The following is a 57671-nucleotide window of genomic DNA, read 5'->3' as shown; positions in this document are numbered from 1 at the left end:
CTTTAGGCTTATACATTTATCATCCGAACATTAAAAAGGCAGATCATCGGGTTCTTCTTTTTTACTTTTCTTGGCAGAAAAATTTCCCGACTGAACAGGCTGAGTGTCTGATTTGAAAATCAGTATTTTAATATTATTGGTGTGAAAAGTGAGACTGCCTATTGCTTTACCCTCACTGCTGAGATAAGCGTTCACACCGATTCTTCCGAATAGTTCCACCATTGTGCCTTTTTTAAGCCACTGGGCTATACCTGCACTGAGCCAGTACGAGCAGTCAATAAAAGTGACTATTTTTTTTACCTCATTCCTGTCTTTGTTTTTGTAGGTGTCATTAACTGCAATGCAGAAGTTAACAACCTGTCTGTCTTTTGCTGTTTTGGCAACAACAGCATCTCTGGTTAAGCGTCCTGTAATTTCCATGATTTAAAAGTTTTAGATTATTACTGCTTCTTCCCGCCTGCTCCGCAAAAAATGTTTTCAAAAGAAAAAACGGAAAAAAAGAAAGCAAGAATCAAGTGGGCGCTTAAGGATGCGGAGGGCTATAAGTCCCGAAGGGCGGCAGGGCCGTTATGCGCCTGCAGGATCCGGCGCACACTATCTTGGCTGCCTTTTTATCCGTTTCGAATTGAAGACACCCTTACTTAAACTTTCATTGATGCATCGTCAAAAATGTACAAGCAACCGATAGCTAAGAGGAAAAACAAAAAGGAAGAAAAAATCTACAGCGACATCTCATACAGATTGCAGTCTTGAATCATTTAGACGGCATTATTTTAAAAAAAAGCTCAACTTTACGAGTAAAAAATGATACTATATTTATAACACTTTATATCAGTTACTAAAAATTATGACAGACAATCCTTTTAAAGCGGCAACATTCGCCGCCCTTCGAAAATCATATGGAGAGTGCCAGGTACTGAAACTCTCATTTGATCAGAACGTCACCAAAATGACAGAATATTTCATTACCGTGAACCTTTGCAAAGCGCTTCTGAAATGGAATGAAAAAGATGGTTATAATTATAAAATCGAAGCAGAAAAAAACACCCAGACCTTATACAAAAACTGTTTTGAGAATTACAAACAACTTAGGGAAGATATCTGGTCGCCCACCATCTTTGCCAGCCAGTCTAAAGAATACAGTCAAAACTATGATGCAATACGAAGCGGAAAGGTCGATATTGCCTTATCGAGAATCTGCAACTCGGAGAACATTTCAGAATACATCTTTGAGGCCAAAGCGATAAATCCAGACATGGGAGAACTAAAAAAGGATTTCCAGAGGATACAGCAGTTCCTTGCCGCTGAAATCCCAAATTTTGAAAATTCGCTAAAAAGCGGTTTCATTGTTTTTATAATGCACCATAACAATCTTAACAAGATACAGAAAAAGGAAAGTCTGATGGAATCGCAAAGCGCCTGCATCGATAGATTAGAAGTAGAATTTGCTGAATTCAAAAATCCCGGCATCGGCTTTAAAGTGCAGACAGAAGATATAAATCTTTCTGCTGCGGAAAGCCGTAATATAACAGACGGCTTTGATTACGGCGAAGAGGCCTACAGCACATTTTATGCCTACGGCGTGATTATTGAAATCCAGAAATTAAAGCAACTGGAAAAAAGTATAATTTCATCTTCTGTCTCGGAACATTGATTTCATGATTCTGAGGGTAAGGCAAGCGATGGATCATTGAAAAATTCCTTAATTTACAGCCTATGCTATAAAACAGCAAAAATTGAAACTATTGAAAAAAAAATATTGATAACTGAGAATTAAACAGAGAATGTCATCAGCATTTTAATAATGTAAAAGTGGGCTGAGGACAATGATAATACTTCTATATTAGCAGTAGAAAAATCACCAGACTTAAAACCTAAAATCAATAAAGCAATATGGGAAAACCGCAAATTTCAGAGATTAAATATATTGAGACCTATTATTTCGCCAATATGATTAATAATATACTGCGTGATCCCTTTTCCTATATCCGCCCGCTGAATGATTTTTTCGGCGATGAGAATTATAGAAGTTTTTTAAGTCCATTCCCAAAAATTTCAGCTCTCCATTCTTTTATCATATTCATAATCGACAGCATAAATTATGATGATTTATCAGAATCCGAAAATGAATCATTTAAAAGAGGAAGAAGAAAACTCTGGGTTGAAATTGCAATGGGACACTATGATTTCAAATTCGACAGTTTTGACAAGTGGCTGAAAGAAAATAAAAAGATAAGAGCTGAAATAATTGATGATGACATTGCGGACTATTTTAGATATTTAAGTTTTTACGGTCCCTATGAAGAGCTGCTGGAAACGATGTCGGATGAAATTTTTTTCGTCCTTTTCCTAAACAGGAAGACCCTGCAACGATTTAATGAATTGATTTCACATCAAATTCAAGAAAAAACAATTGAGGAAATTGAAATGGAAGACCTGTCTTTCTTTAAAAAAGACGGCATGCTGAAAAGAGTTTCGATACCAAAATGGGTAATGCGTGCAGTTATCCATAGAGATAGAGGCATGTGCGTAAGCTGTCATAAAGATTTAACAGGTCTTATCAGCGTAGGAAGCATAAATAATTTTGATCATATCATACCTCTAGCAATTGGAGGCATTAATGATGTTACCAACATTCAGCTCCTCTGCGAAAACTGCAATAAAACAAAACAGGCGCAAAATATACCTACTTCAATAAAATATGAAAGATGGTATTAGCGCCAGATACTATCAGCAATCCATAAACCTGATCCTATGACTAACGAATTTTTTAGATTGAAAACCGAAGAACTGCTCAATGAGATCCTGCAGGTAAAAACTTTTATAAAGAAACATAATCCGACCATAGGAGTTCTGACTGAAGAAATATTAAGGCGCTTTCTTGCCACTTATCTTCATAAGGGGATTGCAGTCGAGCAGGGTTTCGTAATAGATGAAAAAAGCAATCTCTCAAGGCAAATCGATATCATCATCTACGATAATCAGTTGTATTCACCATTATACAGGGTAAATGATATAGTTGTTGTTCCCAGCAAATCTGTGTTGGCAGTAATAGAAGTAAAGACCACAGTAAACAGCAAAACAGCTTTTCATGAAATTATAAAATATTTTGCTTCTGTTTCCCAGATTCTTGATTACAGAACCGAGAAACATTTATTTATATACAATGCATCAAGCGCTTCCAAACTGGATGACTATTTCCACAATTATAAGCATCCGGGTAGCTATCAGAAATTTGATCATGATACTTTTCAAAATTTACCTGAGACAATTACGGGCATAAAATCCTCATATCATCTGAGAAAAAGCGGCATAAGTTTTCAGCGGGATGCTGCGGGATATATGTCTTATAATTACGCTGACAAAACAAATAATGATATCAGTTCGCTGGAGCTGTTCTTCAAGAATATACATAGCAAGGTATTCAGCTACAATTTAGAAAAGACCCACATAGATTTTCGAGAAGACAGGAAATTCAACATAACTGACGAGTCGAATCTAAAAAGTATTATTGCAATAGAATTATTTAACTTATAACCAATTAACTTCCTTGAAATGCATTCTGCATTATACTTAAATAATAAAATATTTGCACAATGTAATTATGAAAATTGTAATTTTAAACAACATTGCAACTTATAGATTAGAAAAAAAATAAGGTTCTAGGAAAGTAAAACCCTTATGCCGTACAGGAGAGATTGGCAAAATCTTCTTTATAAATTCTATTTCAAAATTAATTTGCCAAATAAATAGTTCGTTTTATAAAAGTACTCCGTGAGTTTCTGCGTATCATGTGTTGTTAATAATATGTCAGCATTTTGCAATTCTGTAAAAAATTCAATATCAGATCTGGTAATAAAATATCCTTCGTTTATTGATTTAGTTATTTTATCATATATAATTTTCTGCAAACCTTCATTAGACAAAAAATATGTTTTTATAAGCTCCTGAATTGAGAACTTTTCGAAATTCAGATATGTAACAGACTCTTTCCGTAAAGAATTAAATTCATTCTTCTTTAATTTATATCCAGATGATATTGCAGTTCTGGAATTACTAGCTAAAGTATCATCACACTCAAGATAGGGAGGCAAGGTTATAGTGGAAAATAAAGAATTAAAAATTAAATTTAATTCAAATAAAATAGAATCGAAATCAACTTTTAAATCAGGCAATACTTTTTTAAGGTTACTATTAAACTGTTTAAAAGCAGAATTCCCTTATTTTCATTATATGGTTTTGAATAATTAAGATTCCATAGTTTAGAATAATGAAACAGTACTAATTTGATTTCTGAATCCGTATTTTTTGACACCAATTTTTTCTCTAACCAAGACATCAATCCTCCCACTATTGGATTCCTTTGATTATCTTCATCTTCCCAGTCTCTCTCTGATAAACCTAATTTATCTGTCAATATAGATTTATGGATTAAGGTTTGATTTGAAGCATATTTGCTAATAAAGCTATTTATTAAATAATCATCTTGAAAATTCGAAGCACCACTATCAAGCAATAAATGAGATAAATTAAAAAATATTTTATCGCCATAATCTTCAAAATAAATGGAATAGATAATTAATTGGTATTCATAATCTCTCAGCAGCTGAATAATTTCTTCATAAGCTTTTGTTTTTGTTTCCAATCCAAAATCTTCGGAGGTAATTAATCCAATTCCTTGGTTAAGATCGCTAATCATCAAAAACTGGGAATCTAGTTTTTCAAAATAAGCTTTTGTTCTTCTCAGTGTTTCAGACTTTAAATTATAATTATAATGCTTGATCTTTTCTTCCAGTGACAATGTTTTCATCTCACTATGGAACTTAATTTTTATAAAATTTTCATTTGAAGAAAAATACCCCATTATAATATATCTTTAAAAAAACCATTATTTTCATCCACCAAAATTCTCCTGTCTAGATAAATATTTCTGTGTTCGCAAGATGTCTCACTAACAAGACTGCAAGAAAAGCAAGAAGCAAAATTTAAGTCAAATAATCCCTGACCGTCTGATTCCCAACAAAGAGGATCGCTATTACACACAGTAGCTCTTTTCAAGGCACTTGTAATTAGATTTAATAAGTTATTTGTTCTGGTTTGAGCAATTACTCCCCCCATGCTGCCTTCAGCACCCTCAGCAGTATAAATCATACATCCATACATTTTATATTTTGGATTATTCGAAACGTAAATCCTTTCTTGCAGGGATGCTGTCGGATAACCGCATCTAAATTCTAATTCCCTCATGATAAGATGAGAAAATGAATGAACTAAATACAGCTGCCAATTATTTTGTATTCCATATTTTATGGCTTTTTCAGAAAAGGTATCACTGTTTTTATCCAATTTTATGAGCTTTTCTATTATGGATGATGAAACTACATTAGAAAATAATTCCAACTGTTCATCTTTGAAAGAAAAGAAGATGCCTTCGCCATAATTTTCAACAACTGGATAGGCTTCCACTTTTTCCAAATTTTTACTGCTGAAGATATTTTTAGTAACTACACTGCCAGAATCAGAATCAACCGGAACTACTCGGGAAAAATCAAGTTGAGCAGAAGTTATTTTCATATTATCAATTCTAAGAATTCTTGAAAAATATTTATCAAGCGGAGAACCTTTAATGTTCTCTGTAACATCTTTAACTTTTAAATGCTCATTTTCTTTATCGACATTAATCTCTTCTTCATTTTTCCCTGCTAATGCTTTAAATTCTTCGAAGCGGTATAAAATAGGCTTTTCTAAATCTGGGATTTCTTCGTTAGGCTGATTTACTAATTCATTTTCAATTAATTTTATTTCACTGACAATTTGAATTAGATCATCAATTCTATCTTCATCCTTAGCCAACTCTTTTTCTTTTTCAAGTTTCTTTTTCCTTAGTATAACCTCATTTAGAAACAATTCATCAGGCATATAAATACTAGTAAGCATGTTTGAATAATAGAGATTGTTTCCAGTAGTTAATGCAACTTTCATTGGCTTGCTTGACATGCATTTTTCAGAAGGAGGCATTTGATTTCTAGAAAGCGGACTTCCTGAATAATATTTTAAGTTTCCGTCATGTGAAGTTTCAGCTTCCCATGGTTTATGACCGGGACATTTAATTTTGACACTCATCAATCCTTTTAGTGACGTCTGTCTGCCGCAATTTTCACATTTAAGCCATTTCCCATCAAAACCAGATGCATTAGCAGTGCTAGATGTTATCTTAATTTCAGCATTAGTTGCATCATCACTGCCGCAACAGGATTGAGAATTAAACAAATCAATTGGTTTTTCGGAATTAATCTCCATAGGGGACTCAGTCCTCCATCGTAAATATTTGGACCAAGGAAAATCACTTATATGACCATGATCACATATTAGCACTATATTGTCCTGAGTGAGATCAATTATCTCATTACCCGAAATATACTTAGGAGGAAAAAATTCCTTACCATATTTGTCAGTCCCTTTATTTTTTAATGTCCACTCCTTATACCACTCTTTATAAGTTTTGTAATGCTTACCTCTATCAAAAAAAACTTTAGGCATAAATGTGCTGTTTATAGCTAATTCCTGACCATCTGACTTAATTTTATTTGAAAAATCACTTAATTCAATATTAGGAATTAGTACCAAATATTTAAGTTGAGATATTTGTTTTTGGTCTTTCAATGAATTTAAAAGTCGGGTGTCATTAGAGAGTCCAATATTTCCATTACTTGCCAATTTGGCCTGTTCTTCCACATATCCTTTAATCTCCTTGTCTTTTTTTCCGATTTCTACCGCATCTTTCTGTATGTCTAGTATTCTTTTGAGAAAGCCCCACTCTTCGATACAAGAAATAATGATGCTTCCATATTGAGTATGCACTATTGAGCCCGGGCCTCCATAAGCAGATAAAAGTTTAAATTTTCCTATCGACTCATTTGCCTGATTATTTTCGAAATATTGTTTTACTGCCATAATATTACTGCTGAACGGTTTTTATTACTACTGAAGAATCAATTTCTCTCAACGAATACCCAACTTTCCAGTGAGATGGAAAATCATTATCACTGGAAGAAATAAACAGTGAATTTAATTTAGTCTTTGCTCTATACTCCAGACCAGAAAGAGAATCAATAAATTGCAATCTATCAATCCAATAATCTAACAATTTACTAAGCTTGTTATTTAAATCCATCAATTCTTCATCAGAAATAATCCCGTCTACACTTGATTTAACTCCTGCTTTTCTTGTCTGTAGATACGAATCCAATTTAGATGCATTATTAGCTATTTCATTAATTTCGTCGCCTATAATTTTCTTTATTTGTTGAGTTTTCTTTTCATCAATTGCTCCTGCGTCAGCATTATTTGTAAGCTCTAGTTGATTAGTGTGGCGTACAATTACAGAAACAAACATGGCAAGATACCTTTCCAAGGCCTTACTTGCGAAAGGTGTTACCGATATAGGTTCGACATAACTATAAAATTTTTCATGAAACTCTTTAAATCTTTGATAATGGGAAATATCCCTTGATCTAAAAGGATGATGCACTGTAAATACAATACCTTCTTTACTTCTTGCTACACGGCTTGACGCCTGAATGTATTCTGCAATATTTCTCGGCATAGAACTAATAATCATAGTATTGAATCTAGAAACGTCAATTCCAACAGAAATCATATTAGTAGATATCACATATGCAGGCGGAGTATTAGAATTAAGTATGTGCTTATCAACATCATTCGAGATCAAAGTCCATTTTTTTTCAATATTTGATAAATTTGACTTAACTTGTTCTCCGCTTAATCGTCCAGTCAATTCAGAATAATCAACTGTAGTCTCACTTCGTAAAAGTTTGTCTATAATGCTCCATGGTATTGTATTTTTAGTTATAAAATTAATATCTCCAGGCAAATAATGATTTAGCTGCGATTGCGTTTTCCCAACATCCTTAAGACTATTAAAATAAGACAGAACTGTATGATAAAAATCAAATACATCTCTATATTCATTTAGTGCTGAAGGGTTTTCAAATATAATATCATTTGTATAACACTCTTTAATATATTTCAACCTGTGCGTCAAACAGATAGATGCAATTCTTAACTGCATCCAAACCTGAGTTTTACCAACAGGAAGAATACCTACATATTTTCTGTTTGCAACATAATGGTCAACTTTAATTTTGTCTCTTTCATAATACGCAAAAAAAGAATCATCGGCCAGTATACCCTGTTTAGGGAATATTTCTGACCTCCTGTTAAATAATGCAAATATTTGCTTGTCTGTATTTCTAGTAGTTGCAGTAGATGTAACTATTTTAGGCTTAACTTTCAATCCATTGTGCTGATATGTGCATAAATAATCAATACTTTTTTCAAATAAGCCAACAGCAGAACCAAGTGGACCAAGCAATAAATGTAACTCATCTTGAATTATTAACTCAGGTGGCAAAGCAGCATTGCTGTGTCCGCCAAACAAACGTCTGGAGTCATTGTTTCTTTCCGAATGATTGCTAGATACTTTGTTTGCTAAAGCTGCAAATTTATCTACTGTACCAAATAATAATGTTGGCGGAAATTTATAAATATCTTCATCAAATAATCTAAAAGGCAGACTGTAATCATTTGTAGGTCTATTTCTACCATAACCTTTATAAGTACAGGAAGAGTTATTACAGCATATGCTTAGCTGATCATTCATTCCATAGTTCTCTCCTCCTGCCTTGTGGGAGACATTACTTAATTCTTTATTGAAGAATAAACTAGTTCCACACCATGGGCAGTCGGTAAAAGGCAGGCTCGTCGAAATAATATTTCCGCTTTCTAAAGCTGATGAAATTTTCGCAAGCTCCTGAATCATACTGGAATCATTACTATTTCCGACTCCCTTCCATTGATTTGGTAAAGAACCAGATCCAACAAATAATCCTATGGTTATTCTTTCATCCCCGAGACTGCAGGAATGGGGAATATTAAAATTGTCTTTCCTTATTACTTCAAGCGCACAAATAAGCATAGTTGCTCTTTGAAACTGCTGAAGTGTTAATAAACGCAAGGTATATCTCATCAATACAGTTGTCCCCCCCGATTTGCTTTCTTTTGTAAACCTTCTGTATGCTATTGCAAAGGCTATAATTCCTAAATAAGCTTCAGTCTTTCCACCTCCTGTTGGAAACCAAACAAGATCAGCAATTTCATTTCTTTCGGGCCATCCTTCAGAAAAAACTTTTTCTACTGTTTTATCTGCAGCATCAGGCTGCACAAAAGCATCAACATTCAAGAGAATAAAAGCAATTTGAAAAGAGCGCCACTTGTATTCAATTTTATTACCATTATCATCAAATTTTTCAGAATCCTTATAATACTCTTCCGTTATCTGATGACTTAAATCTATGTTTTTTTCCTTTTTTAAAATACTGTGATGCAACTGCATAAATAAAGCAGTATTCATAGTTCGAAAAGCAGCCATTGCCTTTGAATCGGATTTTAAAAGACTAATATTTCTCTTTAGTCTTTTAACGTCATTTTCACAGCTAAGCATTTGCTTTGATAATAATTCAATCTGGTCAATTTTAAGAGAATTGTCCTGACTAAGTTCATTCTTCTTTTCATCAATCCAGGCTTTATATTCATCAATGAAATCATTCAAACCATCCAATATTTCATTATCTTTAGTCTCAGACAATGTTGAAAGATTTCGCATCGATAGAATGGCATCGTTTTGTAGACGCGATACAACACTACCATTTTGATCGATTCTGCTCGGTTTAAAATCAACATTGGGAGTTTCCTGTTCCGGCAGAAATTCTGTGCAGATGTATCTTAAATCGTCATCCGTTTTTCCCCAGTTTACTGAAGTATTATATCCTTCACCAAAATCATGATAATTTCTGTATATTAATTTATTAAAGTTATCTTCCTCATCAAAATCCAGTAAGTGAGGAGGATTGTATTGCTTAAGAACATTTTCATTTTTTTCTTCTGCCCTTAATTTTACTCCAAAAAAAGCTTTTGCATTTGCTTCATTTTTTTTGTTTAATTGAGGAGGTTCATTTTCTTTTAAAATTACAATAGCTTTATTCAGAAGAATTATTTTGATAAATATCTCACCATCCTTTCTGACATATTGAACACAGTATTTTAAATCTGTAATTTCTTTAATATCCTTATTAACCGCCAACTCCCTGGATCTGTATATGTTAGAATTTCCTTCAAAACCAGGAAGCACAACATCAATATTATCGTAGGAAGTACATTCCCAGACAGGCGATGCATTTTTTGGCTTGTAAACTGATTTCAAATCTGTCACATAACTCCTTAATTGATTGTAAATCTCTAATTCATTAATCAATTTTTTATATTTGGAATAGTTAGCTGTATCACTTTTAAGTTCTGTTTTTAAAAAACTAACTAAGGTATTATCAAACAAGGAAGCTACATTTTCATATTCATTACCCGAATAAGCAATAAAATCTGTTACAGAATAAAACTGTAAATCATAATCATTCTTTATTCCGTAATATGTCACATCCTTTTTTTTATTCAGCACCACTAAACTTTCACCAAAAATATTTTTTATGGTTTTTAATAGGCCGTTCTTCAAATAATTATTTAAATGTATGTAATCAATGTCATAAATATTATTTTTACTTATTTCCTGGTGAGCAAGAATAAATAGATTGCCGCTTTTACGAACAGCAGCAAATAATGGGCTGAAATACAGAGCAACCGCAGTTTCAATTTCATTTTCGTATTCTGTCACCAAACAGGATAATTTTCTGTTGCAACATTCATTTTTACTGATATTTATATATTTCCTAAAAGAAATGCCTACCTTTAAATCATTTTGAATGTCAAAATTCTCATCTATAACAAAAGACAGTCCAAAAGAATTAGGATAGTTTTGCTGTTTGCTTACTAAACTTTCTGCAGAATCATCCTTTATATTATCATCATCTGCGCCAGCATTAAAATCCTCTAAATCTGGCTCATTTGCCTCCGGGTTATCCAGCATTGATTCGTCTTTTTCTATAGTTGTCTCTTTAGGAACTCTAGTTTCAGGAAATAGAATAGCAGAGCTGTACTGATATGCAGGAACTTCGGTCAGTACTTCGCTCTTATTATCAATTGCATTAACAGGACTTGACTTAAAGTCTACACCACTAAACTCATTTTTATCCCATTTATCAATAAAGAAATAACGTTTATTAAAAGCACCTGGTCCTATTATCTGCTCTTTAACAAATATTTCAAGACTTTCCCTTTTCTTTTTAAAATTGCTCATAATTAAACTGTTTTGATTTCTTTGATTTCATGAAATGAAATCTCATTTACTATAGATGAGATAATTGATTTAGCTAAATCCGCGGGGTTGGTTTCTTCATCATCCTCAAAGACACTTTTTTTAGTTTCCAGATACGCGGCTATCATATTTAAAAATTTAGGATTTTCTATTTCCTTTAAGGAATCATTTTCCATACATAAATTTAAAATATACATATAGATATTTTTAATTTCATTTATATCCTTGCTGCCATAATAGGAAATCCAAGCCTGATACATATCGCTTGTATTTATTCCGAGATACTCACATATAATTTTCCAATTATTTTTCCTTTTCGGAAGTATAAATCTATCTTTAGCGATTGTCTCCTCTTTTAGCACATATTTATCATTAAAATACTTTTCATTGGTATACTCTAGTCCAAAATTTTTCAAAATATTGTATACATTGGCAGACTTACTCAATTCTGCTTGAAAACTAATTACTGACTCAGGAATTCTGCTTAATTTATTGATAACATAATCTCTATCAATCGTATTTCGGATCTCAGCAACTGGAATAAATGCATCGGACACTTTCAATTGGGATGCACTGCATGATATAATTGAATTCATTCGAAGGAGGACCTGACTGCTGGCTTTAAATTTATATTCCTGATTTCTTGTTGTAACTATGACCAGTTCTTTATCATTAATTTTTTCTTTTGCATTGAAATTTGGTTCAAACTCCTCTTCATTAGTAAAAACAATGTCTTGGCTGTAAACTGACATTTCTTCCTTTTCAATATCAGTCTCTTCTAGTTTATACTTCTTTTTATATTTTATAACCTCAGTTTTTATATTTTCAATTATTTTCTTCTTCTCTTCTACAAATACATTCCTATTTAAACTAAAATTATCGTCAAGTGATGCCCTTTTGGGACTTAAGAGCGAATCATATTGGTAATTTAATAAATGATAATTTATCCAAGGCTGATATCCAAAAAACAGAAAATCCGGGATTAGGATTTTTAGATTTTCGTGATGCTGAAGTATATTAGCTGTATTTATGATATTGAATCCATCTAACAATAGAACTGTTTTATTTATTTTAACATCGATGTTGTTATCATTTCCAATAAAAATTGCATCTGGATTATTTACAGACAAATAATTCTTAAATGAATGTAACGCCTTTTCCAGTCGCTTCTTTCCTATTCCTTTAATTTCCGGAAGCAAAAAAACAGGTTTTTTAAATTCATTTACAAGTTTTCTGCTCCAATCAAGATCATATAATAAATCTATAATTGTTTTAATTTGGCGGATAATTGCTTTTTCTTCCAGCTCGGGATAATCACCTTTAAACATTTCAAACCATTCATTTTTTGGTATGCTTTGATTAATAAACATAAACCAATATTTGGGGAAAGGTGTGGTAAATCTATTGAATTCATATCCATTCCAAGCCGACTTAAAATCACTTAGCAAGTTATATAATTCTAAACTGTGATTTGTGTCAAAAATCATAAATTTGGAAGAGAGGTCATAACTCGTTAAAGTTTTCTGATACAACTCTTCCGGTAATAAAATTATATCATCCGCTGCTATATTCTGATAATAAAATCTAGAATTAAAAATTAATTCCAAACTCTTCTTTCCAATATTACAAAAATGAGTGTGTATATTTTTATGGTATGGGTATTTCATCGTGATTTGATGCGATAAATCCATACTGTACAAATATTCCTCATATTCTATGGCGTCTATCACTGTCATCTTTTTTGAATCCCAATTAGCAGTCTCAAATAAAATAAATCCCTCAGGCCTAAAATCTTCTCCCGTAGTTAATGAAAGACATAAATCTTTTTCAACATCTATTAGAATAGGATATTTTATTAAACCTCTGTTTTCAATAATCTGAAATAACCTAAATGCAGTATAGGTATTAATCCAATTTAAATTTTCTATCTGTTTTTTCAAAAATACAGGTACGAATCGGTTTTTTGAAGTTATAATTTTTTTTGACCATATTAGATACTCTCCCTTTTGGGTTTCAAAATCAAATACCGGTTCAAAGTCGTTAAAATTATTTCTCTTTCTATTAAAATCAAAAACATTGAAAAGGCAGGTATCCTTAAAGCTTGTCAATTCTGATTTTTGAAATAATCTGTAAGTCAAAGACAGCAGTCTGATGTAATTATAAACTAGATTGATTGATTCTTGATCATAATCGGGTACATGAAGTGAAAGTTTTTCTTCTGATGATTCTAAAAAATCAAAATACCATTTGCCTAATACTGGTAAATAACTCAAATTTTTCTCCTGAAGATCTAGTGTTAAGAGAACTGTTTCATGTATATTTTCAAATGTTATTTCCATAAAACAATATTGAGTGCGTTCATAGCTCTTGTTGCTCCAACATAATTTTGAATTTTTGAGCTTTCATTTAAGTCTTTAGTTATAAGATATACTGATTCATTCTCCAGACCTCTGTATTTTATAGGGGTTGTAAATTTTATTTTTCCTGACAGAACATTTATATTAGACTCTGTTAACTCCTCAATATCTACCTTAAAATAATCACTTATAATTTCTGCAAACTCATCTATTAATTGGCTTTCAACTAATATAATTTTTTCAGAAACGGTAAACTTATTTTCATTTATAATTTCTTTTACCTTTTCTATTTTGGATTTCAGACTTTCTACTGTCGTTAAGAGATTTTCATATTTGGCTTTTACTTTTCTGTATTCTCCTGCAAGAAGAAAATAAGCAATCTCAGCTATATTTTTATTTTGACCGCATCTATAATTTTCGTCGAAATAAAAATGAGTGTAACCTATTTCGATAAAGAAATCTGTATACCACGAAAGCTCTTTAAAAGTTGAAACAATCGCCTGGTCAGGATCGTAAAGAAGAAGAATTTTAGGCTTTTTTAGTTTAGCATTTAATTTCTCTATAAAATCATATAGACCTCTATCGAAATACTCATGTGCTTCATCAAAAATTAAAAAGTCTACATCATCTGGTACCGTCTCATCAGTTAGGTTTTGAGAAAAAACCTTAAATGAAATATTATTAGGATTTAATTTATAATCAAAAAGAATTATGTGTTCAAGTTTTGCTTTTATAAGTTTATTGGCACTATAAAAAATACCTTTCTGCTGTTTCAATAAGTTCTCAGCTAGAAACTTGACCGCTAAAACTGTTTTTCCAGTACCGGGTGCGCCCTGAACGATTACACATCTATTTCTGCGCAGTCCCTTCAATATTTCATAATTTTCTTTAAATATAATCTCTGAACTTATTCGATCTGGATTATATCCGTAAGTCGTCTGCACAGGAAATAACTCGGATTTTAACCTTTTTATTTCTTTTGAATTTAATAATGGATAACGTTCAAAAGCTTTAATAGCAATTTCATCGCCCCTAAAAGATGGATTAAGTTCTTTAATCATTTTAAATCTGGCTTTTCTACCACAATCTTGTATGAATTTAAAAAAAACATTTTGAATGCCTCTTTCGTCCAATCCTTCTACATCAGCCTTAGAAAAGAAAGAATCCTTATATCCTGATAACTGTGGCCCTGATAAAACGAAACCTGTTTCATGAGGAAGTACTACAGCCCTGTAAACAAAAACAGAGGAGTCTATATAATTTTTTAAGGTGTGTAAATACTCTTTAACTTGTGTAAAAGGGTTCTGACTTTCATACTCTCCATCTTTATTATATGAAAAATAACAATCATTCTCATCAACTCTTAGTCCCCCGCCCTTAACTTCAATAATCAATAATCCATATTTGGAAAGCACAATAAAATCAATCTGACCTTCAACCTTTCTTTTACTGGAAGGATGCGATGACAGATTATAATTGTGCTTTAAATACCACACTTCATCAGTTAAAAAACTATCCTCATGAAATGCTAGAAACTGCTTATATATCCATAATTCACCAAAAAGAGTTTTTCCTTCCTGATTTATTATTATACTTTCCAAATTCTGCTTGGCATAGTTATCAATAAAGTGAATAGGCATGTTTTTAGTATGAGTTAGCGGTTGTTGAAATCTTATTTATTGCATATAAGGCTAATAATTGTTTTAATGGTACAATATTTTTATTTTGAAAAATAATATTTTCGCCTTGCGTAATGTTAGTTTCTTCGATTTCTACTTTATTAATTATCCTTCTAACCTCTTCAACCAGTTCAGTTGGTTCTAGAAAACTATCCTGCGACTTTTGAATTTCAAACATTTTCTGAAGCTGAGCTGCACTGCCAATTTTTTCAGAAAAACCATTATTTATGATTTCAATGAATTTTTTACCACTCTTAAAATTTACAATTAAAGATTCCAATTCCCTATAATAACCATCATCAATATTTTGGATTGGGAATCCTTCTCCTGTTCCATATTGTATTGATGTTAACCATGTGCCTGTCGGTTTGGATTTTTTACCAATATCATAATTAGAAAGAGTCACCGTTAAGTTACCATCTTTAATCGGATGCCTTCTAAATCTGCAGTTATCCTTTTTAATGGGAGGATTATTAAATGATTTAAGCATATAATTATTTAAATTATTTACCCCTTTCAAATTTGGACGCTCAGCAATATTAAGTTTACCATTATGCTTAATCCCTACTTCATCTAATACAATTTTTGCAAATGCCCTACTTACCGAACAGCATACTGCATTTCCAACTAACCTCCATTTTGCGCCTTCCGAACCCAGAAATTGATATGTCAGGGGAAAGCCCATGATTATAGATGCTTCTCTGACCGTAGGAAGTCTATATTCACCGTCTCCCACTCTTTCAAACTCAGATTTATAAATAATTGATTCACGGGAGTTGGCTATTTTTGTAGCTGTTATAGTCCTGCTGGGATTATATTCATTTTCAGGAAACGACATCTTTCCCATAAAAGGATGGTTCGTTTTAAAATATCGGGAAGGTTTCCATTCTACTTCATAAATTCCTGTGTCATAGAAATGATCCGTGATTTCATCTTGTTTTACTTCGATAGAATACTGTACATCTTTAATAATTCCATCTCTTTTTTTACTGAAGGGGGATGGAAAATTTTCTTTCATTACCCTTATAGAATTATAAAGAGGCAGATTAAAATTTGAATGTTTCTTTTGATGGCTGACAGGGGGAATTATTAATTTTTTCTTTTTATAATTTCACCTGAAATAACCCTTTTCCGCGATTGTATTGATCCATAGTCTGCCGAATTAATTATTGTGCTGTTTTCCAATAAATCAATTGCTATTTTATTAGGGCCAATTCTATTTTCTTTTGCCCACTGTGTAAGACCTAAATCTTTAAATGTATAGGATGGCTGCAGATACCTTTTAGAGTTTACCACATTTTCCATAAACCAGCCTTTCAATATAGAATTTGGCTGGTGCTTTTTTACAGCAACAATTTTCAGAAAAACTTCTGTTAACTCAAGTCCTAGTGATTTATCACCTTTACCAGATTTATTGGAACTTGAAAAGCTAACACATGGCGGACTGCCTATAATAATATCTGTATCTGGTATATTATCAATTTCATTTGTCGACTCTTTAAAATCCAGAATATTTTTAACCTCGCACTCCAAGCCAAAATTGTGATTAAATGTTTCCGTAGCAGGTCTCCAGTGATCATAACCATACAGAATATTAAATCCCATCTGCCTGAATCCCTCTGAAAAACCTCCACCTCCACAGAAGAAATCTACTACTGATAATTTATTCTCTATTTTTTTAATATTTTTTTATTCAATTTATATTCTTTTTGAGTCGTACGTAAATAATATGTAATAGAAGATTGCTATGTCAATGATTTAAATGCTAATAAAATCCCGCAGTTTAATTTTTCTTACACAAACAATTTTGATAATTAACAAATTTAAATAAAACATGTTCTTTAATCTTGATATGCTGAACACATTATTAACAATATTTATAACAAAAATATGTATTGTCTTCTTAATCACTTTACGGTTTTCCGTACTATCAAAAAATTAAATTGGAAAAACTTATTTTTCATTAGAATATATTGATAATTGAATTAATAAAACCGACATCGAAATGAAAAAGCTTTATTTGGAAGTGAATAAAATCTTTTCTTATGAAATTACTTTTTTAACACCAAATACGCCAGCGCGGGATCATTCAGCAGGCGTTCCATTTCGGAATGAATTATATCCTGAACATCCTGTTTTATCTGAAGGTAATTGCGCTGAATCATTGCATTATCAAGTTTTCGGACAGGGGGTATTTCCTTATAATTTCCCATCTCTTTTCTCAGCGCTTCATGGTCATTTATAATTTCGTTATGAAAGGTTTTGAGTTCAATTTTACAATCCGGATCATCAGCCACCATGCCCACAAATTCCCCTGAACTAAGCCCTGAGATTTTCGAGGGCGGGACTGCAGATTCCAATTGTTTTGAACGGCTGATTGAAGTGTCGGCGCTGTTGATCGAAAGGCTTTCCCTGTCTTGCATAATTTTTCCGAATCGCTCTGATAATTGTTTGGAAGTATCTCCTGTAACCTGTCCGCTTATTATATTTCCAACAATATTCATAATAACATCTGCCTGTTCCCGCCCATAGTCCTTGCGGAGCTGGGTAAAGTCCTGAATGCCCAGACAGGTTGCCACTTTATTGCTTCTTGCTGTAGCAATTAAACTGTCCATATTATTGAGATATATAGTAGGGAATTCATCAAATACCAGACTTGATTTCATTTTTCCTTTTTTATTTACCAGCTTAACAAGCCTGTTTACATAGAGGGATAATACGGCCCCGTATATTTGTATTTTCTGCGGGTTGTTTCCCATGCATACAATTTTAGGTTCCTCGGGATTGTTGATATCCAAAGTGAAATCATTTCCTGATAAGACATAGTATAACTGCGGGGAGGAAAGCCGGGCCATGGCGATTTTCGCCGTAGCAATCTGCCCCTCAAGCTGGTCTGTGGCTTCCTGGAGATAAGCATTAATAAATGGATTTATCAGGACTTCAATTTCTTTTTCTGTCCGAAGCAGCGTAAAGAGACTATCGTAATCCATCTGCATAAGTTCTATTACATGAGGTAGTGTACAGAATTCCCCATCTTTATACTTTCTTAGATACCAGATTACGGCCGATAAAAAATTGATTGGAGACTCTACAAAAAAGTCTCCCTGTCTTTTTATCCACTCCCTGTTAAGCCCCATCAGAATAGTCCTGGCTGATTCTGAAGCATCGGTTATATCTTCCATGCTCTGAGGATCAAGCGGATTACACCTGTGCATAATATTATCAAAATTTATAAAGTAACATTTGGGCAGGATTTTATAAGCCAGTTTATTATTTTCAAATGTATTATAGACAATTTTTGAGAGGTCATCATATTTAAAATCATAGACAAACATACTGAAGCCTTTTTTTATATGCTGGGTAATAACGTGGCGGATCACAAAATAAGATTTACCCGATCCCGGAGTGCCCAGAACCATCAGCGCCCGAAATGGATTTATAATATTTATCCAGCTGTTTCGCAGTTTATCTTTTAGATAATATCTGGCGGGAAGGTTAATAGAATATTCATTCTCCAACAGTCTTTCTTCCTGTGGAAAAGTCTCATTGAGCTTATTGAAAATGTCCTTGCTGTTCAGCGTGTTTTTTATAATCCGAGAAAACATTGTCCCGCCGGAAAGCATCATAAGAAATCCAGTCGAAGTAATTACAATATAAACTATTGCTTTATGTGTCTGGAATGAAAATAACAAAAGCGCAAAATAACTTATAAAATAAATGAGCATTCCAGAAATACAATAAGCAAAAGCAGCTTTGTAACTGATCTTTTCATTTTTTCTACCCTTTGCACCAAGAAGCGAAATCACGAGAAATCCCAGGGCAAAAAATTTCGATTTATGAAAATTATCAAATAGCCCCGCACGATAAATACCGCCTAAAATTTTATCGGTAAACTCACTTACCAGCTGCCACTGCTTGAAGGCTGAATAACAATAATAGTAAAAGTGAATTACCAGAATGATAATCCCTATGAGCCTTGTCATATCCAATATCTTTCTCAGTGCCTGTTCATTTTCTCCTGTCTGCATTCCCATGATATTAATTTTTTATTGATTATCTGACTGCCCTTTTCTTTTTTTCTTCCTGCGTTTTGCTTTAAGCTGATTGGGCAGGTAAGCCTGCGCGGATTCCATCCGGGTCAATACATCCAAAACTTTAGCCAGAGCAGTATCAAAACCATCAGTTTTACTAATTTCAAATAAATCTTTATTCGATATACTTCCCATTAATTCAGGTTTGTATTTTATGTTTATGTCCTTATCGGAACCCTGCAGAGTTTTACTCATTAAATTACAACGTTCCTGTACTGCCTTTGCGCTGTACTGCCTGCCTAAAACGCTTCCATTAAATACACATTTTGTAGTATGATCCACATAGGTGATGCCGTAAATCATCCCGGCAGCACTTTTTCTTGAAATAATATTAATCCCTTCTTTTTCCAGCAATTTTCCCAGCTCGGAAAATGAAATGCTTTTATTAAGAAGCGCCAGGTCCACGGCATTCTTTATCCTGTTTTTCATCGATACACTTCCACTACCGGCGGATATAAATTTTTGCTCTAAAAATTTAAGAGTCGGTTTATTATAAAAGTCACTGGCTTTAATAGGAACCCCGATAGGTTTTCCATCACTATCAAGTATTCGGTACACTAATCCTTCTGCCTTAAAAATCCTTGAGTCTTCAGATCCTCTGTCAGCAAAAACATTGTAGAGTTGCAGCACTGCATTGAGTTCAGAAAGACTTGAATATTTATAGGTTGAAAGCACTCCGTTAAGCACTGCTGCAATCGCTTTTTTTGACTGCATCTTTCCGTATGAAACCTTCTGAACATTGATAGGCTTAAGAACCTTATCAATATTGTTTTTACGGCCCTGTGCGGCCACTAAAGAGAACATCTTCTCTATTTCTTTACGGGCTGTTTCAGACTGGTTCCTGCCAATATTGTGCATGTCGATCCTGCTACCATCCTGCTTTACCTTTATAGACACCAGATGAATGTGTGGGTGTCCAGCATCATGGTGGCGGTATACCAGATAAGGCTGCGCGCCAAAACCAATTTTCTGCATATAGGCATCTGCGATCTGCATTAATTTTTCGTTGGTTAATGAGGTTTCAGAGGGATCAAAATTCAGGGAAATATGCACGCTATTGCGCTTTACATTCTCATTTAAAGTATTTTGATTGAGCAGTCTGCTGAGTTTCATTGTGATGCTCATTTTATCCACTTCAAGAGGATAATTCCCCTCGCCTATGCACTCCGCTGCACCTTGTTTTACCTTATTTTCATTATAGTTGAAAATGTTGTGCAGTGAAGTTCCAGTCTTAATTACTGCAACCATTTTCGGGAGATTTTCTCAATATATCTATTTATCTCCTCTACCTTATTAAAAAGTATCCTTCGCTCCAGTTCATGATTGATAACCCAGGTTTTAAATTCCGGAATCTGCTGCAGTGTATGCAGCTTTTTTACTGTCTGATTAAAGTTGTTTCCCAAGGCTTTAAGTTCAGTTCTGAGTCTGATAATCTCGAACATAAATTCATCCAGGGACTGATTGCGGTAATTGGTTGTGATGGGTTTATCAAACAAATATTTACGAATATATTCACTTAATTTGCGACAGGTTGTAGCCTTCCATTTACGTTCAATTCTTGTATATTCTGCAGGCGTAAAACGCAGACCTACAATACGCGTTCTGTTTGAATTTTTCTTTTCCATCTTCTCTCATTTTCATTAATTTCAAAATCTTTTTCTTCTTTCAGTTTCACTGCTCACGAGTTCCGAGTAAAGAGCAGCCAGATTCGGTTGTTAAACAACCGGACATCTGGCCGATTGCAGGAACGTGGCAATCTTACTGCTTTTTGAAAGCTACTCAGTACTTCTACCTCTTAAAATCAGGCTTTAAATATATAATATCATCACTCACTCTTTTAAAATTAGAGTCGCATTTTATTTCAGTACAACGAAAATAAGCAAGACATCTTGATTTCACCTATCATGGACATATTATGTCCATGACATTTTCAAAGGTGCTTTATATCTTTACAAGAATTAATTATTAATCTAATACGTGAAAATGATGATGACAGAAAATGATGTAGCCAAAGTTTTTGATACTATTTTAAGTATCCCTGGCATGAATGAAACAGTGAAAATTGACCTTAAGATTTCACGAAAAAATGTACTGCTTTTAAACAGTATTATTGAACGCGGATCGGCATCTGACGATGAGTCCAAATCCATATTTTTAAGTAGCATTCCTGTTGAGAGCCTTAAGGAATTAAAACTGCTTGGAGATGAATGCCTGCAGAAAGCAGGTCTTAATGATTTGTATGAAAAATTAAAAATCTTTAACGAATCAGGCAAATAGCAATCCATCAAATTGAAATGAAAAGACACCCAGCAAATATTTTATATAAGGGTGTCTTTTTTATTTATACAGAATCATTTTAGGAAAAATACAAACATTTAACTAAGATTGAATGGTATTAAAAAATACTAGCCTGTTTTTGGTAACAATCACTTTGTGAAACATATCTAATTTTGTAATAATAATCTCCAAAAAAAAACATTTAAGATTACAAAAACTTAATTAGAGATGCTATGAAACTCAGAGCCGAAATAAGAAATATCATAATTGAAATTATCTGTCTACTTTATGTGCTGCTATTCGTTTATGCCGCTGTAAGTAAATTATTGGACTTCGAAAATTTTCAAGTTCAGCTTGGCCAGTCGCCATTATTGAGCTCGTATGCGGTGTGGGTTTCTTATCTGGTGCCAGTGATTGAATTATTAATTGTTATCCTTCTGATAATTCCCAAATTTCGGATCACTGGATTATATGCTTCTTTAAGTTTGATGACAATGTTTAGTGTCTATATTATCATCATTCTGAATTTCAGTTCTTTCGTGCCATGTTCCTGCGGGGGAATTCTTGAAAAAATGACATGGAAGATCCATCTTGTTTTTAATCTGTTTTTCGTCGTGCTTGCGTTTCTGGCTTTGTTATTCCAGAAACATTATAGAACCGGAAATAAAAAAGAATCTAATGAAAGAAAGCTTAGATGGTATGTTTCATTAAATATTATTTTCAGCGTGTTTACAATCGTTGTTTTGTTTCTCTCCTCAGAACAAATCATGCATTACAAAAATCCATTTATAAGACGTTTCCCTAAGCATCCGATAGTGCAAGATACGGTTATCAACCTTACGTTCAACTCTTATTATTTTGCGGGTGCTGACCACCAGAAAATCTATTTGGGAAATTATAGCAGTCCTCTTCATATTACGACTTTCGACAAGAGAACTAAAGTAAAAAATACATTTAAAATAAAGCTTGATTCGAGAGGAATCCGCTTTTCTTCGGTAAGGGTAAAGGTCATAGATTCATCATTTTATTTAATGGACGGAACTGTACCTGCGGTGTATTCAGGTTCAACCTTAGACTGGGATGTTAAGAAAGAATTGAAAGGACTTCCATACTTTACTTTAGCAGAGCCTGCTGATCGCACAAAAGTTATTCTCAGGTCAAGTAACGGAAGAAATTCCGAACATTCTTTAGGGACATTCAATGAAGCAGATAACCCAAAAGTAAAATATAACTCAGGTCTTTTAAAAAAACAGATTGACGGTATTTTTGATACCGATGGAACTCTTGTATTTGACGCGAAAACAGCAAGGGCAGTTTATGTCTATTACTATCGCAATGAATATATAGTTATTGATAATAATGCAAATTTAAAATTCACTGGACATACTATCGATACTATTTCAAAGGCAAAAATAAAAGTGGCCCATCTTAAAAATAATACAGAAAGAAAGTTATCCGCACCAGCTCTTACTGTGAATCCCCATACCGCGATTTGTGAGAACCTATTGTTTGTCAATTCAAAAGTTTCGGGGCGTTTTGAAAGCGAAAAATTGTGGGAGCAGGCCTATATAATTGATGTCTATGATCTAGAACGCAAAGCGTATCTCATGAGCTTTGCCCTATACAAAATAGAGGATAAAAGATTGAATTCCTTTTATGTAACTCAAGATTATCTGTACGCTATAATGGACAATGAACTGGGAGTTTACAGACTCCGTGATCTTTTAAGAAATGAAATAAACTCTGTCAAATCAAAGAAAAAATGACAGTTAAGAAATAGTGGCCACTATCAGGGACGAAGACTGAAAACCTGTAGAAAAAAGTAAGTCAGATATTTAACTTAATATTGAAAATCATGAAAAATAATTTTTTGAAAAACATGGTTCCCATTGCAATTGCTGTTTTGGGTACCGCAGGGGCATTTGCCACCACTTCAATGCAGAAAGCGACCAGCGCTGCCGGACCGCAACCTGGATATGTTCTTGATGAGAATGACATCTGTAATGTTGAGGTTAAATGTGACACAAACCCCACTACAATCTGTAAACACAGTGATGGACAAACGGCCTTTGGTTGGGATGCGCAGGAAAACTGTAACGTAACCCTATATCAGCCACTGAATTAAATTTTAACCTTTTAAAAGAGCAATGCAGTTCTTCTTTGAACTGCATTGTTTTTTTGCGAATTAATTCAAACCTTCTTTTATCCATTCAACAGTAGTGTCATCCTTTAAGTTGAAATCAAACCACTGCATTATCCGTCTGCTTAAATCTTTCTGATTTTCATTCTTAAAAAGAACATGATCTTCTTCAGGATACAGCAGCATAATAGCTTTTTTGCCGAGTCTTCGCAAAGCCAGATAGTACTCCATACTCTGCCTCATATCAACCTGTCTGTCCTCTCTTCCTGCCCACAAAAGCAGTGGAGTTTTAACTTTTTCCGCATTGTAGACCGCAGAATTAACTTGATAAAGATGCGGAGCTTCCATGAGCGTTTTTCCAATCATCCAGTTTTCTTTCCCAAATCGCCACATATCTGACTTTCCTGAGGCTCTGCTTACCGTTAAATACATACTTGCCAGATCTGAAATTCCATTTCCTGCAACTGCGGCTGCAAAGAGATCGGTCTGGGTTATTAGGAACGAAGATTCATAACCGCCGAAAGAGTGTCCAATAACCCCAATTTTTTTAGGATCGATTACATTTTTTTCGATTACTTTTTTCACGGCAGCGTTAATACAGTCGGTGATGGTTGAGCCTGGATTTCCAGGTTCGGCAACAATATCAGGAAGAAATACAAAATATCCCTCTATTGATGCTACTGTTCGGTTAAAGCCGGTGCTTTCCAATAATGTAGGATTAAGATATTTATGGGTTTTGTCATGTAGAATTTCGTAAATATTGACAATCATGGGATATTTTTTCTCCGGATTATAATCGGCTGGATAAAACAGTGCGCCCTTCAGTTCTCTGCCTTTTGAATTTTGGTAGTAAACCATTTCTGAATATCCCCAATAGAAATCTGACTGCTGTGGATTGCTCTGAAAAAATGCCTGTTCAATTCCAGTCTTTGATTTTATGACCAGGCGTGGAGAAAGATTGAAATCCTGTTCGCTAAAAATGAGTTTCTGACTTCTTGCATTATAAAAAAGCTGGTCCAGAAACCTATTTTCATAAACAATTGGCTTCTCTTCTTTAGTTTTGCTCAATTTATACCAGCCGGTCATGCCGTCATTACCTTCAGCTTTCAATATCAGCTCTCTGTTTATGTCGTAGTTATAGGTTTTAAAAGTATGACTATTATAATTTTCATGTGGATTATTCAGTAACTCCGGTATTGTAAATCGGATCTTTTTTTCCCTGCCTTTTGTCAACCTTCTGCTGGAAGAACCGTCACAGCTAACAGCCCAGATATCGAATTGATCATAGATCAATACCTCATTATCCTGCAGGCTCCATCCGGCAATACCATACGCGCTTGATGGGACTAAAGAATGAACCTTTCCGGCTATATTTACATTTATTTTAGAGGTAATACAGGTATGCGTATCCTTTTCTATATTATATATCCACCACTGAAGGTTTTTAAAATAGGCTATAAATTTTCCCATAGGTGAGACAACTGTATTTCCTAGTTCTGCAGAATGTTTCTCAATGCAGAGTTTTTTTTCACCTGTTTCCGTATTGATTACATATAGGTCTATGGGGCTGTTTATCTCCCATTGCGGTTCGTAGGCCTGTGGATTATAGAGCAGTGCATGTTTGCGATCCCCATTTATTGCTATTGTAGGGAGCTCGGCCGTGGTTAAGGGAAGAACATTATTGGAGAAGGGATTCCAGACTGCAGTCATAGCCGGTGCCAAAAATTTTCCCATCACTTTTTTCTCCAAATACAATAGCCTATCATTTCCATTCCATATTTCAACTTCTGAACTGTTTGGAATCTTATCCTTATTGTCGGATTTATATTTAAAAAAGACCCTTCCTGCATCATCGGAAATCAAAATCGTATTGACTTGGTTATTGGTAAAATAAGCTGTTTCACCTAGCTGCAGTTTATCAGCTTTGATTGTAAAAAGCCTGTTGTCATCTATAAGCAAATAATGCAGTGCACTTTCAGCTTCTTTTTTAGATTCAGTATTAAAGACGAATGCTTTGCTGTTTTTACTCCAGGTAAGATTGCTAAATCCTGCAGAACTTTCGATGATAGTTTTCTTTTCGGATCCCTTTTTTAAGTCCATCAGTTTTAAGACTTTTGAGTTATTGTCGAGAATAATGTAAATCAATTGCTTTTCATCAGGACTGGAAGAAAAATTCAGCACATTGGGAATGGATTCAATAATTTTCCCATTAGGTTTTCTGATTACCAAAGAATATTTTTTGCTGGCATCAGATACTCTGGCGACTAAAACATCAGCATTTTTTAGGTAAGTGTACTGACTTACCGAGGGTATAATTTCAGTACATGCTTTTTTGAAATCCAAAAGCTGCAGTTTTTTGCCGCTCATGCAGATAAATCCATCTGCTGTGAATACAGATTTTTTTCCATTTGCAAAGCTGTAGGTTTTGCCGTTTTCTATGTTTCGGACAAAGAGAGTGTCTGAACCGCTTTCGTAATACATTTTATAACTAACCCATTTTTCATCAGGTGACACTTTTTCCAAAAGCATACGTCCCCATTTATTGTAATCCTCAGGAAACAGCTTTCTTTTTTGCCCCGTCTGCCCCCATAAGGGACAGACTACTAATGGCAAAATAAATAAAAAAACAGTCTCCAGCAGAGTCTTCCGAATGCTATTGTAAAAAGCAGTAATATCGTAATTAATGATCATAATATTCATTTAATAACCTGCGTTTTGAGGACGCAGGTTTGGGTTTGCACTAAGTTCGCTCTGAGGGATAGGAAGCAGACTGTCTGTTCTGTTCCAGCCCGGCTTGACAACTGAAAGTACAGCGTCAATGCTGTTAGATCTCTTTAAATCAAAGAAACGGTGTGCATTTTCGGTAAAAAATTCCCATTTTCTTTCTTGTAGGACTGCCAAAAGGATTTCTTCTTTAGTAAGAGCTGGCGTGTTTTGAATTCCCGCACGCTGTCTTATTTTGTTGAGGTCTTCTTTTGCTCCTATTAAATCGCCCTGCTGTGCACGGGCCTCTGCTCTTATTAGATACTGTTCAGCAGTTCTAAAAATGATGGAGTATTCTTTGGATACAGCAGTAAAATTCTGTTCTTTGTATTTAGAGGAATGATACCATGAATCATTTCCGTTCTTTACCTCTTTAATCCAATTGGTTTTTCGAAGGTCTGCGGAGGCAAAAGAATTGTACAATTCTGCGCTTACAGATGTTAGGCCAGGAGGGCCTGAAAGAAATATAAATGTTATTCCTTCTTTGGTATTCTGCCCGGCAACAGCAGGCTTTAATTGCCATATTGTTTCTTTTGATCCAATTAAAAACACCTGATTTAAGTTCGGATTTAAGCTATAAAGGGCATTTTGATTTAATACTGCAGAGGATTCGTTCGAGGCTTCGGCGAATAGTCCCCTGTAGAGATAAACTCTTGCAAGAAAAGCCCTTACAGTGAATCTGTTTGGACGGATTCTCTCTGTATTGGTGTAAGCATCCGGCAGCAGCTCTGCGGCACTGAGCAGATCAGCGGTGATATTTTTATACACATCCTCTGCAGTTTGGCGAGCAGGGAAGCTATTAGCGGCGTAATCAGTTGTTTTAATATACGGTACGTCTCCAAAAAGATTTACCAGATAGAAATGGACAAAAGCCCTGATAAATAGTGATTCTCCCTGAAGCTTTGCCTTATTTTCTGCTGAAATGACAGTGCTGGCCTCTGTACCTTCCAATACAGCATTGGCGGCATAAATCTCGTTATAGGATGAATTCCAGTAATCAGATATATTGGAATTTGATGGAAGGACTGCATTATTAAAAAAACTTACTGTAGTACTTGTGGGAGTTCCAAATGCAACAAGTTCGTCTGTATAATTACCGAGCTGAATGGATATACCTGAGCTGGATCCTGTCAGGATGCCTGTATCTCGCATTTTTGAGTAAATATCGGTTAGCGCCGCATCCGCAGTTGCGTAGTCATTAAACACTCCTTCACTAGTCATCTGTGATTTGGGAAGATTTACCTCTGTAAACGAATCGCATGAAAGCATCATAATGGATAGCATTGAAGACAGAAGTATTGTGGATGTTATAAGATTTATTTTCATTTTGTTCGGATTTAAAATGTCAGCTGTATGCCGGCTGTTATTATTCTTAAGGGAGGCAGATATCCGGAGGTTGTAAATTCAGGATCTCCATCTTTGAATTTTGTAAAAGTGAACAGATTCTGTCCCTGCACCATAAACCTGCACTGCATATCTTTTACAAGGAGGGGAAGATCATAAGTGAGCGCAATATTTTTAAGGCGTATATAGGAAGCATCTTCCACACTTGCCGTGCTTCTGGAGTAATAGTAACTCGAATTTACCACGGCACTATTAGTGCCCGTAGAGAAGAGCTGATACTGTGCCTGGCCATTAATGTCCGTCCAGCTGTCTGCCATTCTTGAGGGCTGATTGAGCAACTGTCCCGGAATGCCATTTAAATAAGCCCTGTTTTTCTGGTTTACAAACTGAAATAGAAAGTCGAGTTTCCACTGTTTGTAGGAAAACTGGTTCTGAAGTCCTCCGTAATATTTTGGGTTAAGATCGGCGGTAATCTGCTGGTCATCAGGAAAAGATATTTTGCCGTCTCCGTTGAGGTCTTCAAATTGATAAATGCCGGTCTGAGGGTCAATGCCATTATACTGGTAAAGCAGCCTTATATTTAAAGGTTCTCCAATCCTGTACTGCTGGCTGTAGGAAGAACTCTCTAAACCTGGAAAACGAATTAATTTATTTTTCGCAAATGTGAGATTAACGCTTGTTGTCCAGTTGAAACTGCCTGAATTTATATTAACTGTCCTAAGGGTTAGTTCCAGTCCTTTGTTTTCAACCACCGCATCCAAGTTACCCTGCAGGACAGTAAATCCTGTAGTAGCGGCAATTGGCATTCCGGTAAGCTGGTTGGATGAACGGTTCTGATACGATGACGCAGTTGTAAAAATCCTGTCCTGCAGAAAACCAAGTTCCAGGGCAGCTTCAAATTTTTTATTTATTTCCCAGCCAAAATCTTTGTTGAACAATCTTGTAGGCTGCAGTCCTGCCGTACCGTTATAAGCGACTGCAGAGACTGTATAGCTATCAGAATACTGATAATCCCCTATCTGATCGTTTCCTGTGGTTCCATAGCTTGAACGAACTTTTCCAAAACTGATCCACGAACTGTTCTTTAAGAAATTTTCTTTTGAAAAGAGCCAGGCTGCACCGACAGCCCCAAACAACGCAAATTGGTTCCCCGGACCAAAGCGGCTTGAGCCGTCGCGCCTGGCGGTGAGGTTCAGTATATACTTCTGCTGCCAGTTGTAGTTGATTCGCCCAAAAAGAGCCTGATAATGGTACTGGGTTTCATCATCGAGAAGAATTGTGATATAGGATGCGGCTGAAAGATTATATATTAGGCTGTTGGAAGCAAACCCATTACCTGTCTGATACAAACTTGCTGAATTTTGGCTTTGGAAAGTTGCCCCAAATAAAACATCCATATTTCCATTTCCTATTTCCTTCGAATAGTTTACTTGTGGCTCTACAATCCATGATGAACGCGTTGTGTTATTAACGTAGATGCTCGATCTGGCGCTAGTGATATTATTTGCGGGGTTGTATATGGTTGACGGAGATGTTCGTGTTTCTGTTGTGGAAAGGTTTGTGAAACCAAAATTACTTTTTATAAAAAGATTGGGAATCAATTCATAAGTCAGTACCGCATTGGATACAAAATCATTTGTTTTAGATTTGAATTCCGCATTTAGGTTTCGAAGGGGATTGTTCCATGTCTTGTTTGCCCAGTTCAGACTTCCGTCGGCGTTGTACAGTGCCGGTGCATTAGGGGCAAGAGTCCGTGCATCGCTTGTAAAATCAAAAGCTGGCAGTTTATTATCCTGTACATTATATCCTGCCGAAAACGTGAGACGAAATTTGTCATTATCTGACTGGTGGTTCAAATTAAACTGGCTGCCACCTTTTTTATATCTAGAATCACCGGCAAAAACGCTAGATTCCGTGTAATAATTCCCAGATAAGATAAACTGCGTTTTTTGAGAACCACCTGAAACGGATCCTGTCAATGTATTTATTAAGGCAGTGCCTCCAATAAGCTCTTTGTGCCAGTCGGTATATCGGTTCTGGTCCCATGTTCCATTAATATCATAAGCATTCGCTGGGTAAGTATTTATGTTATCGTTTTTATAAGCTTGGCGGCGCATACTTAGATACTGCTCTGTATTCATAAGTTCCATAAATTTTGTCACATTTCCTATTCCAGTGGATGCCTGTACTGTGAAGACGGTTTTACCTGCCTTCCCTTTTTTTGTAGTGATCAGCACCACGCCATTTGCGCCTCTTGATCCGTAAATAGCCGTTGCATCAGCATCCTTTAAAATTTCAATGCTTTGGATATTCTCAGGATTGATACTGTTTAAGGGACTTGTGGTAGTAGGATAAGTTGTAGCGGTCTGATTATAACCGATTGGTGCGGAAGCATATGGTACGCCATCAATTATGTACAAAGGGGCATTGGCATCAGATCTAAGGCTGTTCTGTCCACGGATTTTGATATCAAAACCTCCACCGGGAACACCTGTGGTCTGGGTAATATTTACTCCCGCCATGCGCCCCTGCATTGTTGCTAGAACATTTGTCACAGGTTGATTCTCTATATCTTTGGATGTAATCCGCGCTATACTACCAGTACGCTCGCTTTCTTTAACAGAATAATAACCTGCATTTACCCTCACTTCCTGAAGCGTTGTTGTATCGTATTGAAGGATTACGTCTATTTTCGACCGTCCCGAAACTGGAATAAGCTTTGTTTTAAAACCTATAAACGAAACCGCAAGAGTATCATTAATACCGGCGGAAATTGAATAATGCCCCGTATAATCAGTCATGGAGTTGACATCTGCTCTGCCCTTGACTGAAATAGTTACACCAGGCAGTGGAGCATTGCCGTCAGTAATAACACCCTGAAGTTGCTGCTGTTGAAAAATAAAACTGAAACTCCGATTTGAGTTTCGTGCTGAAGAAGATGAGAAAGACAATATAAGCCCTATAAAAATTAGGCAATAAAGAGCTTTCCCATCCTTGTAAAATGAAAAATTATTCATAATATTGGACTGGTTAATTGAAACATTGGTTGAATTAGCTATGATCCTCTATACTAGTTTGCGAGACGAAGTAGAGGGTCATTTTTTATGCGGTAAGTTGAAAGTTCTATGGTATCGACTACCATTTTTGTTAAATCATGGGCACTAAATTTTGGTTAATTAAACTAATTAGAATTTTTACGAGCCTAAAAAAACAATGAAGATTGGTGCTATGAATGAAAGCTGAAGGATTTGCTTAAAAATAAAAAGGGCAGGTACTCAGCTTATTGCTCCTAAGGTACTGGTATACCCGTACGCGAATAAGTGAGCCCACGCCCTTTAAGGCGTGAGCATTTACACTTATCGTCCTGCGCGTACGAAAATTACCAGTTTTTAGGAGCAGGATTCAAAGCGAATGCTTCAAATATTTTCAAATGAAGTATCGCAAATTTAATAATTCTATTCAAAAGTATAGAAAAAAAATATGTAATGCAAATGCATTACGTGAAAAATATAAAAAAAATGAAATTGCTATATGGGAAATTTAAGACCAGAGGATATAATTTTACGAGATCAGATTAAATTAAGGCTTAAAGAGTTAAGAGAAAAAGCAAGCCAAAATAAGTCTACTCTATCGAAAGATGTTGAGATAGATAGACAAAATTTTCAGGCATGGGAAAAACTGGAGATTGGAAGAGGAATGACCATTTATTCTATCGGCAGAGTTTGTAAAGCTTTAGGAATTACACTTAAAGATTTTTTTGATAGTGATATATTCGACAATACATAAAAAAAGATGCTAAGGCATCTTTTTTTATGCTCAATAAAATTTAAAACAGGTATATATACGGTAGTCTTTTCATTTTTAAAAGAATTATTTTGCAACTTAATAATTTTACTGATTATGGAAAACCGTAAAATAAAACAAAACTGGTTTAGTATGTTTGAGTCTTGAAATTTGTACTATGATATAAAGCCAACCAAAATAGAACTTATTGAAGTGATTTTATTACCGAAATAAGTAAGTTGGGCAACATTCTTTAAATAACGAAAAACAAAACCTTTAAATATATATTATATGAAATTTTCTTTTAGGCATTTTTTAGCCGTTACAATTATTATTATTTTCTTATCATGTTGTAAGGAAAAGAAAAACTCTGTTCCTGAAACTGAAACGGAAAACTCCACTTCATTAATAAAAGATGATGTAGATATCGCTCTATTGAAGGAATATCTGGCTAACCAAAATCAGGATATAACTGATAAAGATGGATTTAAAATGAATTATAAGGTTGATAAATCTATAGGGAAAATTATTAATTTAGCTAAATCCGATACACTTTCGAATTCGGGTGTATATAGAAATTCAATGTTTTTAAATTTAAGTGTTCGCGAATGCGTATTTTCTCTTTCGCTAAATGGAGTCCATAAAAAGGATATAAAACTAGTTGGTCAGGTTTTTAGTTTATATTTATTAAATCCAGGGTTGAGTGATAATATACCAACCGAGTATCATGCATCCGAAAATTTTTATTTGCCACAGATCGACGATGAATCTGTTAGAAAAGAAATCATTAAAGATGTTACAAGACCTAGATTTTTTCAAAGTGGAGGGGAACAAACGCCTAACGATATTATATTATCAAATAAATGGATTAATATGAGTACAACACTAATTAAAAATTCAAATATTTTAAATTATAAATCATTAGCAGATATGTGATTAGAACGTTGCGCAACAGCTACAACGGATTTGGGCAATAGGCTTAATGGGAAGTTGGTTTTGTATTTGGGATGACTTGGCAAATCCGAAGAAAGGGCTTAATTTAGTCCGAAACCCGTGTAGTACCAGAACTTTACCGGTCATTCTAAAAAACAGCAAGACGACAAATTATGACATATAACGAAGAAGAAGTAAAAGAATTATTTGAAGTAGTATTCAAACTTTCAGCAAAGGACATAAATGACAAATTAATAAAAGTTCGTAATCGACCTGAAATTGCAAAAAGAAGATGGTTTTGGGAATTATTACAAAATGCAAAAGATGCTGTTAAACCTGACGAAAGAGTTTCTGTTAAACTAATAATTGGGTCAAATAATGGACAAGAATTTATTGATTTTCAGCACAATGGAAATCCATTTCGCTATCAAGACGCAAAAAATTTAGTATTCCCATATTCAGACAAAGGAGACGAAGAAAATTCAGACAAATCAGGACGATTTGGAACAGGCTTTTTAGCTACACATATTCTATCAAAAAAAACACAAGTAAAGGGTATTTACTTAAAAGACGATCAAGCCCTTAACTTTAATTTTACTCTTGATCGTTCAGGTTCTGACAAACCTCAAATTGCTGAGAGTATAAATAATACTTGGCAAGAATTTAGAGCAAAACGCACAGAAATTCAGAATTATAAATACAGTTCATCTAATTTTGAAACTTCTTTTAAATATGAATTAGACACTCATAGTTTACATTTAGCAACACAGTCAATTTTAGATTTTGATGTTTCACTTCCTTTTGCATTAGCATTTATACCTAAAATACAATCAGTTGAAATACTAAATCAAATTTCTAACTCTACTATTACTTATCACAAAATTGATGAGACAACGAAGCAACTAACAGAAAATATCAAGCTAATTGCAATAGAAAAAAAGACCTTTGAAAATGGACAAAACAAAGCGGAAATCATTAATTTAATAATATGTTCTGACGGTGTTGTTGATATTGCGGTTGAAATTTATGAATTGAATGGTAAAACATACATAAAGGAATTTATTGAACATCAACCTTTATTGTTTTGCCCCTTTCCTTTAATTGGTGCTAATGATTTCAAATTTCCATTAGCCATTAATAGTATTTCATTTTTACCCAAAGAAGAAAGAGATGGGATTTGGTTAGCTGACACAATCGAAGGAAAAACAAATCAAGGCCTTTTAGAACAAGTTGTTCCTTTATTTCAATCAATTACGAACTACGCCTCTACTCAAAAATGGCAGGACACATATTTGCTGTTTAAATCTCTAAAAGACAGTTTACTTATTGCGGACTTTAACTCAACTTGGTTCAAGGAAAAAATTCAAACACCTATAAAGAATTACATAAAACAAGTTCCATTAGTTGATGTTGATAATGGAGAGAGCCTACCAATTTCCCTAAACGAACAAAAAGTATATTTCCAGTCAGAATTAAAAGAAGATGTTCGTTTGCAACTTTGGGACTTTATGAATGCTCTATTTCCAAATAGAATTCCTCAAAAAGTTCAATCAAGCAATTGGTATGGTGTAATTTGGGACGACTGTCCAAAGCATAATATTAACTCATTTACTAAACTAATATCATCATACAAAACGGTTGAAAATTTACAAATTGCTCTCTCAAAAACAAAAGATGAAACGTTGTTATGGCTCAATAACTTTGTGGCATTCGTAAATAAAGAAGAAGCATCGCTATTAAATATTACCGATAGTCAAATACTTCCAAACCAATTTGGAACTTTTAAAAAGAAAGATGAGCTATTTCTTGATGATGACACAATAGACCAAGAACTTAAAATAATTCTTGCAGACATATCAAAAGTAACATCCAAAGTAACTGATTGGCGTAACGATATGTTAGATAAAAAGATTTTTCTTGAACTTCCATCAACACGAACGAAAACACTTTCCTTAATAGGAACTACAATTTCTGACACAATAAAAGACTTGCTGAAAGAAGAAAACCCCTCTAATGAATTAAGGGATGTTTTTTCTCGGTTACTAAATTGGCTTAATGACAATCATTATAAAGCGAAAGAACATTTTAAAGGACTTAGAACGGAAACTTTACTATACAAAACAGCAAACGAAAGTAAAATAAGACACATAACTGATCTTCTGCAAAAAGACCGTGATGGAAAAATATCTGTTGAAGATTTATCCAACATTGATGCAACCAAAATAGCTCTGCTTCAAGACCCAGATTTGGAGCTTAAAATAAGGTTGGGTGAACAAGTTCTTGCGGACTTACGGAAAGAAAAAGAAGAGTTTAAATTCAAGAAGGAAACAGGCGATATTTTTGAGACATTATTTCATCAGCTAATTAACAACGATAACAGGCTGATTATTCAAAAAGTTGAAGGAGAAGAAGATTTCATTATTACAAATCCTGCAAACGATAAACGTTTTTACATTGAGTTAAAATCAATTAGAACAACAGAAAATCAAATAAACATGACACATAAGCAAGCCAAAAAAGCCAATGCTCATCCCGATAATTATTTTCTTTGTATTATACCTAACAACGGAGAACATATCGACCAAAACTATTTTCTAAATAATGCCAAATTTGACCAAACTATTGGATTAAAACTATCGAACAAAATAAAGGAAGCTTTAGCATTTGAAGCACCAGAGGTTGGAATAAGTGTTGAATTTGAAGATGCCCTTTTAAGTTCATACAGTAAGTATCGTTACAAGTTTGCAATTCAAAGAAACATTTGGGGTCAAGATAATTTTGACGTTTTTAAAACAAAATTACTTAACTAATGGGCACATGGTCGCAGAAGAGAAGAACGAACCGGCAACAGCCCTTTGGCGAGATTGGGGTTTTAGGATGAACTTAAAGATGGTTTTGTATTTGGAAAATTTGTGTTTAACCGAAAAATCTCGCCTCTTTATTCCTCAATCAAGCGCCAAGACGTTATGCGTTATCCACCACAAATAACTAATAATCAGAAAACTAAAATAAATTTTAAATAGCAAAAATGCAAGTATTAATATTCCAAATTGTCGTCTTTTTAATTATTTATTTTGGAGGATTTATTAGTTTTAAAAGTTTGAATATTGTTTCCTTCCTCCTAATAATATTTACCATTTGTATGGTTAATACATCTCCATTAATGATTTTACAATTTTTTACGATAATTTTTGCTTATACTTTTTCTCTTCAAAGGAATCAAGAAAATGCAAATAATACAAAGCCTTCTGAAACATATCATTCATCAAGAAAACAGCCAAAAATAGAAACAAGAAAAAAATCCTTTTTAGAATTAATATTTAGATTCCTAATAAGCATATCAACCTCTATTTTAGCATTTTACGGCATTATTAAGTTTACTATTTATTATTATCAAGATGCAGATGACATTGGTACTTTTTTATTTGTTTCATTATCTTACTTATTTATATTAGCTATTCCTCTACTAATTTCTTTATTTTTTCTAAATGGTTCAAAAGAAAATATAGAGGAAATAATTCAAAAATGTAAAAAACTTACTTAAATAACAAGCAAATTGTCTTAATAACAAAAAGCGAAAATTAAAACTGCCTGCTGAACCTAAAATTGAAATGAGAAACCTTGTAGATATAAGCACAACGCGTAACGCACACTACAAGCAATTTGGGTTTCGCTGAATGGAAAGTTGGTTTTATACTTGGGATGATTTGACAAATCCCAAAACAGGGCTTAATTTAATCACCAATCGTCCGTAGTATCAGAATGTGAAGTAATATTTTGAAAATCCAAAATAACAATAAATGATAAACATTGAAAATTTTAAACTTTATATTAAGGGTATTAAAACCTGTTATCCTCCTGATTGCCAAAACAAACTACCGACTTTAAAGAACTTTCCGGGAGATTTATTTCTAAACGATAAACTAGATATTTATAAACTTGAAGAATTGGCTAAAAACACCGATGATGTTTATCTAGCATCTTTAGCTTATAGAATTTTAGGCGTCTTTATGATTCAAAAATCCAGAGAAGACGATATGATATTGAATCTTAAGCAAACATGGAAGTATATTTCTTCTTCTATTAGGATAATAAGAAGTGAAGACACTATTTCGTCAATTGGCTCTCAAGGTTTCCTCTCAATACCTTTATTTAAAGTAACTGAGCCGATGTCTGAGTTTGAATTTATTCGTTTGCACATTTGGGATAAGTCATTGGACCAATATATTGACCAGAATGCGTCAAAAAATTTCTCTATTCACACACATTCATTCCATGCACACAGTTGGATTATTACAGGGAAAACAATTAACGATCGGTATTTAGTTGAAGAATCAAAAGTGCCTGCTTCAAATATAAGATTTACGATAAATTACAATAAATCTTTAAGCGACATTAATCGACATACTTCAACCGCATCAAACGATGATATTTATGTAAATATAAAGCAGATTAGTCACGAGATTTATATGAGCGGAGGTAGTTATCAGATTAAAGCCGAAAATTATCATAATTCTGGTACTGCTGACGATGATGGTCTTTCTGCAGCATTCTTTTGTTTTACTGCTAAAAATGGATTGGTGGATCGTTCTTTCGTGGTTGGTCCGACAAATCAGAAAGAATCAGAAATCAATCGAAGAATGCATATTGACCCAAAATACCTACTTGATAAAATTGAAAAAAAACAAATTGACCTATTATGACTGACGAAAAGCGTAAAATGATTTTGGACTGGATGAGAAAAATCCATCAACTTGAGTATGCCAATATAGATCAATCAATTTATTGGTCAAATCGTGAAAAATATATTGGTATTTCGGCATTTGCCTTATCCACTTTAATTGCTTGTTCTTACAGATTTCCTGGACTTGAGCCAGATACATTTCAAAAACTTCCAATCCTTTTGAAACATGAGTTTATGATCCCGCTGTTAACTACAATCGTAGCAATTCTGACGGGCTTACAAACATTTCTTAAACCGGGCGAAAAATCAGAAGCGCATAGAAAATTAGGCAATAGCTATGAAAAACTTAGACATAAAATTGAAACCGTTTTGACTGGAAATTTATTAGAATACGAGCTCAATCAAAAAATTGAATCTATCAGGAAGGATTGGGAAAACATGGAATATTTGAATGTCTCGCCACGTAATTTTGAGAAAGGAAAAAAACGTGTAAAATCATTAAACAAATATCCCGAAGAGCTTGGTTTTCTTCCTAATCAAAAAAAAACAGAGACTATAGTTAATTAGTACTCTTAATTAACGTTGGCAATAATGTCGCACATAGTCTAAAAAAATAGAATTTAAATATTAAAAAAATGAAAGTAACTGCCTATTTCGAAGATCATAAAAATATAATAGAAGAAGAATTAAAAAAGGCAAAAAAAGAAGTTGTGGCAGCGGTAGCATGGATAAACTTTGAACTGTACAATGATGTCTTTATTGCTCTTTTAGAAAGAGAAATTCAACTTAAAATTATCTGCACGGACAATCCGTCTAATCGAAGATATATGGATTGTATCAAAAACCTTCAAAAAAAAGGTGCGGTGATAAAATTACTGCAAATGCCCAGTAACAATAATCATATGCATCACAAATTTGCTATAATTGATGGAGTAACTATTTTAAATGGTTCTTTTAACTGGTCGCTTAACGCAGCAAAAAGTTTTGAAAATCTGACTGTAATTGAGAATTGCAATTCAGAAGCTAAAAAGTTTCTTCGCGAATTCGATGCTATTCTAAAAATTGAAAAGGAAACAATAAAAAAATTACAGAAATTTTCGCGCTGCAAAAACTGCATCGATGGTGAGCTTTTAAACGTTTTAGTGTTCAGCGAGCAAAGCACAGAATATTCCGAAACATACGGAGATGTAATCTGCGTATGTAACAATTGTCTGGAATTTGATAAAATCGAAGAATGCGTTCAGGACAGCCAGATATACACACTTATTAATGAATTAAGCGGAGCCAGCGATGACTTTGAATACGATCATATTGAAGAATATCTTTATCAGCATTTAGCATCCCATTCAGATTTAGATATTCATGCAATCGGTAAAGTAAAGTCAACTGTTGACTGGCAGGATAATGACGACGTTGAAACCCGCATTCTCTGGAAAAATAAATTCGTAGGGGATAGACTGCCAGATTCACTGGATCATGATTTTGGAGTTTATTACGACAACTAAAATTAGATTAACTAATAGTGCTTAAAGAAATAAACTATGCAAAAAGAAGATCTAACTGAGAATTTAAAAAGCTTAACTGATCAAAATTTTGTCATCAGCGAAGATGAAACCAAGTATTTAAATTCCTGGACAAATTTAGCAATGCAGATTTTGGAAGCGCAGCATTCGCTAGAATTCTCTAAAACATTCAACGAAAAATATCCTTTCGATAAATTTGAAGAATTTGTTCTGTCTCATGGAATGTTTAAAAATTCAATCCTCTCCTATGCAAAATGTTTTTCAAGTTCTGGTAGCGGAAAAGTATCTTTGGATCCCAAAGATGTTTTCAAAAATGAACCGAAATTAAAAGAAATTCATTTGGACTTAATGGATATGCGTAATGAATACATAGCACATAATGGCGATAGTGATTTTGAACTTGCAATAGTTTTTCAGAAAAAAGTCGAAGATGAAATTACTTTAAGCCAGACCATAACTTACAAGGAACCAGTGAGCGACTATGAAAAATTCTTTGGTCTTTTTGAACATTGTTCAAACTACATCGTTCAAAAAGTAAATAAAAAAGCAGACAAGATGGAAGAAAGATTAGATGTTAAAATAAAATTTAGCTAGCTGTAGACACTAAAAAACAAATTTTGCTTAAAAGTACAATGTTTTCTCTCCAGCCCCGATTGCAGCGGAAATCCTTTTGTGCCGGAGTTCGACACAAAAGATTGCAGCGTAAAGCGGGAGAGGCTGCCTAATGAAAAAACATAATAATCCTGATTAAAAGCAATGCTATTGTTCCTCTTAAGAAAAATATGAAGAATCAACCGGCAGAATCAGATTAAAAAAATAAAAACAGCATAAAAAAAAATGGGGCTTAAAAACCCCATTCTCTTCTTTTAAAAGTAAGTAAGACTGCTAAAAATTATTTCTTAGACTCCTCAATAGAAACCTTTCTAAACTCTTTCAACAGTTTTTCAATTTCCAGTGTTGATTTGCGGGCTCTTGCCCCTGCCGCTTTAACACCTTTTTCAATTAAAGATTCAGATTCTGTTTTGAATATTTCAAGTTCCGCGTTGATTTTTACTAGTAAATCGTTCATGATGTTTTATATTAAATTAAGACCGCAAAAATAGCTTTTTACTTCAGTTTATCAAACCACAAGCATAAAACTGCACAGATCAGTACTGACTGTTGTAAAAAACAATTTTTCTATACCTATAGCCTGTTAATTTCCTTAATAAAAAAGGAGGGCGGGCATCCGGTTTTGGCATGAAAAGTCTGCACGAATTTCTGGGTAGTGCTAAATCCCGCTTCATCAGCGAGCGCCTTATTTGAATATTTTCTTGTTTTTTTATCTTCCTTCAATAAAGTAATAATATGATCGATCTTAAGATCACTGATATAGGTTACAAACTTTTTACCTTTATGGTTCCTTATCACACTAGATAAATATTTCGGATTAGAATTTATAATTGCCGCAAGTTTGGTTGCATTTAGGTCTTTTAAAAGAAATTTTTTATCGCTTTCAAATTTATCGAGTTTGCGCAGTATCTGCGCTACTGTTTCTTTACTGATATCATCTATGACTTTTCCTCCGTTTCTGCTCTGCACTCGAGGCTGCAAAGAAGCCTTTTTATTCATTATTTCTTCAAATTTTAATTTGTAATTTTTTTTACTCCTGAAATGTGTTACGGCAAAATAGAGCAGTCCTGAAAACAGCACAATGGTAATACTGCTGAAAATAATATCATTGTGCTTTCTTTTATTAAATAAATACTCAATTTTGTTTTTATCGGCTATCAGCACTTTTGTATCATAGACTTTGTGTATTCTGCCCGAGAGATAAACATATCGGCTACTGAGCACACTGTCGGCTTTGAGTAGTTTTTTGATGTAAAAAAGTTCTTTACTGAGATCCTGCCGGCTTTTGTAATATTTTATAAGAAGTTCATAATTCTGCCTAAGATCCGGACGAATGTAATTTTTTCTTTTAAAAATCCTGTCTACTTTCATAAAGTAAGGGAGTGCCTTTTCTTGTTTGTGAAGATCCCAGTAACTTTTTCCGATGTAGAACCAGCCCACAGATTCATTTGCAAAATCTTTATTTTTAATTATTCCGGGAATTGATGCATTGATGTTTTTTAAGGCATCAGCATAGTTGTTTTTAAAATACTGATTGATTCCTTCCGAGTGCATAAAATACACTTTCATATCCTCATTGGAGAGTCTGCGGCCCTCCTGAATCCCTTTTTCGTTTATTTCAGAGCAGAGGCCGTAATTTCCCATCCTGTTATAACACAGGCCAAGGCAGTGTAATGAATTGAGGTACGCTCTGGCGTTATGTGCGTGGAAATACGCAATACACTGTTTAAATAAAGGAACAGCTTCATCATAAAACCCTAAGTAATACTTAATCTGGGCTATATTATACCTGACTTTATAAATTAGGTAATCATCTTTTGTTTTAGAAATAAAATTATCCGCTGTAAGATAATGGTCTAAAGCCTGCTTATATCTTTTAAAGGAGTAAAAGACAATTCCCTTTGAGAGATAAGCCGAACCGATCAGCACATCATTTCCAGACTTTCTGGCGGTATAGATCATACTGTCGGCATAAACCAGTTTTAATTTATCAGGGGCATAATGAAGGTAGTTTTTATATCCGTTTATGATTTCCTGCTCATTTTTTTCCCTTTTGGCTTTTCCCAGGAAATACGCAAGATAAACCGGCTGGCTGTTGCTGTCCTCAAATTCTTCAATCCGATCAAATAAATAATCGTAGGATTTACCCTGAAGCGTGTCAGGTGATTTCAGCGGGTTCCAGCCGGCAGCAACCTGCTGGGCCAGACACAAAAAAAGAAGTCCTAATTGTATTTTAAGCATAGGCTGATAATTAAAAAATGAAACAATATTTATCAAAAAAATGCTTTTCCTTAATACAATTTTCAGATCAGCAGATCATAAGTAAAGCATTCTGTAAAAAAGAGCTTCAAATATAACGTAATATATTGATAACAAAGGATTAACTTTTAAAAAACAGGGTGTTGATTTTCGGAAAATCCATAGTTGAAATTCCGAAAATCCACAGCTAAGAGGTTGCAGGGCTGAATTGATGATGATAGATTTGCGGTGAATTCAAAAGCAAGAAAAACGGCATCGTGCTGTTTTAAAGTTCTGCTTACCCGGGTGAAATGAACTGACTGAAAAGTCCTTCCATTTAACACACTTTAATCATGAAAACCTTTTTAATCAGCATGCTGGCGGTACTGGCCCTTTCATGCACCAACGACTATGCTCGTGAAGATTCAATTTCTACTTTCAAAAAAAAGGATGCCACTTCAAAAAAGTATACAGGGCTGAATCCTGAGAATATGGCCAATGCGTATGACATTGCTGGGAAAATTCACAATGACTTACTGGACGCCTATCTTTCGGGCAATTTTTCGGATAACACTATAAATGCTGTCAGCAATAAAATTGATTCTATTTCATTTCTGAACAGCGATCTTCAAAACCTGCCTTCTTATTATCCCGCCAATCTCCAGGAAATACAAGAAATGGTCGATTCCCCTGAAGTGCAGCTTGAGCAGATTATTGCAAATTCTTCGATGTCCACGACTTCAAAAAACTGTCTGTCAGATTTTATGTTCTCTGCCGCACTCTGGCAGAACAATGACTATGATGTCATTCATCAATCCATCATCTCTTTTGAGGCAGCTGTTACCAATAACCAGCAGTTTACAGCTGAAGAAAAACGAATAATCCTTACTTCATCAGCCATCACCCGATATTCTCTTTATTACACATCAGAACGCAAAGACAAAGACTGGGAAACCTCTGTGGGAAACAGGGTGGGTGCCGTTCAGGGAGCCTTAAGCAATTCTGCCACTGCAGTTACTAGATCACTACTCGCGGGGATTCTCAGCAGCAACACTACAGAATAAAAATCATGGACTGGATTTTACTTTTTGAAAAACAGATAGTATACAGTTATTACGTTTTTCTGATACTATTTAATTTGACAACGATATACCTCATCTTATCCATACTGTTTGATAATGATTTCATCTGTGTCTCTCTTGCAGAGACCCTTAAAATGGATTCCCTCAGGAAATTGATATATCTCTTATTTATAAATGGGATGTCAAATATGCTGTTTATCTGTGTTTCGCTGATCGCAAAACTATACAGTTAGAAAATAGGCCTTTAATCTTAAAAAAAAACACTTTGGAATTTAGAAAATCAAACTATAAAACTGAAGGGATTCAATTGTGCGTTTTTGAAAGTTTAACCTCCAAGCGCGCATTAAAGAATTTGATTCCGGAAGATCATTCTACTGTGCTGCTTGTAAATAAAGGCGCGGCGGCGATGAGCATCAACAGCAGAAAAGTACACTTATTCATTAACGAATCAGCAGTTATTCCTAAAAAAGCAAACTGCGAAATTCTGCTAATGAGCAGGGAATTATGCATTTCGATTGTATCTTTTACATCAGAATTTGCATTGGAAAACAGCATCAGATGGCCTCATATCGGATATTTTAATTTCTTCACTGCCCAGTATGCCTCTAAAATTTTCTTAAAGAAAAAGGAGATGAATAACCTGATGGTTTTACTGGAAATAGTGAACTCCAGGCTGTTAATGCCTGATTTAAGGTTTTTTAAAAAAGAGCTGATTCTGCTGAGTTTTAATCTGTTTCTCTATGAACTTGCCAGCCATTATTATAAAGCTACCTGGCATGAAAGGGTAAAATATTCCAGCACGGAAAAAACAGCAGTCCATTTTTTCAGATTACTGGAAATCCACTGCCGAACACAGCATAGTGTCAAGTTTTACGCGGATGCCCTGAATATATCCTCAGGGCATCTCACTAAAACAATCAAACAAATTACAGAGATAACGGCCAAGCAGTGCATTGAAAATGCATTAATTCTCGAAGCTAAGATTCTGCTTCAAAACAGTGATTTAACCATTCTTAAAATCTCTGAAGAACTAAAATTTGCAAACACTTCTTTCTTTAGTAATTTTTTTAAAAAGCATACTTCTTTATCTCCATCTGAATACCGAATAAGGCTGAACCAGTACTAAATAATTCCATTTGGGTTTGATATGTGTACAGACATTGATTTGGAGTATTTTCAATACAATATTGAAATAATATTTACTTAAAAATGAAGCAACATGAATCAAACCTATCTTTTAGAATGGCTGGACTCAGTAGTGACGCTGAATTTAAATCCGAAAAAAAGCGCCATAAGCAACCTTACTCCCCTTGAGTCTAAAGCCATAATCAATAAGGCTGCAGAGCAAACACAATTCATACAAACGCAGTTTACTATCCGCGTTTTTTCACTCAGTAAAAAAAAGCATATTAAGGTGCTGGTAAAAAATTATCATTCCGCACTGATCAGTCTTTGGGATCAGCTGATTGTTATCAATAAAAGCACCCATACAGAAAGAAAGGATCTCAAAGAAGTCACTACTGCCCTGCTTGCTGCTTTGGACGAACTCTTAAATTTTCTGGAGTCGAGATTTGCCCGCTTTATAAGTTTAGATTCCGAGATACCTGTTTCCTATCTTAGTATATCCTATAAGAAAATAAAACTCAGAATCGATAAACTCAGAACCAGTCTGCATTTTGACCCGGACGAAAAGATGCTTGCAGAGATTGTTTTTAATACGCTGTACTGCTTTGCTAATGCTAAAGAAAATAAAAAAGTCTCCCTTAGAGAAATACTCTACTATAAAGAGCTGCTTAAAGAACTTGAATCGCTGAAAATAAATAAAAGAGAAGACCTGATTCATACCGATTTAATGCAGACGCTTATTTATATGAATTTCAACAGCAAACTTTTTATCAACTTTTATACCCAGGCCATATCTATGAAAATCAGCCAATTTGAACAGGCATCCGACAGCATTGGATGGCTGCTGCTGTATGCTAAAGAGCTTAACCAAATTGCAGCTAACGCGACCGCGGCCCTTAATTGTGACCATCAAAATGTAAAGAAAGCACTGCTGGACTGGTTTAAACAGGAAATTAATTTTCTTGAAAAAAAGGAAAATCTTAAAGCTGTTGTTTGCTTTCCTTCTGAAAATAAAAAAGTTTCACAGCAAAATCAAGTCAGCAGAGAAGAAAAGATCCTATGCCGGTTATCTACCGACCAGACCGCACTGATACTTCGAGCCTGCCAGGAACTTGAAATTCTTGTTTCAAAATCAATGAACCATGTTTTTAAAACCATTGTGCCGTTTCTATCAACACCATTTAAAAAGAACCTCTCCTTTGATTCGATGCGCAGTAAAGCTTATGTCGCAGAGGAAAGGGATAAGGAGATCGCTGTGGAAACCCTGCAGCGGATCATTAAACAAATACGGGAATATTAATAACCACAAAGAGCAGAAAACTTGAAGTCTTCTGCTCTTTATATTTTACTGCGCATTTCAAATTACAACTCCCAGCAGCATATTCAAACCAGCATTATACCCCGTATCGGGTAATTATAAGTCTTCCATTTTTCTAGCAATAAATCAAACACTGAAAAATTTTGTATTTTTTTAAATTATTTTTTCCAGATTTTACTGGAGGTCCAGTGAAGTCCAGACGGGGTACAGCGAAAAGCTGGACTTGTAGCGAGGTGATTCCTATTGTTCCTTTGACTCGTTAATAAATCATAACCCCATTAAGTGGTCATGATTTTTACAGGGAGATAAATGTTGAACGATAAAATGAAAAACTATGTTTACGAATATTCCATGGAGCAGTTATCTGACTGTCATAGGCATACTGGTCATAATCTGGTATCTGGTTATACTACTTAAATTTTACAATACCGATTTAAAGAAAATGGTATCAGGGGAAAAGAAACTTAAAATTCCCTCTTTTAAAAACAACAGCCAAAATTCAAAAGAGCCAAAATCTATCTCAGCTTCTTTTTCGGAATCATTCGATACCCTTGATGATGCTGAAGCGCTTGCTTCAAGAATTACACAAGCTGCCCAGGAAAGTGCTGAAAAAAAATTATCAAAAGAGCAGTTTCAAAACTACCTGTCGATGGTGCTCGAAGAGTATCCCTATGTAAAGATCTCTTCCCTGCGTGAAAGTATCAATAAACTTATAGTCTCGGAATCTAAAAAACACCCGACTCTGCTTTTAACCTTAAGCGAGGCTGACAATCTTTGGGAAGGAACTGCTTTTTAAAATTCAGCGGAGGAATTATCCCTGTTCTCTCTGGTGCGGTATGGCTTTATGTGACAAGAAAATAGAGCTGTAACGGCGGTGTTCCTCTGCTTTTTATAATAATCAAAACTTTAAAATGATGTATGATGAGAAAATGTAAAAGAAATTTAAAGCGTATTTGGAAAAAGAATAAGGTGCTTGCCACTTCATTTTTTATGTTATTATTAATTAATGGAACAGGCTACGCACAGGACGGTGTTGCCGGGATTAATGAGGCAAACCAGAAAGTCAGAAGCTATTTTGATGCGGGTACAGAACTGATGTATGCCGTGGGTGCCATACTGGGTCTTATCGGCGCAGTAAAAGTCTACCAGAAATGGAATGCCGGGGATCCTGATACGGGAAAAGTGGCGGCAGCATGGTTCGGTAGCTGTGTTTTTCTGGTTGTTGTGGCAACGGTAATTAAATCCTTTTTCGGGGTTTAAAGGCAAAGAGGCAATGGGCAGCAGTGTTTACCAGATCAACAAGGGAATCAACCAAAGCATAGAATTCAAGGGATTAAAAGCGCAGTACATCTGGTATTTAGGAGGCGGGGTTGTCGCCCTTATGATCCTTTTTGCCATTATGTACATTATCGGTCTGCCTTCCCTCCTATGTGTTGGTTTGATAGGAACAGCAGGAGCCTTTCTTGTGCTGAAGATTTATAGAATGAGTAATAAGTATGGAGAGTACGGCATGATGAAGGCACTAGCGAAAAAACAGATTCCAAAATGTATTAAAGTGTACAGCAGGTCTGTTTTCATTAAGATATAGTTATAGAACGTTTGAAATAAAAATGAAGGAGAAATGGAGAAAAGGATCGAAAACGTACTGCCTGTTATGGCAGTGGAACACGACTGTATTGTATCCAAACAGGGTGATGTTACGGTAGTATACAAGGCAGAACTGCCTGAGATTTTTACTTTGTCGGATCAAGAATATGAAGCATTCCACCAGTCGTGGATCAAAGCTGTCAAGATACTTCCAAAATTCTGTGTGTTTCATAAGCAGGACTGGTTTTTAGAAAACAATTACAAGGCCGATTTTACAAGTGACGACAGCAGTTTTCTGACACGAAGCAGCGAGCAGTTTTTCAATGAAAGACCTTTTCTGGATCATTCCTGCTATATCATGCTGACCAAGAAACCCAACGGCAGAAAAAGTTCAAGCTCCCTTTTTTCAAATCTTTTGAGAAGTTCCATCGTCCCACAAGAAACTTTAAATACGCAGCTACTACAGGATTTTATTGACTGCACGGGACAGTTTAAAAGAATTATGGAGGACAGCGGTTTTGTAAAACTCACCCGTCTGAAAAATAACGAACTCAAAAGCGACAGCAGAAAAAAAGGACTTATTGAGCAGTACTGTTTTCTTTCTGAGAGGGAAGATTCCTTTGTCTTTAATGACATTAAATTTGATCAGGGCCTCGAGGTGGGTGATAAACACTGCCAGCTTTTTACCCTGGGCGACGCCGCTGATCTTCCGGCGCTGTGCGGTTCAAGGATTAATTTTGACCGGTATTCCACTGATAAAACCAAGTTCAGTATTGGTTTTGCATCCACCCTTGGGCAGCTTTTATCCTGCAACCATATCTATAATCAGTATTTATTTATTGAAGATGCGCAGAAAACCATCCAGAAACTGGAAAGCAAAAGATTACGCCTGCAGTCTTTATCGGCGTACAGCAGGGAGAATATGATTGCCCGGGATGCCACTAATGATTTTCTCAATGAGGCGGTTTCCCAGCAGCGGCTGTCGGTTAAAGCCCATTTTAATGTGCTGGCGTGGAGCACCGATACCCAAGAGGGGAAGGAAATTAAGAACAAAGTATCCTCAGCACTGGCCCAGATGGATGCAGCAGCTAAACACGAAACTGTTGGAGCTCCTCAGATTTACTGGGCGGGAATGCCGGGAAATGAAGCCGACTTTCCCATGAATGACACCTTTGATACGTTCACCGAGCAGGCCGTTTGTTTTCTAAATATGGAAACAGGTTACAGATCTTCATTGAGCCCTACAGGCATCAGACTTGGAGACCGCCTAACGGGAAAACCTGTCCATGTCGACATTAGTGATGAACCTGTGAAAATGGGAATCTGCACCAACCGTAACAAATTTATTCTGGGTCCTTCGGGGAGCGGTAAATCTTTTTTTACCAATCATATGGTCCGAAGCTATTATGAGCAAGGGACCCATATTGTACTGGTAGATGTAGGCCACAGTTATAAAGGGCTCTGCGATATGGTAAAAGGGTATTATTTCACGTATGATGAAAAGAACCCGATCCGTTTTAATCCCTTTTATATCTCGGAAGGCGATACTCTGGATACTGAGAAAAAAGAAAGCATCAAAACACTGCTGCTGGCGCTGTGGAAAAAAGACGACGAAACTTTTAACCGGAGCGAGTATGTAGCTTTATCAAATGCACTTCAGCTGTATTATGAAAAGCTGGAGATCAATTCCAATCTCTTTCCATGCTTTAACAGCTTCTACGAGTTTTTGAAAGATGATTTTGTTTCCATTTTGGAAGGTGACAAGGTGAAAGAAAAAGACTTTGATATTAATAATTTTCTCTACGTGCTGCGCCCGTACTATCAGGGAGGCGAGTTTGATTACCTTTTGAATGCCACAGAGAATCTTAATCTTTTAAAAGAGCGGTTTATTGTCTTTGAGCTTGACAATATCAAAGACCACCCTATTTTATTTCCTGTGGTCACGATCATTATAATGGAAGTTTTTATCAGTAAAATGAGAAAACTCAAAGGCATCCGCAAGATGATCCTGATTGAAGAAGCCTGGAAAGCCATAGCCAAGGAAGGAATGGCGGAATATTTACGGTATTTATTTAAGACTGTTCGTAAATTCTTCGGGGAGGCCGTCGTAGTCACCCAGGAAGTAGAAGATATTATTTCTTCTCCTGTGGTCAAGCAGGCCATTATCAATAACAGCGACTGCAAGATCTTGCTGGACCAGAGCAAATACCAGAATAAATTTGATCAGATACAGGAACTGCTGGGGCTCACGGAAAAAGAAAAAGCGCTCGTGCTGTCGGTCAATAAGGCAAACGATCCTGACAAGAAATACAAGGAAGTCTTTATTTCTCTGGGAGGAATGTCATCAAAAGTATACAGAACCGAGGTTTCTTTAAACGAATATCTGGCTTACACCACCGAGGAAAGCGAGAAAGTGAAAATGAATGCTTATGCAGCAAAGTTCGGGGGCGACATCGAAAAAGGCATTGCAGCACTGGCTGAGGACATGAGAAACGGAATTTAAATGAAAATGAACAATGAAAAAGAAACTAATTACCTGCCTGATTTTGCTGCTGCTTATCAGCACTCCGGCAAGACCTGCTGAAAAGACCGCGGCACTGCCGATATTGGAAATCGTAAAAGCAGTCACAAAAAAGGTCATCAAAGCCATTGACCTGAGGATCCAAAAACTGCAGAACAAAACCATCTGGCTTCAGAATGCCCAGAAACAGGTTGAAAATGTGCTCTCCAAACTAAAGTTGGATGAAATCTCGGACTGGACACAGAAACAGAAAGACCTCTATAAAGGGTACTACGAAGAACTGGGAAAAGTAAAATCTATTATTACGCATTACCAGAGGATAAAAGATATTACCAAAAAACAGACAAAACTTGTGCAGGAATACGAAAGGGCGTGGAACCTGCTCAGACAGGATACCCATTTTAAGGACAGCGAGATCCAGTATATGGAGCGTGTTTACACAGGTATTCTGGAAGAAAGTATCAAGAACATTGAACAGATCTTTTTAATACTGGATTCCTTTACCACACAGATGAGTGATCTCAAAAGACTTGAAATCATCAATACCGCAGCTGACCAGATTGATGCCAGCTATGATGACCTTAAGATGTTTAATCAGCAGAATATACTGCTCAGCCTTCAGAGGGCCAAAACTGAAGCAGATGCAGCCCGCGTGAAACAATTTTACGGAATTCCGTAATGCAAAGAAAAATATCATGAAAAAAGTGGTTTTATTATTATCAGCGATAATGGTTTTACAGCAGGGGATTCATGGACAGGCAAAGCAGCGAAAGGAACTCCTGCTGCAGATTGCAGCGCTTCAGGTCTACATTGATTATGCCAAGAAGGGCTATTCAGCCGTATCCAAAGGACTCAATTTTATCGGGGATGCGAAGAGGGGAGAATTGAATCTTCATGGTGATTATTTTACCTCGCTTTTGAAAATTAATCCCAGAGTCAGGAATTATTATAAAGCAGCCGAGATTGTTTCGATGCAGATTAAAATAATGAACCTCTATAAAAAGACCTGTGCCGATCTTAAGACAGGTGACCTGTTTCACGGCAGTGAACTGGATTATATAGAACGTTCCTTTGAAAGGCTGCTTCAGAACTGTAGCGATACGCTTGACCAGCTTTTGGTAATTATGACTGATTTAAAGCTGGAACTTAAGGATGATCATAGAATTCAGAGGATTGATGAACTGCATAAAACCATGCTAGAGGATTACAATTTCTGCATTTCTTTCAGCCGTGATGCCAAACTGCTTGCACTGTCAAAGGCGGCAGATCAAAAAGACGCTAAGGATATGGATACACTTTACGGATTATAAACTTAAAAATAATGAAAAAGATATTGATTTTAGGACTGCTTATCTGCCTGTCTATGATACCAGGCAAAGTTCGCGCCCAGTCAGCAGAAATACAACAGCTGATCCTGAACATTGAAAAACTCTCCCAGTTTAAAAAGATCCTCAGTGATATGAAAAAGGGCTATGAACTGCTCTCGGGAGGTTATAAAACAGTGAAGGATATGTCTCAGGGCAACTTCAGCCTGCATAAAACTTTTTTAGACGCCCTTATGCAGGTAAGCCCGGCGGTAAAGAATTACAAAAGAGTGGGTGAAATTATAAATTTTCAAATACTGCTGATAAAGGAAAGCAGAAACGGACTGAACCGGTTTGCGCGAAGCGGCAGCTTCAGCGCGCAGGAAATTGGATATTTTGAAAGGGTTTACGGGAATCTGCTCAGCCAGAGCCTACGGAATCTTGATGAACTCACTATGACCGTTACTGCTGATAAACTCAGGATGTCCGATGATGAAAGACTACAATCGGTGGATATGATCTATCTACAGATGCAGGATAAGCTGCTTTTTCTTCGAAATTTTAATGCTTCTTCAAATATCCTGGCACTGCAGCGGGCAAAAGAGAAAAATGATGTTTATGCTTCCAAAGAGCTGCAGGAACTTAAAAACTAAAGAGATGAAACTGCCAATAAAAAACAAAATTGTTCTCTCAGCTATGCTGCTTCCTTTTTTAAGTCGAGCACAGGGGCTGGGCGATAACATGCAAAGCCTGCACTTGGTGCTGGACCAGCTTTATGATGAGATGATGCCTCTGTGTGGCAATCTGCTGGCTGTCGGACAGGGAATTGCAGGATTTGGGACCCTCTGGTACGTCGCTTCGCGTGTCTGGAGACATATTGCAGCAGCGGAGCCAATTGATTTTTATCCGCTGTTCCGCCCTTTTGTAATTGGGTTCTGCATTATGATTTTCCCTTCGGTGCTGGCCCTTATCAACGGAGTTATGAAACCCACTGTTACCGCAACAGCTGCTATGGTAACAGGATCCAATAATGCTGTTGCCGTTCTTTTAAAAGAAAAAGAAAAGACAGTTCAGCAGACCGATCCCTGGAAAATGTATGTAGGCGCGACAGGGACCGGAGACCGCGATAAATGGTACAAGTACACCCATGACGGTGCGGTCCCATCTGATGAAAGCATGCTGGCGGGCATAGGCAATGATGTGAAATTTGCCATGGAAAAAGCGTCCTATAGTTTTAGGAATTCCATCAAGGAATGGATGAGCGAGGTGCTTAGGATTTTATTTGAATCGGCGGCCCTCTGCATTGATACACTCAGGACCTTTCAACTTGTGGTGCTCTCCATTCTCGGCCCGCTTGTTTTCGGCATTGCCGTTTTTGACGGGTTCCAGCATACACTGACGGTCTGGCTGGCCAGATACATAAATATATACCTGTGGCTTCCTGTGGCTAATATTTTTGGAAGCATAATCGGAAAGATACAGGAACTGATGCTCAAGCTGGATTTGTCCCAGGTGCAGTCCACCGGGGACACCTTTTTCAGTAGTACTGACATTGCTTATTTGATATTTATGATTATCGGCATTATAGGCTACTTCACTGTGCCTTCAGTGGCTAACTACATCGTGCATGCAGGCGGCGGCGGGGCCCTGAGCCAGAAAGCCACTACCCTACTTAGCACCTCAGCGGTCTCTGTGGTTTCCAAAACATCACAGGGAACTGCAATGGTTATGGATTCCATGGGGAATGCAGCAGGAAGAATGTCACAGAGTATGTCGGCATCGGGCGCTTCGGCTCCCTATTTTGAAGAGAAAGGAAATTACATGAGCAACAGGCTTAAAGGGAATTCAAAATAAACGTAAAAGATCATCCCATGTTCAGCAAAATGAAAAATATAGATACCGCATTTAAATACGTGAGAGGCTTTACAATGCTGGTTATTGCGGGCTGCGTTGTGATATGCTGTTTTACGCTTCACAAAAGTTTTCAGACCGTCGCTAAAATGCAGGACAAGGTATATATCCTTGCCGCCGGAAAAGCGCTGGAGGTATATGCTTCTGAGAGAAAGGATAACCTGCCTGTGGAAGCCAGGGATCACGTCAAGACTTTTCATAAGTTTTTCTTCACCCTTGATCCTGATGACAAAGTAATTAAAACCAATATTACCAAGGCCCTTTATCTGGCTGATGAAAGCGCCAAGCGGATTTATGACGACCTGAAAGAAAATGGCTTTTACTCGGGAATAATTTCAGGGAATATCAGCCAGACCATTCAGATAGATAGTATTGCTGTTGATATCAAAGACTATCCCTACCGATTTAAATGTTTTGCCAGACAGAACATTATCAGAACCACGAGCATTTTGAAAAGAAACCTGATTACGGAAGGGAGCCTTCGCAATGTATCGAGAAGTGACAACAATCCTCATGGTTTTTTAATTGAACGCTTCAATACTATTGAGAATACCGATTTAGCGGTTGAAAACAGAAAATAAATCTTATGAAATCACTGTTTAGAAAAAAGGAAATTCCATTTGTTTATAATAAATATTACACTGCCGCCCAGCACAAATGGACTGAGAAAATGAGCAGACTGACACAAGGGCTTTCCAGAAGAAAACTCCTTTTGCTACTGGTGTTGTTTACTGCTTTAACAACCGGTTATTTTCTCTATAACATTTACAATTCGTTCACAGATAGCTGCCCTGCATCACTTACAAAGGCAGATGCGGCTACAAAAATTAAGAAAATCCAATAAAAAACAAGAACATGGAAACAAAAACAATATCTCTTAGAGCATCTAAAAAACGCCAGATGCTGCTGGTAATGCCGGTCACTACGCTTCCTTTTATAACCCTGCTGTTTTATATTTTGGGAGGAGGCACAATGGAAGAAGCAGAAGCTGAAAGTAAAATCAAAAAAGGATTCAACTTTACTCTTCCAATTCCAAAATTCAAAGAAGATTCTTCTCTGGATAAAATGAGTTACTACGATCAGGCAGCTGTCGATTCTGTAAAACTGCAAGAGCAGATTAAAAAAGACCCCAATTACTCCAATCAAAAAATTCTGGAAGAATCTTTGAATGATTTTACAAAATCAGATTTTAGTACGCAGGGCTTTTCAAAAAACAGAACAGGTCTGAATTCAAAACCTCTTCAGGACAGAAATGAGCAGAAAATCTATGAAAAACTCCAGGCGCTTCAAAAAGCGGTCAACCAGCAGACAGTGCTGGATAAGCACGTCTATGATATGCGCGAGTTTGAAAACTACGGGTCATCAAAAGGTGTAACCGATGAAATGCAGCACCTTGAAAAGATGATGTCGGCGATGGGAGAATCCACACAGCCTGATGCTGAACTCGCTCAGCTTGGCGGCATGCTGGAAAACATACTCGATATCCAGCATCCTTCAAGGGTTCAGGAACGTTTAAAACAATCATCCGAGAGTAAAAAGGGAAAAACATATGCAGTAAACCATAAAAAAGCAGAAAATAATTTTTCCTCTCTGGAGCAGGGTCCGGTTGCTACAGCTGTAAAACCAAACTCTTTTTATACCATTGAGGAGGATCTAGATTCACAGCAGCAGAATTCAATTGAGGCCGTCATTCACGAAACCCAGACTATTGTAAACGGATCAATCGTTAAGTTTCGCCTGAATAATGATGTGACACTCCAGGGAAACGTTATTCCAAAAAACACTTTTTTATACGGCACTGCGGCTTTAAAAGGGGAAAGACTTGAGGTCAAAATCGACAACATTCAATACCGCAGCTCGATTTTCCCCATTCAATTATCAGTTTATGACATTGACGGCATTGAGGGAATTTATGTCCCGGGAACTATTGACAGAGATTCAGCCAAGGCTTCTGCAGACCGCTCCATCCAGACTCTGGGACTTACCGGCATCACGGATTCCTTTGGAGCACAGGCGGCAGGGATGGGAATTGAAGCGGCCAAAAGCCTGATGAGCAAAAAGGTAAAACTCATAAAAGTTCAGGTTAAAGCTGGATATCAGGTACTGCTCTACGATGAGAAACAAAAGAATTTCAACCAATAAAAAGAAATAAATATGAAAAACTATAAATGGCTGGTTACGGCCTGCATACTTCTGAGCTGTTTATCAGGATATGCACAGTTCATTACTAAGAATGCAGGTTATAATGAAGATAAGTATAAAAACCTGCAGATCGGCTACTCTAAAACCACAAGCATCGTTTTTCCCTATGCCGTAAAAAGTGCAGACAAGGGAAGTGCGGATATTTTAATTCAGAAAGCCAGAGGAGCTGAAAACATCCTTCTTCTAAAAGCGGCAAAACAAAATTTCCCGCAGACCAATCTAACGGTTGTTACAGCCGACAGCCGGCTTTATGTATTTATTTTAAATTATGATGACGCCTGTCCGCATTTAAATATAAAGGCTGATCATACCGCTGTTGTAAATGACGATATCCTGTTTTCGCTGGATAATGAAAACCAGAAGAAAATTGAGCAGAATGCCAGGCTTGCCTTATCTAAAAATAAAAAAATAAGCGGGCTTAAAAGGGAGAAATATGAAATGAAGATTATGGTTAATGGCATTTTCATCCATCAGGATGTGCTATACCTGAGAATAGCCCTAGGTAATGCCTCAAAGATTAATTACGATATTGACCAGCTGCGATTTTTTATACGAGACCAGAAAAAGTCAAAACGCACCGCTTCCCAGGAAATCGAGATACTGCCTCTTTATTCCACCTACAGCTCGTCTGTTATTGCGGATAAATCCGAAGTCAGCATGGTATATGCTTTTTCAAAGTTTACTATCCCGGAGAAAAAATACCTCACTATTCAGCTTATGGAGAAAAACGGCGGCAGGCACATAGCAACAAATATAAAGAATAGCCATTTAACACATCTGGATATTCTTAACGGTTTTTAAATCAGTAATAACTTTAAAATAATTGTACCATGAATCAGAAAAATATAGAGTACCTGAAAGATCAGTTGAAATATACCGGTTTTGGAGAAACGTTCGATACTGAACTGAGAGAGCGTATGGCCAAAGGAGAAAAAGAATTTAAAATCACTCATAATGGTGTCTATAATAAAGATACAATGTCGGTTGATCTAAACTTTAAGAAATCAGACCAGACCGACATGTATTTTTTTAATTCCTATCATGTGAATTTAAAAAAAGAGGATTCAAAGGAAGCACTTGGGCAGACTTTTTATATCAATAATGACGGTACGAGTATCACACTCAAGGAAGCTTATAATTTAATGCAGGGACGTTCGGTGAACAAAGACCTGAAAACTAAAGAAGGCGAAGCGTACAACGCCTGGATCAAAATCGACTTTAAGCAAACCGAAAATTCGGGCAGCTTCAAATTAAATCAGTACCACCAGAATTATGGCTATGATCTTCAGGCCAGTCTTGAAAAACATTCCATTAAAGAGCTTCAAACTCCCAAATACAAAGAAGACCTTATAAATTCTCTTAAAAAAGGAAATCTGCAGTCGGTAACTTTTACGGTGGGCGGTACGGAAACAAAAATGTATGTTGAAGCTAATCCGCAGTTTAAAACAGTAAATGTTTATGATTGCAGTTTCCAGAGAATTAACCAACGTGAAAGTAAAGACCAGAAGCAGGCCGAAGGAGAAAAAACATCGGAAAAGCAATCTGCCACAAAACAATCTCAAACTACTGAAGACAGCACCGAAACCCCTGCCGCAAACAAAAAAAAAAGAAAACAATCTAACTCAGTTTAGAAATTCTGGAGAATTAAACCTTAAGTCATGAATGAGCAGTTTCCCATAAACAGAGTAGAAATAGAATTCAGACAGTGGAAAGCCAGAGAAGAACGCTTCAGTACCTTGTTTTCAATTACACCGGCTGATAATAAATCTTTACTTGCAGAGAAACTGCGCCAGTTTGAAAGAATCAGGGCTAAATACAAATCTTCAAAAAATATAGAAGAGCAGCATTCCCTTCGAATTCTTAAAATGGAAAGCAACAGAATGTCAAAGCAGCTGTATCCGGGTTTAATTTCCCGCTTTTTCAGAAAAATAATTACTGCTTCACAAAATCAGGTTTCCATTCGCAGTGATGTTAAAAAAGCAGAAAAAAATTTCAATTCGCTGCAGGAGCAGATGCAGCGAATTGGATTTCCTGACCTCTCAGAGAAATTAAAAATGCTTATTGAAAAAGCGCAAGAAAACTTTAGTCTATCTCTATCCTATTACATTAATGAAACAGAAAAAATTAATCACAACCTTACGTTTTCTAAAAATGCTGAAGGATATTTTGAGCTTGAAGGATACAAAAGCAGCCTGTATAATAATATTATTTCAGAAGAAAACAGACAGTATTATTTTAAAAATGAGCAGGGATACAATTTCAAACTGCATGGGGTCCATAATTTATTATCCGGCCGCTCGGTATATCATAATGAATCATGGTTCCAGATAGACTTTAACGATAAAGATGCCGCAGGAAATAATCATCTGAAAGAATTTCGAAATGGATATGGTTACGATTTAGAAAAGACATTAAAAGCTGTTCCTTTAAAAGCTGCCTCAAATAAATTTGAATTTGAGAAACTAAAAAATACTTTAAAGCAAGGTGACAGGATATCAGCAGTATTGATTAAAAATGGAAAAGAACAGCTATTCCATATTGAGGCTGATCCTCATTTTAAATCTTTAACAATCTACGATCAGCATTTACGTAAAGTAGATATAACTTCATTACGAACAGAGCTGCAAAAAAATCATGAACAAAATCAGAATCTTAAATTACCCAAACAAAATCAGTCGAGAAGAACCGGAATAAAAATCTAAATAACAAGAGTAATGGACCAGCTAAATCCTTTAACGCAATTCTTCAAAGCAATAGAAAAAGATCAACGTATCAGCATTACGCATATTGGAATTTTTGCGGCATTACTACAATTCAGAACTGCCGCAGGCTATGTTAATCCTATTAAAGCCTATAGGCATGAAATTATGAAGATTGCTAAAATAAGCGGCCCTGTTACCTACCATAGATGTA

The 57671-nt window shown here is 35.6% G+C and carries 48 protein-coding genes (1 of these 48 only partly in view); 32 read left to right on the top strand and 16 right to left on the bottom strand.

Annotated features, from left to right (window positions below; genetic code table 11):
* Positions 1-30: 30 nt before the first annotated feature.
* Positions 31-420 (bottom strand): single-stranded DNA-binding protein, encoded by a 390-nt coding sequence (locus tag EAG11_RS04990; RefSeq protein WP_129538181.1) that lies wholly within the window; start codon positions 418-420, stop codon positions 31-33.
* Between the two features lie 427 nt (positions 421-847).
* On the opposite strand from EAG11_RS04990, the gene EAG11_RS04985 reads away from it, so the two are divergent.
* From EAG11_RS04985 to EAG11_RS04975, 3 genes are all read left to right on the top strand, one after another.
* The gene (locus tag EAG11_RS04985; protein WP_129538180.1) at positions 848-1654 is read left to right on the top strand and encodes a hypothetical protein; all 807 of its coding nucleotides are present in this window, start codon (positions 848-850) and stop codon (positions 1652-1654) included.
* A 239-nt stretch (positions 1655-1893) separates the two neighbouring features.
* Positions 1894-2718 (top strand): HNH endonuclease, encoded by an 825-nt coding sequence (locus EAG11_RS04980; protein ID WP_129538179.1) that lies wholly within the window; start codon positions 1894-1896, stop codon positions 2716-2718.
* Between the two features lie 36 nt (positions 2719-2754).
* On the top strand, positions 2755-3537 hold the full coding sequence (locus EAG11_RS04975) for a DUF6602 domain-containing protein (RefSeq protein ID WP_129538178.1): 783 nt from the start codon (positions 2755-2757) through the stop codon (positions 3535-3537).
* Positions 3538-4162: 625 nt separating this feature from the next.
* On the opposite strand, the gene EAG11_RS04970 is transcribed toward EAG11_RS04975, so the two are convergent.
* The 10 genes from EAG11_RS04970 to EAG11_RS04930 all read right to left on the bottom strand — a co-directional run bounded on the left by EAG11_RS04970 (position 4163) and on the right by EAG11_RS04930 (position 21036).
* A complete protein-coding gene (locus EAG11_RS04970) occupies positions 4163-4810 on the bottom strand; it encodes a hypothetical protein (protein ID WP_129538177.1) in 648 nt (215 codons plus the stop codon).
* Positions 4811-4863: 53 nt separating this feature from the next.
* Positions 4864-6954 carry a DUF1998 domain-containing protein gene (gene drmB / locus EAG11_RS04965; RefSeq protein ID WP_129538176.1) on the bottom strand — a complete coding sequence of 697 codons (2091 nt, stop codon included), beginning with the start codon at positions 6952-6954 and terminating at the stop codon, positions 4864-4866.
* A gap of 4 nt (positions 6955-6958) precedes the next feature.
* Positions 6959-11266, bottom strand: coding sequence for a helicase-related protein (locus tag EAG11_RS04960; protein ID WP_129538175.1), 4308 nt, complete (start codon positions 11264-11266; stop codon positions 6959-6961).
* Positions 11267-11268: 2 nt separating this feature from the next.
* Complete coding sequence (locus EAG11_RS04955) at positions 11269-13623, bottom strand: hypothetical protein (protein WP_129538174.1); 2355 nt, start codon at positions 13621-13623, stop codon at positions 11269-11271.
* Positions 13614-15281 carry a nuclease-related domain-containing protein gene (locus EAG11_RS04950; RefSeq protein WP_129538173.1) on the bottom strand — a complete coding sequence of 556 codons (1668 nt, stop codon included), beginning with the start codon at positions 15279-15281 and terminating at the stop codon, positions 13614-13616. The genes EAG11_RS04955 and EAG11_RS04950 overlap by 10 nt, the downstream gene beginning before the upstream one ends.
* Before the next feature lie 4 nt (positions 15282-15285).
* Positions 15286-16338, bottom strand: coding sequence for a DNA cytosine methyltransferase (locus tag EAG11_RS22580; RefSeq protein WP_256387083.1), 1053 nt, complete (start codon positions 16336-16338; stop codon positions 15286-15288).
* 71 nt (positions 16339-16409) lie between these two features.
* On the bottom strand, positions 16410-16925 hold the full coding sequence (locus EAG11_RS22575; protein ID WP_256387082.1) for a DNA cytosine methyltransferase: 516 nt from the start codon (positions 16923-16925) through the stop codon (positions 16410-16412).
* Between the two features lie 446 nt (positions 16926-17371).
* Positions 17372-19348: a conjugal transfer protein MobC gene (mobC, locus tag EAG11_RS04940; protein WP_129541030.1), complete on the bottom strand. Its 1977-nt coding sequence runs from the start codon at positions 19346-19348 to the stop codon at positions 17372-17374.
* A gap of 18 nt (positions 19349-19366) precedes the next feature.
* Positions 19367-20659 (bottom strand): relaxase/mobilization nuclease domain-containing protein, encoded by a 1293-nt coding sequence (locus tag EAG11_RS04935; RefSeq protein WP_129538172.1) that lies wholly within the window; start codon positions 20657-20659, stop codon positions 19367-19369.
* Positions 20647-21036: a plasmid mobilization relaxosome protein MobC gene (locus tag EAG11_RS04930; protein WP_129538171.1), complete on the bottom strand. Its 390-nt coding sequence runs from the start codon at positions 21034-21036 to the stop codon at positions 20647-20649. Before EAG11_RS04930 ends, EAG11_RS04935 begins: the two co-directional genes overlap by 13 nt.
* Positions 21037-21394: 358 nt before the next feature.
* Here EAG11_RS04930 and EAG11_RS04925 point away from each other — a divergent pair, with 358 nt between their 5' ends.
* From EAG11_RS04925 to EAG11_RS04915, 3 genes are all read left to right on the top strand, one after another.
* A complete protein-coding gene (locus EAG11_RS04925) occupies positions 21395-21688 on the top strand; it encodes a hypothetical protein (protein ID WP_371414625.1) in 294 nt (97 codons plus the stop codon).
* Between the two features lie 233 nt (positions 21689-21921).
* A complete protein-coding gene (locus EAG11_RS04920; protein ID WP_129538170.1) occupies positions 21922-23454 on the top strand; it encodes a MauE/DoxX family redox-associated membrane protein in 1533 nt (510 codons plus the stop codon).
* An 89-nt stretch (positions 23455-23543) separates the two neighbouring features.
* Complete coding sequence (locus EAG11_RS04915; protein WP_129538169.1) at positions 23544-23813, top strand: DUF6520 family protein; 270 nt, start codon at positions 23544-23546, stop codon at positions 23811-23813.
* Positions 23814-23873: 60 nt separating this feature from the next.
* Here EAG11_RS04915 and EAG11_RS04910 read toward each other — a convergent pair whose 3' ends face one another.
* From EAG11_RS04910 to EAG11_RS04900, 3 genes are read right to left on the bottom strand one after another with little or no spacing between them, the layout of a single operon-like run.
* Complete coding sequence (locus EAG11_RS04910) at positions 23874-26528, bottom strand: prolyl oligopeptidase family serine peptidase (protein WP_129538168.1); 2655 nt, start codon at positions 26526-26528, stop codon at positions 23874-23876.
* Positions 26529-27917: a RagB/SusD family nutrient uptake outer membrane protein gene (locus EAG11_RS04905; protein ID WP_129538167.1), complete on the bottom strand. Its 1389-nt coding sequence runs from the start codon at positions 27915-27917 to the stop codon at positions 26529-26531.
* A gap of 11 nt (positions 27918-27928) precedes the next feature.
* On the bottom strand, positions 27929-30952 hold the full coding sequence (locus EAG11_RS04900) for a SusC/RagA family TonB-linked outer membrane protein (RefSeq protein ID WP_129538166.1): 3024 nt from the start codon (positions 30950-30952) through the stop codon (positions 27929-27931).
* Between the two features lie 514 nt (positions 30953-31466).
* Here EAG11_RS04900 and EAG11_RS04895 point away from each other — a divergent pair.
* The 8 genes from EAG11_RS04895 (at position 31467) to EAG11_RS04860 (ending at position 39452) form a co-directional block, all read left to right on the top strand.
* Positions 31467-31721: a helix-turn-helix transcriptional regulator gene (locus EAG11_RS04895; RefSeq protein WP_129538165.1), complete on the top strand. Its 255-nt coding sequence runs from the start codon at positions 31467-31469 to the stop codon at positions 31719-31721.
* 288 nt (positions 31722-32009) lie between these two features.
* Positions 32010-32654, top strand: coding sequence for a hypothetical protein (locus EAG11_RS04890; RefSeq protein WP_129538164.1), 645 nt, complete (start codon positions 32010-32012; stop codon positions 32652-32654).
* Between the two features lie 170 nt (positions 32655-32824).
* Positions 32825-35461, top strand: a complete 2637-nt coding sequence (locus EAG11_RS04885) for a sacsin N-terminal ATP-binding-like domain-containing protein (RefSeq protein ID WP_129538163.1) — start codon at positions 32825-32827, stop codon at positions 35459-35461.
* 218 nt (positions 35462-35679) lie between these two features.
* Positions 35680-36195: a hypothetical protein gene (locus EAG11_RS04880; RefSeq protein WP_129538162.1), complete on the top strand. Its 516-nt coding sequence runs from the start codon at positions 35680-35682 to the stop codon at positions 36193-36195.
* Between the two features lie 256 nt (positions 36196-36451).
* Complete coding sequence (locus tag EAG11_RS04875) at positions 36452-37354, top strand: hypothetical protein (protein ID WP_129538161.1); 903 nt, start codon at positions 36452-36454, stop codon at positions 37352-37354.
* Entirely contained in the window at positions 37351-37902 is a 552-nt protein-coding gene (locus EAG11_RS04870; RefSeq protein WP_129538160.1) for an SLATT domain-containing protein, read from the top strand. The genes EAG11_RS04875 and EAG11_RS04870 overlap by 4 nt, the downstream gene beginning before the upstream one ends.
* Before the next feature lie 68 nt (positions 37903-37970).
* On the top strand, positions 37971-38840 hold the full coding sequence (locus EAG11_RS04865) for a phospholipase D-like domain-containing protein (RefSeq protein WP_129538159.1): 870 nt from the start codon (positions 37971-37973) through the stop codon (positions 38838-38840).
* Between the two features lie 36 nt (positions 38841-38876).
* Positions 38877-39452: a hypothetical protein gene (locus tag EAG11_RS04860; RefSeq protein WP_129538158.1), complete on the top strand. Its 576-nt coding sequence runs from the start codon at positions 38877-38879 to the stop codon at positions 39450-39452.
* Positions 39453-39750: 298 nt separating this feature from the next.
* Here EAG11_RS04860 and EAG11_RS04855 read toward each other — a convergent pair whose 3' ends face one another.
* Both EAG11_RS04855 and EAG11_RS04850 read right to left on the bottom strand, forming a co-directional pair.
* Complete coding sequence (locus EAG11_RS04855; protein WP_129538157.1) at positions 39751-39927, bottom strand: histone H1; 177 nt, start codon at positions 39925-39927, stop codon at positions 39751-39753.
* Between the two features lie 116 nt (positions 39928-40043).
* Positions 40044-41711 carry an AraC family transcriptional regulator gene (locus EAG11_RS04850; protein WP_129538156.1) on the bottom strand — a complete coding sequence of 556 codons (1668 nt, stop codon included), beginning with the start codon at positions 41709-41711 and terminating at the stop codon, positions 40044-40046.
* Positions 41712-42061: 350 nt separating this feature from the next.
* On the opposite strand from EAG11_RS04850, the gene EAG11_RS04845 reads away from it, so the two are divergent.
* The 18 genes from EAG11_RS04845 to EAG11_RS04760 all read left to right on the top strand — a co-directional run.
* Positions 42062-42772 (top strand): hypothetical protein, encoded by a 711-nt coding sequence (locus EAG11_RS04845; protein ID WP_129538155.1) that lies wholly within the window; start codon positions 42062-42064, stop codon positions 42770-42772.
* Between the two features lie 283 nt (positions 42773-43055).
* Positions 43056-43916: an AraC family transcriptional regulator gene (locus EAG11_RS04840; RefSeq protein WP_129538154.1), complete on the top strand. Its 861-nt coding sequence runs from the start codon at positions 43056-43058 to the stop codon at positions 43914-43916.
* Positions 43917-44009: 93 nt separating this feature from the next.
* Positions 44010-45215, top strand: a complete 1206-nt coding sequence (locus tag EAG11_RS04835; protein ID WP_129538153.1) for a hypothetical protein — start codon at positions 44010-44012, stop codon at positions 45213-45215.
* Positions 45216-45567: 352 nt separating this feature from the next.
* The gene (locus EAG11_RS04830) at positions 45568-46029 is read left to right on the top strand and encodes a hypothetical protein (RefSeq protein WP_129538152.1); all 462 of its coding nucleotides are present in this window, start codon (positions 45568-45570) and stop codon (positions 46027-46029) included.
* Positions 46030-46223: 194 nt separating this feature from the next.
* Positions 46224-46493 (top strand): DUF4134 domain-containing protein, encoded by a 270-nt coding sequence (locus tag EAG11_RS04825; RefSeq protein ID WP_242499383.1) that lies wholly within the window; start codon positions 46224-46226, stop codon positions 46491-46493.
* A 13-nt stretch (positions 46494-46506) separates the two neighbouring features.
* Positions 46507-46821, top strand: a complete 315-nt coding sequence (locus EAG11_RS04820; RefSeq protein ID WP_129538151.1) for a DUF4133 domain-containing protein — start codon at positions 46507-46509, stop codon at positions 46819-46821.
* A 33-nt stretch (positions 46822-46854) separates the two neighbouring features.
* Positions 46855-49323, top strand: coding sequence for a TraG family conjugative transposon ATPase (locus EAG11_RS04815; protein ID WP_129538150.1), 2469 nt, complete (start codon positions 46855-46857; stop codon positions 49321-49323).
* A gap of 13 nt (positions 49324-49336) precedes the next feature.
* Positions 49337-50020 (top strand): conjugal transfer protein TraI, encoded by a 684-nt coding sequence (locus EAG11_RS04810; RefSeq protein ID WP_129538149.1) that lies wholly within the window; start codon positions 49337-49339, stop codon positions 50018-50020.
* Between the two features lie 16 nt (positions 50021-50036).
* Positions 50037-50651: a hypothetical protein gene (locus EAG11_RS04805; protein WP_129538148.1), complete on the top strand. Its 615-nt coding sequence runs from the start codon at positions 50037-50039 to the stop codon at positions 50649-50651.
* A gap of 11 nt (positions 50652-50662) precedes the next feature.
* Positions 50663-51298 carry a TerB family tellurite resistance protein gene (locus tag EAG11_RS04800; protein WP_129538147.1) on the top strand — a complete coding sequence of 212 codons (636 nt, stop codon included), beginning with the start codon at positions 50663-50665 and terminating at the stop codon, positions 51296-51298.
* Between the two features lie 4 nt (positions 51299-51302).
* Positions 51303-52499 (top strand): conjugative transposon protein TraJ, encoded by a 1197-nt coding sequence (gene traJ / locus EAG11_RS04795; RefSeq protein ID WP_129538146.1) that lies wholly within the window; start codon positions 51303-51305, stop codon positions 52497-52499.
* A gap of 29 nt (positions 52500-52528) precedes the next feature.
* A complete protein-coding gene (gene traK, locus EAG11_RS04790) occupies positions 52529-53137 on the top strand; it encodes a conjugative transposon protein TraK (RefSeq protein ID WP_242499270.1) in 609 nt (202 codons plus the stop codon).
* Positions 53138-53142: 5 nt separating this feature from the next.
* Entirely contained in the window at positions 53143-53400 is a 258-nt protein-coding gene (locus EAG11_RS04785) for a hypothetical protein (RefSeq protein WP_129538144.1), read from the top strand.
* Positions 53401-53411: 11 nt separating this feature from the next.
* Positions 53412-54698: a conjugative transposon protein TraM gene (gene traM / locus EAG11_RS04780; protein ID WP_129538143.1), complete on the top strand. Its 1287-nt coding sequence runs from the start codon at positions 53412-53414 to the stop codon at positions 54696-54698.
* A gap of 12 nt (positions 54699-54710) precedes the next feature.
* The gene (gene traN, locus EAG11_RS04775; RefSeq protein ID WP_129538142.1) at positions 54711-55559 is read left to right on the top strand and encodes a conjugative transposon protein TraN; all 849 of its coding nucleotides are present in this window, start codon (positions 54711-54713) and stop codon (positions 55557-55559) included.
* A 29-nt stretch (positions 55560-55588) separates the two neighbouring features.
* Positions 55589-56389 carry a hypothetical protein gene (locus EAG11_RS04770; RefSeq protein ID WP_129538141.1) on the top strand — a complete coding sequence of 267 codons (801 nt, stop codon included), beginning with the start codon at positions 55589-55591 and terminating at the stop codon, positions 56387-56389.
* A 105-nt stretch (positions 56390-56494) separates the two neighbouring features.
* Positions 56495-57460, top strand: coding sequence for a hypothetical protein (locus tag EAG11_RS04765; RefSeq protein ID WP_129538140.1), 966 nt, complete (start codon positions 56495-56497; stop codon positions 57458-57460).
* Between the two features lie 12 nt (positions 57461-57472).
* A protein-coding gene (locus tag EAG11_RS04760) for a hypothetical protein (RefSeq protein WP_129538139.1) crosses the window boundary here: on the top strand, positions 57473-57671 show its 5' portion. It continues 86 nt past the right edge of the window; the window shows 199 of its 285 coding nt (coding positions 1-199); the start codon lies at positions 57473-57475; the stop codon falls past the right edge of the window.

The sequence above is a fragment of the Flavobacterium sp. 140616W15 genome (assembly GCF_003668995.1).
Classification (GTDB): Bacteria; Bacteroidota; Bacteroidia; order Flavobacteriales; family Flavobacteriaceae; genus Flavobacterium.
The sequence above is the reverse complement of the archived record's forward strand: the minus strand, read 5'-3'. Positions and strand labels throughout refer to the sequence as shown.

Excerpts from the sequence above, each read along its gene's own strand:
- EAG11_RS04825 (WP_242499383.1), top strand. The coding sequence starts at position 46,224 with ATGTTATTATTAATTAATGGAACAGGCTACGCACAGGACGGTGTTGCC.
- EAG11_RS04805 (WP_129538148.1), top strand. The coding sequence starts at position 50,037 with ATGAAAAAAGTGGTTTTATTATTATCAGCGATAATGGTTTTACAGCAG.
- EAG11_RS04975 (WP_129538178.1), top strand. The coding sequence starts at position 2,755 with ATGACTAACGAATTTTTTAGATTGAAAACCGAAGAACTGCTCAATGAG.
- EAG11_RS04915 (WP_129538169.1), top strand. The coding sequence starts at position 23,544 with ATGAAAAATAATTTTTTGAAAAACATGGTTCCCATTGCAATTGCTGTT.
- traN (WP_129538142.1), top strand. The coding sequence starts at position 54,711 with ATGAAAAACTATAAATGGCTGGTTACGGCCTGCATACTTCTGAGCTGT.
- EAG11_RS04860 (WP_129538158.1), top strand. The coding sequence starts at position 38,877 with ATGCAAAAAGAAGATCTAACTGAGAATTTAAAAAGCTTAACTGATCAA.
- EAG11_RS22575 (WP_256387082.1), bottom strand. The coding sequence starts at position 16,925 with ATGGGATTTAATATTCTGTATGGTTATGATCACTGGAGACCTGCTACG.
- traK (WP_242499270.1), top strand. The coding sequence starts at position 52,529 with ATGAAAAATATAGATACCGCATTTAAATACGTGAGAGGCTTTACAATG.
- EAG11_RS04845 (WP_129538155.1), top strand. The coding sequence starts at position 42,062 with ATGAAAACCTTTTTAATCAGCATGCTGGCGGTACTGGCCCTTTCATGC.
- EAG11_RS04770 (WP_129538141.1), top strand. The coding sequence starts at position 55,589 with ATGAATCAGAAAAATATAGAGTACCTGAAAGATCAGTTGAAATATACC.
- EAG11_RS04935 (WP_129538172.1), bottom strand. The coding sequence starts at position 20,659 with ATGGTTGCAGTAATTAAGACTGGAACTTCACTGCACAACATTTTCAAC.
- traM (WP_129538143.1), top strand. The coding sequence starts at position 53,412 with ATGGAAACAAAAACAATATCTCTTAGAGCATCTAAAAAACGCCAGATG.
- EAG11_RS04985 (WP_129538180.1), top strand. The coding sequence starts at position 848 with ATGACAGACAATCCTTTTAAAGCGGCAACATTCGCCGCCCTTCGAAAA.
- EAG11_RS04835 (WP_129538153.1), top strand. The coding sequence starts at position 44,010 with ATGAATCAAACCTATCTTTTAGAATGGCTGGACTCAGTAGTGACGCTG.
- drmB (WP_129538176.1), bottom strand. The coding sequence starts at position 6,954 with ATGGCAGTAAAACAATATTTCGAAAATAATCAGGCAAATGAGTCGATA.
- EAG11_RS04990 (WP_129538181.1), bottom strand. The coding sequence starts at position 420 with ATGGAAATTACAGGACGCTTAACCAGAGATGCTGTTGTTGCCAAAACA.
- EAG11_RS04895 (WP_129538165.1), top strand. The coding sequence starts at position 31,467 with ATGGGAAATTTAAGACCAGAGGATATAATTTTACGAGATCAGATTAAA.
- EAG11_RS04885 (WP_129538163.1), top strand. The coding sequence starts at position 32,825 with ATGACATATAACGAAGAAGAAGTAAAAGAATTATTTGAAGTAGTATTC.
- EAG11_RS04820 (WP_129538151.1), top strand. The coding sequence starts at position 46,507 with ATGGGCAGCAGTGTTTACCAGATCAACAAGGGAATCAACCAAAGCATA.
- EAG11_RS04810 (WP_129538149.1), top strand. The coding sequence starts at position 49,337 with ATGAAAAAGAAACTAATTACCTGCCTGATTTTGCTGCTGCTTATCAGC.
- EAG11_RS04970 (WP_129538177.1), bottom strand. The coding sequence starts at position 4,810 with ATGAAAACATTGTCACTGGAAGAAAAGATCAAGCATTATAATTATAAT.
- EAG11_RS04880 (WP_129538162.1), top strand. The coding sequence starts at position 35,680 with ATGCAAGTATTAATATTCCAAATTGTCGTCTTTTTAATTATTTATTTT.
- EAG11_RS04910 (WP_129538168.1), bottom strand. The coding sequence starts at position 26,528 with ATGAATATTATGATCATTAATTACGATATTACTGCTTTTTACAATAGC.
- EAG11_RS04875 (WP_129538161.1), top strand. The coding sequence starts at position 36,452 with ATGATAAACATTGAAAATTTTAAACTTTATATTAAGGGTATTAAAACC.
- EAG11_RS04815 (WP_129538150.1), top strand. The coding sequence starts at position 46,855 with ATGGAGAAAAGGATCGAAAACGTACTGCCTGTTATGGCAGTGGAACAC.
- EAG11_RS04890 (WP_129538164.1), top strand. The coding sequence starts at position 32,010 with ATGAAATTTTCTTTTAGGCATTTTTTAGCCGTTACAATTATTATTATT.
- EAG11_RS04930 (WP_129538171.1), bottom strand. The coding sequence starts at position 21,036 with ATGGAAAAGAAAAATTCAAACAGAACGCGTATTGTAGGTCTGCGTTTT.
- EAG11_RS04865 (WP_129538159.1), top strand. The coding sequence starts at position 37,971 with ATGAAAGTAACTGCCTATTTCGAAGATCATAAAAATATAATAGAAGAA.
- EAG11_RS04785 (WP_129538144.1), top strand. The coding sequence starts at position 53,143 with ATGAAATCACTGTTTAGAAAAAAGGAAATTCCATTTGTTTATAATAAA.
- EAG11_RS04925 (WP_371414625.1), top strand. The coding sequence starts at position 21,395 with ATGATGATGACAGAAAATGATGTAGCCAAAGTTTTTGATACTATTTTA.
- EAG11_RS04950 (WP_129538173.1), bottom strand. The coding sequence starts at position 15,281 with ATGCCTATTCACTTTATTGATAACTATGCCAAGCAGAATTTGGAAAGT.
- mobC (WP_129541030.1), bottom strand. The coding sequence starts at position 19,348 with ATGCAGACAGGAGAAAATGAACAGGCACTGAGAAAGATATTGGATATG.
- EAG11_RS04900 (WP_129538166.1), bottom strand. The coding sequence starts at position 30,952 with ATGAATAATTTTTCATTTTACAAGGATGGGAAAGCTCTTTATTGCCTA.
- EAG11_RS04905 (WP_129538167.1), bottom strand. The coding sequence starts at position 27,917 with ATGAAAATAAATCTTATAACATCCACAATACTTCTGTCTTCAATGCTA.
- EAG11_RS22580 (WP_256387083.1), bottom strand. The coding sequence starts at position 16,338 with ATGAAAGAAAATTTTCCATCCCCCTTCAGTAAAAAAAGAGATGGAATT.
- EAG11_RS04955 (WP_129538174.1), bottom strand. The coding sequence starts at position 13,623 with ATGGAAATAACATTTGAAAATATACATGAAACAGTTCTCTTAACACTA.
- EAG11_RS04870 (WP_129538160.1), top strand. The coding sequence starts at position 37,351 with ATGACTGACGAAAAGCGTAAAATGATTTTGGACTGGATGAGAAAAATC.
- EAG11_RS04960 (WP_129538175.1), bottom strand. The coding sequence starts at position 11,266 with ATGAGCAATTTTAAAAAGAAAAGGGAAAGTCTTGAAATATTTGTTAAA.
- EAG11_RS04920 (WP_129538170.1), top strand. The coding sequence starts at position 21,922 with ATGAAACTCAGAGCCGAAATAAGAAATATCATAATTGAAATTATCTGT.
- EAG11_RS04980 (WP_129538179.1), top strand. The coding sequence starts at position 1,894 with ATGGGAAAACCGCAAATTTCAGAGATTAAATATATTGAGACCTATTAT.
- EAG11_RS04830 (WP_129538152.1), top strand. The coding sequence starts at position 45,568 with ATGTTTACGAATATTCCATGGAGCAGTTATCTGACTGTCATAGGCATA.
- EAG11_RS04855 (WP_129538157.1), bottom strand. The coding sequence starts at position 39,927 with ATGAACGATTTACTAGTAAAAATCAACGCGGAACTTGAAATATTCAAA.
- EAG11_RS04800 (WP_129538147.1), top strand. The coding sequence starts at position 50,663 with ATGAAAAAGATATTGATTTTAGGACTGCTTATCTGCCTGTCTATGATA.
- traJ (WP_129538146.1), top strand. The coding sequence starts at position 51,303 with ATGAAACTGCCAATAAAAAACAAAATTGTTCTCTCAGCTATGCTGCTT.
- EAG11_RS04850 (WP_129538156.1), bottom strand. The coding sequence starts at position 41,711 with ATGCTTAAAATACAATTAGGACTTCTTTTTTTGTGTCTGGCCCAGCAG.